Genomic DNA, 57671 nt, shown 5'->3' on the forward strand with positions numbered 1-57671 from the left:
GCTGTTTACCATGGGCGTCGAGCCGCACATTGGTAAAGATCGCCCGGCCTTTGTCTATCACTTCCCGGCAAGCCAGGCTGCGCTGGCGCAGATCAGCACTGAAGATCACCGCGTGGCGGAACGCTTTGAGGTCTATTTCAAAGGGCTTGAGCTGGCGAATGGTTTCCACGAGCTGACCGACGCCCGTGAACAGCAGCAACGCTTTGAGCAGGATAACCGCAAGCGCGCCGCCCGCGGCCTGCCGCAGCAGCCCATTGATGTGAATCTGCTGGAAGCGCTGAAAGTAGGGATGCCGGATTGCTCCGGTGTGGCGCTGGGCGTTGACCGCCTGATCATGCTGGCGCTGGGCGCGGAAAACTTAAGTGAAGTGATCGCCTTTACCGTCGACAGAGCGTAAGGCTTAACGGTCCCGGCCCTCTTTCTGAAAAGAGAGCCGGGGTGAGGGGATTACAAACTTCCCGCCGGGCGGCCACGTCCGGCAGAGGTCAGCGTTCTGTTTGTTGCTTTACCGCCCAGGGTTTCCAGACGCATCTGGAACGGCGGGAACGGCATATCAATACCGTGTTCACGGAAGCCAGCCAGGATCAACTGGTGGATCTCATGGCGCAGCGGCATCCGGTGCCCCATCTCCGCAGCGTAAATACGCAGCTCAAACAGCTGAATGCCCTGCTGTAAATCCACAAGGAACACTTCCGGCGGCGGGTTATCGATCACCAGCGAGCAGCGTTCCGCAGCGGTATACAGCAACTGCGTCACTTCCTCACTATTGGCATCCGCCGGCGCAGGCACCGTCAGCACCACACGGGTTACCGAATCCGACAGCGACCAGTTGATAAACTGCTCGGTGATAAACGCCTTGTTCGGCACGATGATCTCTTTGCGATCCCAGTCGCTGATCGTCGTGGCGCGGGTATTGATTTTGGTGATGCTGCCGGTCAGATCGCGGATCGTTACGGTATCGCCGATGCGGATGGGTTTTTCGAACAGAATGATCAGGCCCGAGATGAAGTTGGCGAAAATCTCCTGCAAACCAAACCCGAGCCCGACACCGAGCGCGGCCACCAGCCACTGCAATTTTGACCACTCAATACCAATCATTGAGAAGCCCACCAGACCGCCAAACAGCATCAGCAGATATTTGGTGATGGTGGTAATGGCGTAGCCGGTGCCCGGCGTCAGATCGAGGTGCTGCAACAGCGCCAGCTCCAGCAGGGCAGGGAGGTTACGCACCAGCTGCGTGGTGATGATAAACACCAGAATCGCGATCAGCACCGCGCCAAGGGTAATCGGCTCAAGGCTTTCCACGCCCTGCACGGTGGAGGTGACATCCCACAGGGAAATATTTTCCAGGAAGCCAAACGCGGAGTGGATTTCCGACCACAGCACAATCACCGACAGCAGGGCGATCAGCATCAGGATGGAGCGCACCAGGCGCAGCGACTGGGTACTGATGGTATCCAGATCCACTTCGCTCTCGTCCACTTCAACCAGGCCTTCGGTGCTGGTAGTGTGATGCGGATCTTCTTCCCCCCGCGCACGCTGGGCAAGGATCTCGGCACGGCGATGTTTGGCGCGATCAAAGGCCAGCCGACGACGCTGGATCAGCATCCAGCGGCGAATGATGTGGTACACCACCAGCAGCAGGAACCAGATGGCCACCGAGGTCTCCAGCCGCGCCAGCAGTGCCTGCGCTGTCGCCAGATAACCGACCATTGCCGCCAGCATCGCCACCAGCGGGGCGCTCAGCAGCAGGTTCCACAGCAGATGGTTGCCCATGTTGTCGCTGCTGCCAGTTTTGTCGACATACAGCGGGATCCCGGCGCGTTTCAGGCTCAGGGTGACCATCGCCAGCGCGCCGCAAATCAGCATAAAGCACAGTCGTCCGAGGGAGCCGGAGAACTCACGGTCATTAAGATTATCGAACATGATCAGCGCCATAATCAGCGGCACGATCAGGCCAATACACAGCAAATAGTTGCGCATACCGCGCGCCACACGCGCCCGCGGCCACGCAAAATGCGCGACAAACAGACCGTTGGGGCGGGCAAAGGTGGCGCAAATCATCACCGCCCACAGCATCGGCACGGTCGCGGTGACGCCATCGCCAATCGCCACCGCCAGCGGATACGGCCAGGCCTCACGCAAACCATAACCCAGGGTAGCCCACAGCACCGGCAGCGGCGAGGCCACCAGAATCGACCAGAATACCGTGCGCAGCGTCAGCCAGAAGTGATCCTGAGTCACCTTGCCGACGCGGGCGGACGAACGCTCCAGAAAGCGGGTAAAGTGCTTACGCGAGTACAGGCTGAAGCCGACAAGGAACAGGGCGGCAAACAGCGGCAGCAGCGTTTCTTTGGTGGTCAGCATCATCAGCGTGGCTTTGCCCAGCTGGCTGAAGGTATCCAGCGAGATCAGACGGCGCAGATCCTGCACGATGTCGATCGGCCAGCTGAGATTGATGGGGCTGACGTCCGAGGTCCAGAACAGGTAACGGTGCGTCGCCTCGTTCACCTCTTTCAGCGCGTCCTCCAGCTGCGTGTGCGACACCTTGAGTTTGGTGAGTTCAAGGATCAGCGTGTCGCCGCCCTGCAACAGCGACGTCAGCAGTTCGCGCTGAGTGCGCAGCTGGGCGTCAAGAATACGGCTCTGTTCGCGGGTCAGCGGCTGGCCGTCAACCTGACGGATCTGCCGCAGTTGCGGCTGCTTGTTCAGCAGATCTTCATAGCGCATACGGTGCACGCGCAGCTGCGCCATTTCGGTGTCCAGCTGCTGTGGTTTCGGCATTTCCGGCAGACGGGCGACCTGCGCGCGCAGCGCTTCGCCAAGCATGTTGGATGCCCCCAGCCACTGGGACTGCTCGCGCAGGGTGTTGAGCGCCTGACGTACCTGTAACGTCTGACCGGTGGCCTGCCGTTGCTGAGAGGCGACCAGATCCATCCGCTGCGCCTGCTGGTTGAGCGCCTGGGAGAGTTCGCGGTTGATTTTAAACTGATCGACAATGCCGACCGGCAGGTTGGCGCTGTTTTCCGCCAGCATTTCGGTGCTTTCCAGCGCCTGCTCGGCTTCACGCTGCCGCTGGCTGTTGAGCTGATTACGCAGCGCCTGTAAGTAAGTATCCAGCTGCGCCGCCTGCTTTTGCGCCAGCTCGGAGCGCATACGCGCCAGTTCCTGGCGGTTGTTGGCGGACAGTTGCGCCAGCTCCAGTTCATCCACCAGCGCTTTCAGCCTGGCAGATTCCGCCTGAGCGCTGAGCAGCTGCGCCTGGGCCAGCGCGGTGGTACCGGCTGGCGTACCGGCGCGGCGTTCCACCTCATTGAGCTGGCGGCGGGCATCGGTTTGCTGCTGCGGCAGCTGGCTTAAGGAATCGCTGATTTCACGGGCGCGCTCCTGCTCCTGCTGCGCCAGGCGCGTCTTATCCAGCAACTGGCTGCTGACCTGCAAAATTTCCTGATTGAGAGCGTCGGAACTCAGATCGGTGGGAATGGCGCGCGGCTCGTCGCGCATACTGTTCAGCTGTGCGCGTAAGGTCTGGGAGGTTTTGGCGAAGTCGTCAATGACCTGCTGATACTGCTTTGCGCGCTCAAGCGAGCCGTTACGCTCGTCGAGCGCGTTCAGCGCGGCCTGGAGCACCTCAACGGTTTCGGCCTGATCCGGGGCGTTTTTCGCCCCTTTAGCCTGCTCCAGTTCCTGCGCGATTTGTTTAGCGTCGGGGGCCGTCGCAGCGGACGCCCCCATACTGAGACTGAGGCACCAGGCCATCAGAAAAGCGATAATCAGGCGCACATCAGTTACCTTTTAAAATCAGACAGGGTCTTTCTTATCGTCCACCAGCGGGTTGGCGTCGTGCTCGGCGTCGATCTCTTCCTGCGGCAGCGGGGTCGGCTCCGGCATCACAATGGCCTCGGTGGAGACCGCCAGCGGTTCGCCGATTTTGGTCACCGACAGGCTTTGCAGCTGTTCAACCAGTTCCACTTTGCCCGGCGCGAACAGGTTAATCACCGTGGAGCCGAGCTTAAAGCGGCCCATTTCCTGGCCTTTCAGCAGGGCGACAGCGCCATCGCTTTCACCCGCGGGCCAGGTCCAGCGTTTGATGATGCCTTCGCGCGGCGGTGTGACGGTGCCCGCCCAGACGGTTTCGATGCTGCCAACGATAGTCGCGCCGACCAGGATCTGCGCCATCGGGCCGAACTCGGTATCAAACAGGCAGATCACACGCTCGTTACGGGCAAATAAGTTTGGCACATTGCGCGCGGTCAGGTGGTTGACCGAGAAAAGATCGCCCGGCACGTAGATCATCTCACGCAGAATACCGTTACACGGCATATGGACGCGGTGATAGTCGCGCGGCGACAGGTAAGTGGTGACAAAGGAGCCGTTGCGGAACAGATCCGCCATCAGGTAATTCCCGGCCAGCAGCGCTTCAAGGCTGTAGTTATGGCCTTTTGCCTGCAACAGTTTGTCGTTTTCGATGCTGCCCAGCTGGCTGATCACGCCATCGGCAGGCATCACCAGCACGTTCGGATCGGTATTGAGCGGGCGCACTTCATCACGCAGCGGGCGGACAAAGAAGTCGTTAAAGGTGCGATAGCTGGCGGTATCCGGCTTTTGCGCCTCGTTCATATCGACCTTGTAGTATTTGACGAACAGATCGATAACCAGTTTGGTCAGCCAGCCTGCGCGTTTTCTTGCGCCCCAGCCCGCGAGGCGAGTCAGCCACAGTTTAGGCAGAATGTATTGAAGCGAAAGTTTAAATGAGTCTAACAAGGTAGCCTCCAGGCTAATATTTTTTACCGTTCCCGATCCGCGTATTACCGGCGGATCTTTTAAAAGGGTGACAATTCTGGCGATGCTTAGCTTAAATGTCAGCTATCGGTATCAGAAAAGTTTTTACGCGTTTTTACCTGCGACATGCTTTCCAGAATGCGGTGATAGTTTTCGAAGCGCGATTCGGCGATTTTGCCTTGCTCAACCGCCTCGCGGATAGCGCATCCCGGATCGGTATCGTGCTTGCAGTCACGATATTTGCAGTGGCCTAAATAATCGTGGAAGTCGATAAAGCCCCGGGTAACCTGCTCAGGCTCCAGATGCCACAGACCGAACTCACGTACGCCAGGAGAGTCAATAACGTCGCCGCCGTGCGGGAAATGGTACAGGCGTGAGGCGGTGGTGGTGTGCTGACCAAGACCAGAGTTATCGGAAACGTCGTTAACAAGGATCTCCGTCGGCAGGCCTAACAGCGAATTCAGCAGGCTGGATTTGCCCACGCCGGACTGCCCGGCAAAGATGCTGATACGATCGGTCAGCGCCTCTTCCAGCGGTTTCAAGCCGTCCTGGGTGTAGCTGGACACCATCAGTACGCGATAACCAATGTGGCGATAGATATCCATCTGCTCATTCACAAACGCCATGCCTTCCGCATCCAGCAGGTCGATTTTATTCAGCACGATGATGGGTTCAACGTCCAGGGTTTCGCATGCCACCAGGTAGCGGTCGATGATGTTAAGCGACAGCTCCGGCAGGATAGCCGAGACGATGACAATCTGATTGATGTTCGCCGCGATGGGTTTTACCCCGTCGTAAAAGTCCGGGCGCGTCAGAACGGAAGTGCGCTCATGCACCGCCTCGACGATCCCTTTCACGTTAACGCCTTCCGCGGCGGCTTTACCCGGACGCCAGACAACGCGGTCGCCGGTGACCAGCGAACGAATCGTGCGACGAATGTTACAGCGGTGGATTTCACCGTCTGCGGATTCCACGTCGGCATGCATGCCAAAACGGCTGATTACGATGCCTTCAGCCGCTTCGCCAAACAGGTTGTCGTCAAGGTCCGGTTTCTCCACAGACGTTTTTAGCCGCCGCTGGTGATTGGCGTTGACGCGGCGCTGCTGGCCTTTGGAGAGTTTATTTTTACTCAATCGTGCTGACTCCTGGTCGCCCCTGATGGGCAAAACCTCTATGATACACGCTATTTTATACTAGTTAACCAGATGTGGCTGGTTATGCGAGAAGGGTGGAAAATAGCATGAGTGCAAATGAAAACAACCTCATTTGGATCGATCTGGAAATGACCGGCCTCGATCCAGAGCGCGATCGAATCATCGAAATCGCGACGCTGGTCACCGATGCGAACCTGAACATTCTGGCAGAAGGCCCGGTTATCGCCGTGCACCAGTCAGATGAACAGCTGGCGCTGATGGATGACTGGAACGTGCGTACCCATACCGGCAGCGGTCTGGTGGATCGCGTGAAGGCCAGCACCCAGGACGATCGCGCCGCAGAGCTGGCAACGATTGAGTTCCTGAAACAGTGGGTGCCGGCAGGCACATCGCCGATTTGCGGCAACAGTATCGGTCAGGATCGCCGTTTCCTGTTTAAATACATGCCGGAGCTGGAAGCGTATTTCCATTACCGCTATCTGGACGTCAGCACCCTGAAAGAGCTGGCTAAGCGCTGGAAGCCGGAAGTGCTCGGCGGCCTGAAAAAGCAAAACACGCATCAGGCGCTGGATGATATCCGCGAATCGGTCGCAGAACTGGCCTATTACCGCGAGCATTTCATCAAGCTATAACTTTTTTTTGGCCCCTGTCTTTCGCAGGGGAGGGGCCATAATGCGGATTTTGATGGGAAAATAATCATCTTGCCGATTAAAGCAGCACTTGAACAAAAAATTTAAATTTTTCAGTTTCAGGGCTTGCAGCTAAAATGAATTCTCGTATAATGCGCCTCCCGTACCGATGCAGAAATTGCAAAGTTACGCAGAGCGGGAATAGCTCAGTTGGTAGAGCACGACCTTGCCAAGGTCGGGGTCGCGAGTTCGAGTCTCGTTTCCCGCTCCAAAATTTGAAATGGCTTTTACAGCCACGCAGTATCCAGATTCAAGGATTTCAGGTTGCAACCAGGCAGCCTGAAAGACGACGAATATGCGGGAATAGCTCAGTTGGTAGAGCACGACCTTGCCAAGGTCGGGGTCGCGAGTTCGAGTCTCGTTTCCCGCTCCAAAATTTGATTGGCTTTTTACAGCCACGCACCACCCAAGCGGGAATAGCTCAGTTGGTAGAGCACGACCTTGCCAAGGTCGGGGTCGCGAGTTCGAGTCTCGTTTCCCGCTCCAAATTCCTTCTCTGAATAAATTATCCACAGCGGGATCCCTTGCCGCAGACGATTTGTTTCCTCTTTGACATATTCTTGTGAACAGACTTATCCACAGGTTTGTTATTTCTGCCTGTCCCGGTAAATGATTCAGGATGTGAATGAATTTCTGATAACTACCTGATATTTGTCACAAAAATTTCATTTCAAAATGTTAATCCTGTCCCTTGACGAACTTCTCTGCCTTGATTAGCAATGTGTTTTTATTTTTATGCACAAGCTGTGGAAAGGTCAGGCGTCGCGTTTCAGCCCTTTTTCGATTACCCGCACCAGCCGCAATTTCTGCGGTAATTGCACCTCGACAACACAGGCATTCCGCTTATCAATTTGCTGCGCAATCGCCCATTCTATGTGCTCATCAAGAAGTGGGTGCTCACCTCTGCGCTGTTCCAGCGCGCGAATGTTAGCTTCATCCCAGGGCGCGTTCCCCAGCGCGACGGCGATATTTCTCAGCCAGCGTAAATGACCGATACGGCGGATCGCCGATCCTTCGGTGACTTTCAGGAAGTGGGCTTCGCTCCAGCCGAACAGCGTAATAAGCTCGGGCGCGTGCAGCGCTTTGCGCGGGCTGAAGTCCTCTTCGTCCGTCAGTTGCGAGTAGCGGTTCCACGGGCAGATCAACTGACAGTCGTCGCAGCCGTAGATGCGGTTGCCCATCAAGGGGCGAAATTCTTCCGGGATCGCGCCTTCCAGCTCAATCGTCAGGTAAGAGATACAGCGGCGCGCGTCGACGGTATAGGGCTCGACAATCGCGCCGGTCGGACAGATGGTCATGCAGGCCACACATTTACCGCAGCCTTCTTCCACCGGCTGATCAACCGGCAGCGGCAAATCGATCAGCAGCTCGCCAAGGAAGAAAAACGAACCGGCTTCGCGATTAAGAATAAGTGAGTGCTTACCTGTCCAGCCAAGCCCGGCTTTTTCCGCCAGCGGGCGTTCAAGAATGGGCGCAGAATCCACAAAGGGTCTAAAATTCAGCGATACGCACTGTTCCTGGATCTTTTCACCGAGCTTTTTTAAGCGGTTACGCAATAACTTATGGTAATCGCGGCCCAGCGCATAGCGGCTGACATAGCCCAGCGACGGGTTTTTCAGCGTGCTGGCGAAGGCGGCGTTAGCGGGCAGGTAATTCATGCGCACGCTGATCACGCGCAGTGTACCGGGTAAAAGCTCATGCGGACGGGCGCGCATCATACCGTGACGCGCCATCCAGTCCATTTCGCCGTGATATTGCTTATCCAGCCATGCCTGCAGTTTGGGTTCGGCGGCGGTGAGATCGGTGTCGGTGATACCGACCTGCTGAAAGCCCAGTTCAGTGCCCCACTGTTTAATGTTTTGCGCTAACTGATTGAGATCGAGGGGCTGTGACATGACGGACCATACATTGAAGAAAAACCCCGCAAGTATACCACACTCCATCTGGCCTGCGGATGAACTCAAACGCGCGGAACAGGAGGCGGCCGACAGCCTCGGCATCACGCTGTATGAACTGATGCAGCGCGCTGGTCAGGCGGCCTTTACTGTCGCGCGGGAACATTACCCCGGGGCGCGGCACTGGCTGATCCTCTGCGGCCACGGTAACAACGGCGGCGATGGCTATGTGGTGGCGCGTCTGGCCGCCGCTGCGGGCATTGAGGTGACGCTGCTGGCGCAGGAGAACGATAAACCCTTGCCGGAGGAGGCTCATGCCGCGCGTGAGGCCTGGCTTGATGCCGGGGGCGCCATTCATGCGCCGACGCTGGCCTGGCCGGAAGGCGTGGATCTGATTATCGACGGTCTGCTGGGCACCGGACTGACCGATGCCCCGCGGGAGCACATCGCCGCGCTTATCGAACATGCCAATCAACATCCCGCGCCGGTGCTGGCGCTGGATATCCCGTCTGGCCTGCTGGCACAAACGGGCGCGACGCCTGGCGCGGTGATCAACGCCGCGCATACCCTGACTTTTATCGCGCTTAAGCCTGGCCTGCTGACCGGCAAGGCGCGCGATGTGGTAGGGCAGCTGCATCATCATGCGCTGGGACTGGAAAGCTGGCTGGCGGGTCAGGAAACTCATATAACCCGTTTTGATGCCACACAGCTGGCAGACTGGTTACCCCCCAGGCGGCCGACTTCGCATAAAGGCGATAACGGACGACTGGTGATCGTCGGCGGCGATCACGGTACGGCGGGGGCTATCCGTATGACCGGCGAAGCCGCGCTGCGTACTGGCGCAGGGCTGGTTCGCGTACTGACGCGCAGCGAAAATATCGGCCCTATCATCACCGCCCGCCCGGAACTGATGGTGCATGAGCTCACGGCGCAAAGCCTGGATGAAAGTCTCGAATGGGCGGATGTGGTGGTCGTGGGGCCGGGACTCGGGCAACAGGCGTGGGGCAAAGACGCGCTGCGTAAAATTGAGAATTTTCGCAAACCCATGCTGTGGGACGCTGACGCACTGAACCTTCTGGCAATCAATCCCGATAAACGTCACAATCGCATCCTGACGCCGCACCCCGGCGAAGCCGCACGGCTACTGAACTGTAGCGTTGCAGAAATTGAAAGTGATCGCTTACTTTCAGCCCGGCGTCTGGTAAAACGTTACGGGGGTGTTGTGGTGCTGAAAGGCGCGGGCACGGTTATCGCCTGCGAGAGCGGCGAGATAGGCATCATTGATGCCGGAAACGCCGGGATGGGCAGCGGCGGCATGGGCGATGTGCTCTCTGGTATTATTGGCGCGCTCGCAGGGCAAAAATTCTCCCTGTACGATGCCGCCTGTGCAGGCTGCGTAGCACACGGCGCCGCTGCCGACAGGCTCGCGGCGCGTTATGGCACGCGCGGCATGTTAGCGACCGATCTTTTTTCCACGCTACGGCGTGTAGTTAACCCGGATGTGATTGACGTAAACCATGATTAATCGAGTGATCCCTTTACCTGACGAAGAAGCAACCTTAGATCTTGGCCAGCGCGTGGCGCAGGCCTGCGATGGCGCGACGGTCATCTATCTGTATGGCGATCTGGGGGCGGGTAAGACCACGTTCAGCCGGGGCTTTTTGCAGGCGCTCGGGCATAACGGCAACGTGAAAAGCCCGACCTATACGCTGGTCGAGCCTTATACCCTCGACAAACTGATGGTCTATCACTTTGACCTGTACCGGCTCGCCGATCCGGAAGAACTGGAATTTATGGGTATCCGCGACTACTTTGGCCGCGACGCGATCTGCCTTGTCGAATGGCCGCAACAAGGCGCGGGCGTGCTGCCTGAACCGGATATCGAAATCCATATGTCATACCAGGCACAAGGGCGTGAGGCGTGCATTTCTGCCGTTTCCTCATCGGGTAATTCGTTACTGGCGCGACTGGCCGGTTAACTGTAGGAATGGCGGGATGATCAATCGCGTTAAAAGCTGGTTCGCGACAATACTGCTGCTGGCCTGTACCCAGGCAGGAGCAGCAACCTTATCCGATATTCAGGTGTCCAATGGCAATGATCAGGCGCGCATCACCCTGAGCTTTATGGGCGATCCGGAATACGCCTTTTCCCAGGACAGCAAACGCAGCGTGGCGCTGGACATCAAACAGACCGGCGTGATCCAGGGGTTGCCGCTGCAATTTAGCGGTAATAACCTGGTTAAGGCTATCCGCTCTGGTACGCCGAAAGATAATCAGTCCCTGCGCCTGGTGGTCGACCTGACGCAGAACGGTAAAACCCGTGCGGTGAAGCAGCAAAACGGCGCCAGCTATACCGTGGTCTTTACCATTAACGCCGATGCACCACCGCCCCCTCCGCCTCCGCCGCCGGTTGTGGTGAAGCGCGTCGAGACGCCAGCCGTTGCGCCCGCTATTGCGCCGCGTCCGGCAGAGCCTGCCCGCAATCCTTTTAAAAATGAAAACGACCGCGTAACGAGCGTGACCAGCAGTAATACGGTGACCCGCCCGGCCATGCGCTCGCGCAGCGCGTCCGGTGACAAAGTGATCATCGCCATTGATGCCGGACACGGCGGCCAGGATCCGGGCGCTATCGGCCCTGGCGGCACGCGTGAGAAAAACGTCACCATGGCGATTGCCCGCAAACTGCGCGCGTTGCTTAATGACGATCCGATGTTTAAAGGCGTGCTGACCCGCGACGGCGATTACTTTATTTCGGTGATGGGCCGCTCCGATGTGGCGCGTAAACAGAACGCGAACTTCCTGGTGTCGATCCATGCGGATGCCGCGCCGAACCGTGACGCCACCGGCGCGTCCGTATGGGTGCTGTCTAACCGTCGCGCCAACAGCGAAATGGCCAGCTGGCTGGAGCAGCATGAGAAGCAGTCCGAACTGCTGGGCGGGGCAGGGGATGTGCTGGCGAACAGCCAGTCCGATCCCTACCTGAGCCAGGCGGTGCTGGATTTGCAGTTCGGTCATTCCCAGCGTGTCGGGTATGATGTCGCCGTGAATATGCTCGGCCAGCTACAGCGCATTGGTTCGCTGCATAAACGCCGCCCGGAACATGCCAGCCTCGGCGTGCTGCGCTCGCCGGATATTCCATCGGTGCTGGTGGAAACGGGCTTTATCAGTAACAACAGCGAAGAGCGCCTGCTGGGCAGCGATGACTATCAGCAGCAGCTGGCGGAAGCCATTTATAACGGTTTGCGCCAGTACTTCCAGGCGCATCCGATCCAGTCGGCCCCGCAAGGCGGTGCCGGCCAGACGGCGAGTGCCGCTTCCTCGGGCGGCGCGTTCTTTAACTAAGGAGATTTCATGCCGATTCAGGTTTTGCCGCCACAGCTTGCGAACCAGATCGCCGCAGGCGAAGTGGTGGAACGTCCTGCGTCGGTTGTGAAAGAGCTGGTGGAAAACAGCCTTGATGCCGGGGCGACCCGCATTGACATTGATATCGAACGCGGTGGCGCGAAGCTTATCCGCATCCGCGATAACGGCTGCGGCATCAAAAAGGATGAGCTGGCGCTGGCGCTGGCGCGTCATGCCACCAGTAAAATCGCCTCCCTCGACGATCTGGAAGCCATTATCAGCCTGGGCTTTCGCGGCGAGGCGCTGGCCAGCATCAGCTCGGTATCCCGCCTGACGCTGACCTCGCGCACAGCAGATCAGCCCGAAGCCTGGCAGGCCTACGCCGAAGGGCGCGACATGGACGTGACGGTCAAACCCGCCGCGCATCCGGTGGGGACGACGCTGGAAGTGCTGGATCTCTTTTATAACACCCCCGCCCGCCGCAAATTTATGCGTACCGAGAAGACCGAATTCGGACATATCGATGAGGTGATCCGCCGTATCGCGCTGGCGCGTTTTGACGTCACCATCAACCTGAACCACAACGGGAAGATGGTGCGACAGTATCGTGCCGTCCCACCAGGCGGACAGAAAGAACGCCGTCTCGGCGCGATCTGCGGCGTGCCTTTTATCGAACAGGCGCTGCAAATCGAATGGCAGCACGGCGATCTGGGGATGCGCGGCTGGGTGGCGGATCCGCAGTCCACCACCTCCGCCTTCGCCGAGATCCAGTACTGCTACGTCAATGGTCGTATGATGCGCGATCGCCTGATCAATCATGCGATCCGCCAGGCCTGTGAGGATAAACTCGGCGCCGATCAGCAACCGGCGTTTGTGCTCTATCTGGAGATCGATCCGCATCAGGTGGACGTCAACGTCCATCCGGCCAAGCATGAAGTGCGTTTTCATCAGTCGCGGCTGGTACATGATTTTATCTATCAGGGCGTGTTGAGCGTCCTGCAACAGCGTCTGGATACGCCGCTGCCGCTGGCCGACGCGCCGGAACCGCGCAGTGTGCCGGAAAACCGCATTGCGGCGGGTAAAAACCAGTTCGCGACACCTGCGGTCGCCCGTGAGCCTGCGCCCGAACGTTATGCCGCACCGGCGGCCGCGCCGCGCGGTGGTCAGAGCGGCGGGCAAAGCAGCGGCGGTGCCAGCTGGCCGAATGCCCAGCCAGGCTATCAGAAACAGCAGGGGGCGTTGTATCGCCAGTTGCTGGAGACGCCCGCCGTTGAGCGTAGCGCGCCAGCCCCCGAACCCACGCCATCCGCCATTGACGCGCACAGCCAGAGCTTTGGCCGCGTGCTGACGATTATCGGCCAGGATTGCGCCCTGCTGGAGCGCGACGGGGCGTTATTCCTGCTGGCGTTGCCGGTGGCGGAGCGCTGGTACAAACAGGCACAGCTGACGCCGGGTAATACAGCGGCCTGCGCACAGCCGCTCTTGATCCCGGTTCGCCTGAAAGTCAGCGCTGACGAGCGCGCGGCGCTGCAACGTGCACAGGCAATGCTGGCCGACATGGGCATCGAATTTATGTCCGATGCCCATCATGTGACCATTCGCGCCGTGCCTTTACCCTTACGCCAACAAAATTTACAAATCTTGATTCCTGAACTGATAGGCTACCTGGCGCAGCAAACAACGTTAGACGCGGCGAACACCGCCCAGTGGATTGCCCGTAAGCTTGAGAGCGTCCACCCGCAGTGGAGTGTGGCTCAGGCCATCACGGTGCTCGCGGATGTCGAACGTCTTTGCCCGCAGCTGGTGAAAACCCCGCCGGGTGGCCTGGTTCAACCTGTTGATTTACATTCGGCGATGAACGCCCTGAAACATGACTGACCAGAGTATGGCGAGCCTGCCTAAGGCAATTTTTTTAATGGGGCCAACGGCCTCCGGCAAAACGGCGTTAGCCATTGAGTTGCGTAAAGTTTTGCCAGTAGAGTTGATAAGCGTCGATTCTGCCCTTATTTATCAGGGAATGGATATCGGCACCGCAAAGCCGGATGCCGACGAATTACGCGCGGCGCCGCACCGGTTGCTGGATATTCTCGATCCGGCGCAGGCCTATTCCGCGGCTGATTTCCGCCACGATGCCCTGGCGCATATGGCAGAGATCACCGCCGCCGGGCGCATTCCGTTACTGGTGGGCGGCACCATGCTCTATTTTAAGGCGCTGCTGGAAGGGTTATCTCCCTTGCCGTCAGCGGATCCGGCGGTAAGAGCTAAAATTGAACAACAGGCGGCCGAGCTGGGATGGGACGCACTGCACAGGCAACTGCTGGAGATAGATCCGGTGGCCGGTGCGCGAATTCATCCAAATGATCCGCAAAGGCTTTCCCGGGCACTGGAAGTTTTTTTCATTTCGGGTAAAACTTTAACGGAACTGACGCAAACGTCAGGAGAGGCTCTGCCGTATCAGGTGCATCAGTTCGCCATCGCCCCGGCGAGCCGTGAACTGCTCCATCAGCGAATTGAGCAGCGTTTTCATCAGATGTTGGCTTCAGGTTTTGAAGCAGAAGTGCGGGCGCTTTTTGCCCGTGGAGATTTGCATACGGACATGCCTTCCATTCGTTGTGTGGGATACCGCCAGATGTGGTCTTACCTTGAAGGCGAGATCTCATATGATGAAATGGTTTATCGAGGAGTTTGCGCCACGAGACAGTTAGCGAAGCGTCAGATCACCTGGCTGCGTAGCTGGGACGGGGTTCACTGGTTAGACAGCGAATCGCCCGAACAGGCAAGAGATGCGGTATTACAGGTAGTTGGTGCTAACGCAAACTGAATGTGTACAATTACATCGTATCGTGCGCAAAATTTTACGCAGTTTTCAGGGCCTCCGGGTTCTAAGTACAAAACAAGCATATAAGGAAAAGATAGAATGGCTAAGGGGCAATCATTACAAGACCCGTTTTTGAACGCACTGCGTCGTGAACGTGTTCCGGTTTCTATTTATTTGGTGAATGGTATCAAGCTGCAAGGTCAAATTGAGTCTTTCGATCAGTTCGTGATCCTGTTGAAAAACACGGTCAGCCAGATGGTCTATAAGCACGCAATTTCTACTGTTGTCCCGTCTCGTCCGGTTTCTCATCACAGCAACAACACGACCGGCGGCTCCAGTAACTATCATCATGGCAGTAACGCGCAGGGGTCCTCTGCGACGCAACAAGACAGCGACGACGCCGAGTAAGGTTAGTTGTTGTTAATCCATGCCGGGGAGCCAGATTATCTGAGTTCCCCGCTGGTATTTTAAGAGGGTTTACGCTTGTTTGACCGTTATGACGCCGGTGAGCAGGCGGTTCTGGTACACATCTATTTTTCGCAAGACAAAGATATGGAAGATCTCCAGGAATTTGAATCCCTGGTCTCTTCAGCTGGTGTCGAAGCAATGCAGGTGGTTACCGGTAGCCGTAAAGCACCGCACCCAAAGTATTTTGTTGGTGAAGGTAAGGCAGTTGAAATAGCGGAAGCCGTAAAGGCAACAGGGGCATCGGTCGTACTTTTTGATCATGCGCTGACCCCTGCTCAGGAACGTAATCTTGAACGGTTATGCGAATGTCGTGTTATTGACCGCACCGGCTTGATTTTAGACATTTTTGCCCAACGTGCACGTACCCATGAAGGTAAGTTGCAGGTTGAGCTGGCGCAGCTGCGCCATATGGCTACGCGTCTGGTGCGTGGCTGGACCCACCTTGAGCGACAGAAAGGCGGGATTGGTTTGCGTGGTCCGGGGGAAACCCAGCTCGAGACCGACCGTCGTTTACTGCGCAATCGTATTATGCAGATCCTCTCGCGGCTTGAAAAAGTTGAAAAGCAGCGTGAGCAGGGACGTCGCTCCCGTCAGAAAGCCGATATTCCGACCGTATCCTTGGTGGGATACACCAACGCCGGCAAATCGACGCTGTTTAACCAGATCACCGAGGCCCAGGTTTACGCCGCAGACCAGCTGTTTGCGACCCTGGATCCGACGCTGCGCCGTATCGACGTGGCGGACGTGGGCGAAACCGTGCTTGCGGATACCGTAGGGTTTATCCGCCATTTGCCACATGACCTGGTGGCCGCGTTTAAAGCCACGTTGCAGGAAACCCGTCAGGCCACGCTGCTGTTGCACGTTGTCGACGCAGCGGATGTCCGCTTGCAGGAAAATATCGCCGCGGTGGATACGGTGCTCGAAGAAATCGACGCGCACGAAATCCCTACGCTGATGGTCATGAATAAAATCGATATGCTCGACAGCTTTGAGCCGCGTATCGATCGTGACGATGAAAATAAACCGATTCGGGTCTGGCTTTCTGCCCAGACCGGCGTCGGCGTACCACTGTTATTCCAGGCGTTAACCGAACGGCTTTCCGGAGAAGTCGCGCAGCACACGTTGCGTCTGCCTCCCGAAGAAGGGCGTTTGCGAAGCCGGTTTCACCAGCTTCAGGCGATAGAAAAAGAGTGGATGGAGGAAGACGGCAGCGTGGGTATGCAGATACGCATGCCGATTATTGACTGGCGTCGACTCTGTAAACAAGAACCGGCATTGGTGGACTACGTGGTCTAACCGGCGTATCACCTGAAGACATTTCCCCTCTGGGGATATCACCGCATAACAAATATGGAGCACAAACATGGCGTGGAATCAGCCCGGTAATAACGGACAAGACCGCGACCCGTGGGGGAGCAGCAATAAGCCCGACGGTAACTCTGGGGGAAATAAAGGCGGTCGCGAACAGGGGCCGCCTGATTTAGATGATATTTTCCGTAAGCTGAGCAAAAAGCTCGGCGGCCTGGGCGGCGGTAAAGGTACCGGTTCAGGCGGCGGAAGTTCCGCGCCAGGCCCTCGCAGTCATATGGGAGGACGTGTGGTCGGTATCGTCGCTGCGGCCGCCGTCATTATCTGGGCTGCCAGCGGTTTCTATACCATTAAAGAAGCCGAGCGCGGTGTGGTCACCCGTTTCGGTAAATTCAGCCATCTGGTGGAGCCGGGCCTTAACTGGAAGCCGACGTTTATTGATAACGTGACGGCGGTAAACGTCGAATCCGTGCGTGAACTGGCGGCTTCCGGCGTGATGCTGACGTCCGACGAAAACGTGGTGCGTGTGGAAATGAACGTGCAGTACCGCGTTACCGATCCGCAGCACTATCTGTTTAGCGTGACCAGCGCGGACGACAGCCTGCGTCAGGCCACCGACAGCGCCCTGCGTGGCGTGATCGGCAAATACACCATGGACCGTATCCTCACCGAAGGCCGTACCGTTATTCGTAGCGATACCCAACGTGAACTGGAAGAGACCATTCGTCCGTACAACATGGGTATCACCCTGCTGGACGTCAACTTCCAGGCCGCGCGTCCGCCGGAAGCCGTACAGGCCGCCTTTGATGATGCGATTGCCGCGCGTGAAAACGAACAGCAATCTATCCGTGAAGCGGAAGCCTACGCGAACGAAGTACAGCCTCGTGCCAACGGTCAGGCCCAGCGTATTCTTGAAGAAGCCCGCGCATACCGCACGCAGACCATCCTGGAAGCCCAGGGTGAAGTGGCGCGTTTTGCCAAACTTCTGCCGGAATATAAAGCCGCACCGGAAATTACCCGTGAACGTCTGTATATCGAAAGCATGGAAAAAGTGCTGAGCCACACCCGCAAAGTGCTGGTTAACGATAAAGGCGGCAACCTGATGGTGCTGCCACTGGACCAAATGCTGAAGGGCGGTAACGCCAGCGGAGCAAAAAATGAGACCAGCGGTGCCAACAATCTGTTGCGCCTGCCGCCTGCCTCAAACTCCGGCAGCAATGCCAGCACCGCACCGACTGCCAGCCAGGGTGACATTATGGACCAACGCCGTGCCAACGCGCAGCGTAACGACTCACAGCGTCAGGGGGAATAACGATGCGTAAGTCTATTATTGCGGTAATTATTATCGTGCTGGTCGTGCTCTATACGTCTATTTTCGTGGTGAAAGAAGGCGAGCGCGGCATTACCATGCGTTTCGGTAAAGTCCTCCGTGACGATGAAAACAAACCGCTGGTCTTTGAGCCGGGTCTGCATTTCAAACTGCCGTTTATCGAAGCCGTAAAAATGCTCGACGCCCGTATCCAGACCATGGACAACCAGGCTGACCGCTTTGTGACTAAAGAGAAGAAAGACCTGATTGTCGACTCTTACATCAAGTGGCGCATCAGCGACTTCAGCCGTTACTACCTGGCAACCGGTGGTGGCGACGTCTCTCAGGCGGAAGTGCTGCTGAAACGTAAGTTCTCTGACCGTCTGCGTTCTGAAATCGGCCGTCTTGATGTGAAAGACATCGTGACTGACTCCCGCGGTCGTCTGACGCTGGAAGTGCGCGATGCCCTGAACTCCGGTTCTGCCGGCACCGAAGATGAAGTGGCCACGCCTGCTGCCGATGACGAAATCGCGAAAGCCGCGAAACGCGTTACGGCGGAAACCAACGGTAAAGTGCCGGTGGTAAACCCGAACAGTATGGCGGCCTTAGGTATTGAAGTGGTCGACGTGCGTATCAAGCAGATCAACCTGCCGAACGAAGTATCGGAAGCGATTTACAACCGTATGCGCGCTGAGCGTGAAGCGGTTGCCCGTCGCCACCGTTCACAGGGCCAGGAAGAAGCGGAGAAGCTGCGCGCGGCTTCCGATTACGAAGTGACCAAGACGCTGGCGGAAGCGGAGCGTGAAGGTCGTATCCTGCGTGGTGAAGGTGATGCCGAAGCGGCTAAACTCTTTGCCGACGCCTTTAGCCAGGATCCTGACTTCTACGCCTTCATCCGTAGCCTGCGTGCTTACGAGAACAGCTTCCAGAGCAACCAGGACGTTATGGTGCTCAGCCCGGACAGCGATTTCTTCCGCTACATGAAGACGCCGGGCAACGCCGTACGCTAACCCCGGTCAGGCTGTTTAATCTGCTAAAAACCACCGTGTTCCTCAGGAGCCGGTGGTTTTCTCATTCAGGGACATTTATAAATGAACACCACCATCTGGCTGGCGCTGGCCCTCGTTCTGGTGCTGGAAGGCCTCGGGCCAATGCTTTATCCTCGTGCATGGCGACGTATGATCGGCGCGCTCATTCAGCTTCCTGATAACATTTTACGGCGTTTTGGCGGCGGTCTAGTGGTTGCTGGCGTCGTTGTCTACTACATGTTGAGGAAAACGATTGGCTGAAGACAAAGCACGCCGGTTTGCCGAAATTAGGCGACAAAAAGTGCTGATTATCAGAAAAAGCGATGGTAGAATCCTTTTTTAAGCAAACGGTGATTTTGAAAAATGGGTAACAACGTCGTCGTACTGGGCACCCAATGGGGTGACGAAGGTAAAGGGAAGATCGTCGATCTCCTGACTGAACGGGCTAAATTTGTTGTACGCTACCAGGGCGGTCACAACGCAGGCCATACTCTCGTAATCAACGGTGAAAAAACCGTTCTCCATCTTATTCCATCAGGTATTCTCCGCGATAACGTCACCAGCATCATTGGTAACGGCGTGGTGCTGTCTCCTGCTGCGTTAATGAAAGAGATGAAAGAACTGGAAGACCGCGGTATCCCGGTTCGCGAGCGTCTGCTGCTGTCTGAAGCCTGCCCGCTGATCCTCGATTATCATGTGGCGCTGGACGTAGCGCGTGAAAAAGCGCGCGGTGCGAAAGCGATCGGCACCACCGGTCGTGGCATCGGTCCGGCCTATGAAGATAAAGTAGCCCGTCGCGGTCTGCGCGTTGGCGACCTGTTCGACAAAGACACCTTCGCTACCAAACTCAAAGAAGTGCTGGAATACCATAACTTCCAGCTGGTTAACTTCTACAAAGTTGACGCTGTTGACTACCAGAAAGTGCTGGACGATGTGATGGCGGTTGCCGACATCCTCACTTCTATGGTGGTGGACGTCTCCGATCTGCTCGACCAGGCGCGTAAACGTGGTGATTTCATCATGTTCGAAGGCGCGCAGGGTACGCTGCTGGATATCGACCACGGTACCTATCCGTATGTAACCTCCTCCAACACCACCGCCGGTGGCGTGGCGACAGGTTCCGGTATCGGTCCGCGCTATGTGGATTACGTGCTCGGCATCATCAAAGCTTACTCCACCCGCGTTGGCGCAGGTCCGTTCCCGACGGAGCTGTTTGACGACATCGGCGAGTTCCTGTGCAAACAGGGTAACGAGTTCGGCGCTACCACCGGCCGTCGCCGTCGTACCGGCTGGCTGGATGCGGTTGCCGTGCGCCGTGCGGTGCAGATCAACTCCCTGTCTGGCTTCTGCCTGACCAAGCTGGACGTGCTGGATGGCCTGAAAGAAGTGAAAATCTGCGTGGCCTACCGTATGCCGGACGGCCGCGAAGTGACCACCACGCCGATGGCTGCCGACGACTGGGAAGGCATCGAGCCGATCTACGAAACCATGCCAGGCTGGTCTGAAACCACCTTCGGCGTGAAAGAGCGTAGCGGCCTGCCGCAGGCTGCGCTGAACTACATTCAGCGTATCGAAGAATTAACGGGCGTACCGATCGATATTATCTCTACCGGTCCTGACCGTTCTGAAACCATGATCCTGCGCGATCCGTTCGACGCATAATCACGCCAGGGGCGCCATCACAGCGCCCCTTGTTTTGCCCTTATTACTTCTTCCCATCACCGTTCATTTCTAAATAAATTAGCAGCCTGACTGGTGGCTGGTTTATCATCAATAGTGTCAATACACCACGGGTGTCCCGCGTTTTTTCTTATTTCCTGAGGTTGATGTGCAGTTAACGAGTTTCACCGATTACGGATTGCGAGCCTTAATCTATATGGCGTCGCTGCCGGAAGGACGAATGACCAGTATTTCTGAAGTGACAGAAGTGTACGGTGTGTCCCGTAATCACATGGTCAAAATCATCAACCAGCTGAGCCGGGCAGGCTACGTCACGGCCGTCAGGGGCAAAAACGGCGGGATCCGGCTGGGTAAGCCAGCCCGTGCTATATGTATAGGTGATGTAGTGCGTGAACTGGAGCCGCTGACGCTGGTCAATTGCAGCAGCGCATTTTGTCATATCACGCCCGCCTGCCGCCTGAAAAAGGCCCTTTCCCAGGCCGTGCAGAGCTTTCTTAAAGAGCTGGACAGCTACACGCTGGCAGACCTGGTTGAAGAGAATCAACCGCTTTATAAATTATTGCTGGTGGAATGACAGACTTTTCCGCCAGAGCTGACAACGGAGGAACCGCAATGTCACAAGATCCTTTCCAGGACCGCGAAGCTGAAAAGTACGCCAACCCTATTCCCAGTCGTGAATTCATTCTCGATCACTTATCCAAACGCGAAAAACCCGCTAACCGCGAAGAACTGGCGGTTGAACTCAATATCGAAGGCGAAGAACAGCTTGAAGGGCTGCGTCGTCGCCTGCGCGCCATGGAGCGCGACGGGCAACTGGTCTTCACCCGCCGCCAGTGCTATGCGCTGCCGGAGCGCCTCGACCTGCTGAAAGGCAAGGTAATCGGTCACCGCGACGGCTTCGGCTTCCTGCGCGTGGAAGGCCGTAAAGACGATCTCTATCTCTCTTCTGAACAGATGAAAATGTGCATGCACGGCGATATCGTGCTGGCGCAGCCGCTCGGCGCTGACCGTAAAGGTCGCCGCGAAGCGCGTATTGTGCGCGTGCTGGAGCCGCGTACCGGGCAGATCGTCGGCCGCTACTTCACCGATGCCGGTGTGGGCTTTGTGGTGCCGGATGACAGCCGCCTGAGCTTCGACATCCTTGTGCCGCCGGAAGAAGTCATGGGCGCGCGCATGGGCTTCGTGGTGGTGGTTGAACTCACCCAGCGTCCGACCCGCCGCACCAAAGCCATTGGTAAAATTGTTGAAGTACTGGGCGATAACATGGGCACCAGCATGGCTGTCGACATGGCGCTGCGCACCCACGAAATCCCTTACGTCTGGCCAAAAGCGGTGGAAGACGAGATCGCCAGCCTCAGCGAACAGGTGCCGGAAGCGGCGAAATCAGGCCGCGTTGACCTGCGTAACCTGCCGCTGGTCACCATTGACGGCGAAGACGCCCGCGACTTCGACGATGCGGTTTACTGCGAGAAAAAACGCGGTGGCGGCTGGCGTCTGTGGGTGGCCATTGCCGACGTCAGCTACTACGTGCGCCCTGGCACCGCGCTGGACGACGAAGCGCACAACCGCGGCACCTCGGTCTACTTCCCGTCGCAGGTCGTGCCTATGCTGCCGGAAGTGCTTTCTAACGGCCTGTGCTCGCTCAACCCGCAGGTTGACCGCCTCTGTATGGTCTGCGAGATGACCATCTCCACCAAAGGGCGCTTAACCGGCTACAAATTCTATGAAGCGGTGATGAGCTCCCACGCGCGTCTGACCTACACCAAGGTCTGGCATATGCTGGAAGGCGACCAGGAACTGCGTCAGCAGTACGCCCCGCTGGTCAAACACATCGAAGAACTGCACAACCTCTACAAAACCCTGAACCAGGCGCGTGAAGAGCGCGGCGGCATCTCTTTCGAGAGCGAAGAAGCCAAATTCATCTTCAACGCGGAACGCCGTATTGAGCGCATCGAGCTGACCGAGCGTAACGACGCCCACAAGCTGATCGAAGAGTGCATGATCCTCGCCAACATCTCGGCGGCGCGTTTTGTCGAGAAAGCGAAAGAACCGGCGCTGTTCCGTATCCACGATCGTCCGACTAACGAAGCCATCACCTCCTTCCGTTCGGTACTGGCGGAGCTGGGCCTGGAGCTGCCGGGCGGCAGTAAGCCGGAACCGGGCGATTACGCGGCGCTGCTGGAGTCCATCGCCGATCGTCCCGATCACGAAATGCTGCAAACCATGCTGCTGCGCTCCATGAAACAGGCGATTTACGATCCGGAAAACCGCGGTCACTTTGGTCTGGCGCTGCAACAGTATGCGCACTTTACCTCGCCGATCCGTCGTTATCCTGACCTCTCGCTGCACCGCGCCATCAAATACCTGCTGGCGAAAGAGCAGGGGCATGAAGGCGACAGCACCGAAACCGGCGGCTGGCACTACAGTGTGGAAGCGATGCTGCAACTCGGTCAGCACTGTTCTATGGCCGAACGTCGCGCCGATGAAGCCACGCGTGACGTCGCCGACTGGCTGAAGTGCGACTTTATGCAGGATCAGGTGGGCAACACCTTCTCCGGGGTGATTGCCAGCGTCACCGGCTTTGGTTTCTTCGTGCGTCTGAACGAGCTGTTCATCGACGGTCTGGTGCACGTGTCCTCCCTCGACAACGACTACTACCGTTTCGACCAGGTTGGTCAGCGTCTGATCGGCGAATCCGGCGGCCAGACCTATCGCCTGGGCGACCGTGTGGAAGTGCGTGTGGAAGCGGTCAGCATGGACGAGCGTAAAATCGACTTCACGCTGATCTCCAGCGAACGCGCGCCGCGTAACGTCGGCAAAACCGAACGCGAAAAAGCCAAAAAAGGCGCGCCGGGACGTAATGCCAGCCGTCGTCGTCAGGCGGGCAAAAAAGTAAACTTCGAGCCGGATAGCGCATTCCGTGGCGAAAAAGGCAAATCAAAAGCCAAAGCCAAAAACCCGGACAGCGCGCAGCCGAAAGCGAAGAAAGAGAAAAAGCCAAAGGCGCCTTCTGCGAAAACGCAAAAAATCGCGGCGGCGACCAAAGCAAAGCGCGCAGCGAAAAAGAAAGTCGCTGAGTAACGCAGCTTCTGCGCAATAAATAAAAGCCTCTTATAATAAGGGGCTTTTTTTATTTTCGCGGTTAGTTAATTTTCAGCAATAGATATTTATTATTTGTCATTAGGCTCAAAGCCCGGCGGTGTAGAGTAGCTCAATAATTATTATTTTGCTGATGAGCAAATACTCAAGGAGCTACTATGCATCTGGCCCGTTTTCCGCGCCTCTCGTTAGGTCATTTCCCCACGCCGCTCGAACCTTTAGATAATCTGAGTAAATTACTGGGCGGACCGAAAATATGGATCAAGCGCGATGACGCCACCGGACTTGCCACCGGGGGAAATAAAACACGCAAACTGGAATTTTTGCTGGCCGACGCGCTGCAAAAAAACGCCGATGTGATTATTACCCAGGGCGCAACCCAGTCGAATCACGTGCGTCAGACTATTGCCGGCGCGGCAAAATTAGGCTTACCGGCGAAAGTGCTGCTCGAAAAGCGCGTCACCGATTTCGGCGAAGATTACCAGCGATCCGGTAACGTTTTGCTTGATGAACTGCTCGGCGGCGAGATAGTCGCCCATCTGCCGGGCGGCACCGACATGCAGCAGGCGATGGACGACTATGCCGCCAGGCTGCGCGAACAGGGCTTTAACCCTTATGTCATCCCCGGCGGCGGCTCTAACCCCATAGGCGCGCTGGGCTACGTGGCCTGTGCCGAGGAGCTGCTTTACCAGTCCTCCCAATTACGCTTACGCATCGATCACGTGGTGCACGCCACCGGCAGCACCGGCACCCAGGCGGGCCTTGTCGCCGGATTTACTGCGACCAATAGCCATGTGCCCGTGCTCGGCATCAGCGTGCGCGCGCCGAAAGAGAAGCAGGAAGAGAACGTATGGAACCTGGCCTCCCGCACCCTTGCGCTGCTGGGTGTGGCGGGCGAGCTGCCGCGTAACCGGGTGGTTGCCAACAGCGATTACGTGGGCGACGGCTACGGTTTACCTACTGACGGCATGACAGAAGCGCTGCGCCTGCTGGCACGTCACGAAGGCATTCTGCTGGATCCGGTCTATTCCGGGAAAGGCTTTGCCGGGCTGGTGGATCTGATCCGCAACGGTCATTTCCGCCAGGACGAAAACGTGGTGTTTATCCACACCGGCGGTTCGGCGGGGCTGTTTGGTTATCGTCAGGTGCTGGAAAAATGACACCCTTCCTGCTCGGCGTGCTGGGCGGCATGGGGCCGCTGGCCACGGTAGATTTTATGGCAAAGCTGCTGGAGGCCACGCCTGCGCAGCGCGATCAGCAGCAGATCCCGGTGCTGGCGTGGAACGTGCCGCAGATCGCCGACCGGCAACAGGCGCTGGCGGGCACCGGCCCGTCGCCCTTGCCGCAGTTGCTCAACGGTATCAACACTTTAAACGCCGCAGGGGCGAGCCACATCGCCATCCCCTGTAACACCGCCCATCACTGGTTTGCGGCATTGCAGGCGGCAAGCGCCGCGCCGCTGGTGCATATCGTTGAGGCCACCCTCACGCAGATCCGCCCTGAGCACGCTACGCGCGTTGGAGTGATCGCCACCAAAGGCACGCTCGACGCGGGCTGGTATCAGCAGGGGCTGCGCCGTCTGGGCATCACGCCGGTGCTGCCCGACACTCATGAGCTGGAAACGCTGTTTGTACCGGGCTGCTACGCGGTTAAACGTGGTGCGCTGCGTGAAGGCGGCGAGTTACTGGCGCGCCAGGCGCAGGCGCTGGTTGAACGCGGGGCGCAGCAATTAATCCTCGCCTGCACCGAAGTGCCGGTCGCCCTGAAGGCCATTGACTCCCCCTTTCTTTCCCACGCCGTCGATCCGGCGCAGGCGCTGGCGGAGCGCTGTTCCGCCCTCTGGCAGGATTATCGCCATTCCTGTTGTGAATAAATGCTTAGCAATAATCCGTATAAATAAATCAACGCCGGCTGAATATACTGGTCGGGCGCTAAATAATTAATTTCCTCACAGGATAATAAAATGAAAAAAAGTCTCTGCTTATTACTGGCAGCGGGTAGCTTATGGTCGCAGATTTCTTTTGCCGCCACGCCGGAAGAAGTCCGTATTGCTTATAGCGGCGGTTCGCAGGTATTAATGCTGGCAAAAGCCGATGGTTCTCTGGATAAAGCGTTAAACAGCAAAGTGAAATGGGTGCAATTTGCTTCCGGAGCCGATGCATTAACCTATTTCGCCAGTAATGCTATTGATATTGCCAATTTTGGCTCCAGCCCGGCGACGGCGGGTATTGTGCGTAAATTACCGGTGGAAATAATCGGCGTGTCCGGCGTGATCGCCAGCTACGAACGCTTAATCGGCAAAGAGGGCATCACCCGCATTAATGATATTGAAGGCAAACGTGTGGGCTATCCGCCAAACTCCACCGCGCAATATGCGCTGGAGGCGGCGATCAGCGTCAACAAACTCGACCGCAGTAAAATTACCCTGTTGCCACTGCGTCCGGCGGAAATGGTTGCCGCATGGAAGCGGGGCGATATTGACGCGGGCTACGTCTGGGCGCCCTTCGCCCAGGAGCTGGAGTCAGCTGGCGGGCACCAGGTGTTCGCCACCAAAGATCTGCAACAGGCGGGCTACCTGATCTACAACAACTATGTGGTGCGTAAAGCCTTTGCCGAACAGTACCCGGAGGTGGTCAGCGCCTTCCTGCGCGTGCATCAGGAAAAGGTCAATGAGTTCAAAAAAGATCCTGAACGTGCCGCCGCCATCGTGGCGAAAGAAGTGGGCGCGCCTGTGACCACCGCCGCCAATACGCTGGGCGGTCTGGAATACCCGACGCTGAGCGAACAGGGCACCGCCGCCTGGCTGGGCGACGGTACGCACAGCACCGACAGCGGCATCGGCAAAGCGCTGACCAAAACCTCAAACTTCCTCGCCGGAATTGGCGAGATCCGCAAGCGTGACATCCCCGCGAACTGGGACGCGGCCATCAACTCCCGTTACCTTCGCGATGCGGCGGTGAACGCAAAATGAGAGTAAGTCAGCACATCGCCATCAGCGTGCTGTCGGTGGCGATCTTTTTTATCCTCTGGCAGGTGGCGGCGACCCGGCAATGGGTGGATCCGCTGCTGCTGCCGTCGCTGACGGACATCGGTCTGACCACGGAAGAGCTGCTGGCTGACGGTTACCGGCAGGTTCCGCTCTGGCAGCATATCGTCGTCAGTCTCGCGCGGGCGCTCAGCGCCTTTGCGGTGGCGATTGTGATCGGTATTCCGCTCGGCCTGTTGATGGGCCTGTCCGACGGGCTGGCGGCAGTGCTTAACCCCTTCGTGCAGTTTCTGCGTCCGCTGCCGAAAATCGCGCTGATCCCGCTGGCGGTGGTATGGCTCGGCATCGGTGAAAGCTCGAAATTCTTTCTGATTTTCATCGCCACCTTCCTCAGCGTGGTGGTGGGGGCCAGCGCGGCGGTGGAGCGCATTGGTCGCTCGCGCATTCGCGTGGCGCAGACCCTCGGCGCTTCCCGACAACAAATTTTCCTGCGCGTGGTGTTGCCGGACGCGCTGCCGGATCTGTTTACCACCGTCAGGCTGTCGATTGGCATTGGCTGGACGTCGCTGATCGCCGCCGAAATGGTCGCCGCCAGCTCTGGTCTGGGCTGGATGGTGATCAACGCCAGCTCTTACTTACGCACCGATATCGTCATGCTGGGCATCCTGCTGCTCGGCGGCATTGGCTATCTCCTTGATTTACTTATCCTCGGCCTGCAACGCGTGTTTGTGCCCTGGGCAGGAAAAGAATAATGACTATACAGATTGCGCTGGAGCAGGTGTCCCTGCAATTTGCGGCGAAACCGCATCCCTTTACCGTGCTGGAAGACGTCTCCCTGTCGCTTGCGAAGGGCGAATTTGTGGTGCTGTTGGGGCCGTCGGGCTGCGGCAAATCCACCATTCTTAATCTTGTGGCCGGCTTTACCCGGCCTGACCGCGGGCGGGTTCTGAGCGGCGGCGAGCCGGTACGCAAGCCCGGGCCTTCCCGCGGGATGATTTTCCAGCAGCCGAATCTGTTCCCCTGGCTGTCGGTGCTGGATAACGTCACCTTTGGCCCGCGCCTCGGCAGCCACCGCAAAGACGACGTGAACGCGAAGGCGCTGGACTGGCTGGCCCGCGTCGGGCTGAAAGGCTTTGAACATCACGCCCCCTGGCAGTTGTCGGGCGGCATGAAACAGCGCGTGGCGCTGGCGCGCGCCTGGCTGCCGGAACCGGAAGTGCTGCTGCTTGACGAGCCGTTCGGCGCGCTCGACGCCCAGACGCGCCTGATGATGCAGGAATTGCTGCGCAACGCCTGGCTGGAAACGGACACCACGCTGTTATTTGTCACCCACGACGTGGAAGAAGCGCTGTTCCTCGCCGATCGCATTCTGATCATGTCGGCAAAACCCGGCAAGATCGTGGAAGAAATTGTCAGTCCCTTCGGTCGCGAGCGCGACATTGAATCCCTGGTGGAACACCCGCGCTACGGCGAAATCAAGCATCACGTTCTGCATCGCGTCCGTCAGGAGGCAAAGCGTCATCTGAGTTAACCCCTTCATCAACCGACATCACAAAAAGGTGGAAGCAATGAGCAATAGCGAGTTAACCGCACGACTGGAACAGAGCCTTAATCAACACCGCGACGAGTACATCGCCATCTCAAAAGATATTCATGCGCACCCGGAAACCGGCAACAATGAATATTACGCCAGCGGCCTGCTGACGGCGCTGCTGGCGAAAAATGGCTTTACCGTCACGGCCAACGTCGCCGGTCACGAAACCGCCTTCTATGCGGTAAAAGAGAGCGGCAGGCCGGGGCCGACCATTGCTTATCTCGCCGAATTTGATGCGCTGATCGATATCGGCCACGCCTGTGGACATAACATCATCGGCGTTTCCAGCATCGCCGCCGCCATTGCCCTGAGCCAGACGCTGGATAAAACCGACGGCAAAGTCGTGGTGCTGGGCACGCCTGCGGAAGAGGGCGGGCTGCGTGGTAAAGGCGGACCGAATGGCAACGTGAAAGCCCGCTTCGTTGAGCACGGATTCCTGCGGGATGTAGACGCGGCGATGATGGTGCATCCGGGCGGCAGAACGCGTCTGACCGGGCCATTCCTCGCCAATAACCACCTCTACTTCCACTTTTATGGAAAACCCTCCCATGCGGGCAGCTCGCCGCACAAAGGGGTCAACGCGCTGGACGCGCTGGTGCTGCTCTATAACGGCATCAGCGTGCTGCGCCAGCAACTGCCGGACGGTGTGCGCGTCCATGGCATCATCACTAATGGCGGCCAGGCACCGAACGTGATCCCTGAATACGCCTCGGCGCATTTTTATATCCGCGCGGAAAGCCGTGAGGCCGTTGAAGCGCTGGAGCCACGCATCCGGGCGATTGCCGAGGGCGCTGCGCTGGCGACCGGCGCAACAGTAAAAATTGAACATCAGGTCGGCCCGCGGGATTTCAACATCAATGACACGCTGAATAACCTGTTTCTTGAGGAGTTCACGGCAGTGGGCGAACCGGTCGATCTCAGCGCCAAAGAGGGCAAAGGATCGACGGACGTCGGCGACATCAGCCATGCAGTGCCCACTGCGCATCCGTCCATCAAGATTGGCCCGGACGATTTGATCGGCCACACGGTCGCCTTCCGCGAAGCCGCCAACTCTGAAAAAGGGTACGAAGCCTTAATCACCGGGGCGCTGGTGCTGGCGCGCGCCGGGTTGCGGCTGCTCACCGAGCCTGCGCTGCTTCAGGCGGCGAAGGATGAATTTGCCGGACGACCTACCACCTCAAACGCGGCCTGATCGCCACCGGAGCCAGAAAAACAATGAAAATGACATTCTCTGCCGCCGCACTGCTGCTGGCGGCGGCTTTACCCTGGGGAAGCGCACTGGCCGAAGCCGTGAACCGTAATGCGACGCTGAACATCGCCTATGGTAACCGGCCCGGCACCCTCGATCCGTATCTCACCACCAATAACGCCACCTCTGATGTGGATCGCCATATCTTTGAAGAGCTGTTCACCATCAACGATAAGTTTGAGCCGGTGCCGGATCTGGTGGCGTCCTATACGCTGAGTGACGATCGCAAAACCTACACCTTCGTGCTGCGCGACGACGTGAAGTTCCACGATGGTCAGCCGCTCACCGCCGATGACGTGGTGGCTTCCATGACGCGCTGGCTGGCGGTATCGACGCAGGGTAAAGCTAACCTGCCGGGGGCGCAGTTCAGCAAGGTGGACGACAAAACCGTGCGCCTCACGCTGCCGGAGCCTTCGCTGATCGCCCTCAACGTGCTGGCGGACGTGAAAAACATCGCCGCCATCATGCCCAAGCGCCTGATCGACCAGGCCAACAGCAGCAAAAAACCGGTCACCGAGCTTATCGGTACCGGGCCATACAAACTCGCGGAGTTTAAACAGGGCGAGTATTTACATCTGACGCGCTATGACGGCTTTATGTCGCGCAAAGAGCCGTCCAGCGGACTTTCCGGCGCTAAGCCAGCCAACGTAAAAGACATCTGGTTCCGCTATATCACCGATGAGTCCACGCGGCTGGCCGGAGCGATGACCGGCGAATACGACATTGTGTTTAACCTGCCGAAAGACAATATCGATGCCCTTACCAACGCGCCGGATCTGAGCCTGGCGCGGCCCGAAAGCGGCGGTTCGCTGATCACCTATCTGTTCAACAAACAGCAAGGGCCGTTCGCTGACCTAAAGCTTAGACAGGCGTTTAACCTTGCGCTCGACGTGCACCAGACGCTGCTGGCGGGCTACAGCGATCCGCGTTTCTTTAAAGAAGATCCGTCGCTGGGATTCCCGAATCAGGTGGACTGGTACAGCGAGGCGGGCAAGCCATTCTGGAACCAGCATAAACTCGAGGAGGCTCGCGAACTGGTTAAAGAATCCGGTTATAAGGGCGAAGAAGTGGTGATTATCGCCACCAAAGAGTATGCAGAGCTGTATAACCTGGCGATTGTCGCCCAGCAGGTGCTGAAACAGATCGGCGTCAAATCCCGGCTGGACGTCTACGACTGGCCGACGGTGCTGCAACGCCGTCAGGATCCGAAGAACTTCGATCTGTGCGCGCTGGAGTTCTCCATGCGTCAGGTGCTGCACCAGTATCCCTTCCTCGACTCCCGGGCGAAGTTTCCGGGTCTGAGCAACAGCCCGGAAATCGATGCGGCGCTTGATGGCATCAAGCAGGCGGCATCGCTGAAAGAAGCGCGGCCACTGGTGGATAAACTGAACGTGCTGACCTGGCAGTATCTGCCGGTTATCGTGCTTGGTCACACCACGCCGGAGCCGGTCGCCCTGAAGAAAAACGTGCACGGCTACCATGATCTGATTGGGCCGGTGCTGTGGAATGTTACCGTCACGCCGTAACCGGAGACGTCTATGAAGTGGTTCTTGTTTCACCGGCTGATGGCGCTGCTGCCCGTGCTGCTGGTGGTATCGCTGGTGGTGTTTTGCCTGGTGCATCTTGCGCCGGGCGATCCGGTGCTGGTGATCCTCGGCAATGACGCCAGCCCGCAGGACATTGCCGCGCTGCGCCAGCAGATGGGGCTGGATCAGCCGCTGCTGATGCAATTTGTGCGCTGGGCGGGGGCGGTGTTGTCCGGCGATCTGGGCCACTCGCTGTTTCTCAATGCCAGCGTCAGCGAGCTGTTTTTACAGCATCTCACCCCGACGCTGGCCCTTGCGCTGTACGCGCAGCTGATTGCGCTGGTGCTGGGGCTGGGGAGCGGGGCGATCAGCGCCTGGCAGCATGGCGGCATGGCCGACCGGATCATTCGCGCGCTGGCTACCTTCGGCATGTCGGTACCGGGCTTTCTGCTCGGCCTGTTCCTGATCTTCTTTTTCGCCGTGCAGCTGCGCTGGTTTCCGGTGGTGGGCTATCGCTCCACCAACGAAAACGGGCTGCAAAATCTCTGGTATCTGACGCTGCCCGCCATTGCGCTCGGTTTTCGTATTGCCGCGCTGATCTCACGCATGACCCGCGCGGTAATGCTCGACGTGCTGCAGGAGAATTTTATTCATACCGCCCGCGCCAAAGGCGTGCCCGAGCGCATGGTGCTGCTGCGCCATACGCTGAAAAACGCCCTGATCCCGGTGCTGACCATCTGCGGGGAATCCTTCGCCTCGCTGGTCACCGGCACCATCGTCATCGAAAGCGTATTCGGCATTCCCGGCGTCGGCTCGCTGGTGGTGGACTCCATCGAGCGGCGGGATTTCACGGTGATCCAGGGCGTGGTGCTGCTGATCACCGTCTGTTACGTGCTGATTAACCTGGCGGTGGATGTGCTCAGCTATATGGTCGATCCACGCCTGTCCATCGAGGGGAGTGAAAGCGCATGACGCCAAACAAACTCTGGCTATGGTGCGGCGTGCTGGCGGGCATTGTGCTGCTCTCGGTGTGCGGCACCTTTTTCAGCCCTTACGATCCTTATGCTATCGATCCGCTCAGCCGCCTGAAGGCCCCCGGCGCGGCGCACTGGTTTGGCACCGATAACTTTGGCCGCGATCTGTTTGTGCGCGTGGCGCTGGCGGTGCGGGTATCGTTTTCCGTCGGGGCGGCGGTGGCGGTAATAGCCGGGGCGATCGGCATGCTGACCGGGCTGCTCTGCGCCTGGTATCGCCCGGTGGATCGCATTCTGATGCGCGTCTGCGACGGGCTGTTCGCCTTTCCGTCGTTGCTGCTGGCTATCGCCATTGTCGGCGTGCTGGGGCCGAACATCGCTAACGTTGTGCTGGCGCTGTCGCTGGTATACGTGCCGTCCATTGCGCGGGTGATCCGCGGCGCGGCGCTGGTTATCAAAGAGAAAAATTTCATTGAAGCCCTGCGCGCGCAGGGGGCCTCCCCGGCGCGCATTATCTGGCTACATCTGCTGCCGAACGTGCTGTCGCCGCTGATTGTGCAGGTCACCTGGGTGTTCTCAGTGGCTATTCTGACCGAGGCCGCGCTGAGCTTTTTAGGATCCGGCGTGCCTGCGCCCACGCCCAGCCTCGGCAATCTGTTGCTGGAAGGAAAAGCAGTGATCTTTACCGCCTGGTGGATGACCTTTTTTCCCGGCATCGCCATTGTGCTGCTGATCCTCGCGCTGAATATTATCGGCGACGACCTGCGCGACAGCGCCGAGCCGGGGCTGAAACCGCTGCCGCAGCATGTCCTGCGCCTGCTGAAAAAAGGGGAGCAACATGGTTAATCCGCCGCCGCTGTTAAGCGTCAAAGATTTGCGGGTGAATTTCGCCACGCCGCAGGGCGTGGTGGCCCCGGTGCGCGGCGTCTCCTTTACCGTGCATCATCATGAAACGCTGGGCATCATCGGTGAATCCGGCTGCGGGAAAAGCGTCACCGCGCAGGCGCTGATGGGGCTATTGTCCCCGCGCACCAGCCGCACTGAAGGTGAAATCGCCCTCGGCGGCCAACGCCTCGACACGCTCCCGGCAACGGCACGCCGCCAGCGCAGCGGCGGCGAGATGGCGATGATTTTCCAGGATCCGCTCTCCAGCCTGAACCCGGTGCTGACTATCGGCTTTCAGATTGAAGAAAGCCTGAAGCTGCATACCGCGTTAAACCGGGCGCAGCGCCAGCAAAAACGGCTGCGCCTGCTGGAGCAGGTGGGCATTGCTGATGCCGCCCGCTGCGTCAACGCCTGGCCCCATGAGCTTTCCGGCGGCATGCGCCAGCGGGTGATGATCGCCATGGCGATCGCCAGTGCTCCGTCGCTGCTGATTGCCGATGAGCCGACCACCGCGCTGGACGCCACTATCCAGGCGCAAATCCTGCAACTGCTGGACGACATCAAACAGCAGAGCGGAATGGGGATCATCTTTATCACCCACGACCTGAGCGTGGTGGCGCGGCTGTGTCAGCGCGTGGTGGTGCTCTACGCCGGGCAGGTGGTGGAAGAAACAGACGTGATGACGCTGTTTGAAAATCCCCGCCATCCCTATACCCGTGCGCTGCTGGCGGCGCGGCCCTCGCTGTCCCACACGCCAAAGACGCGGCTGGAGGAGATCCGCGGCAGCGTCCCGGCGCTGGATGCGCTGCCGGGCGGCTGTACCTTTGCCGATCGCTGTCCGCTGGCGACCGCCATCTGTCGCGCACAGCCGCCGCAGCTGCGCCCGCTCGGCGGTCACGGTCATCAGGTGCGCTGCTGGCGCGCAGAAGAAACGGGAGTCATGCCATGAATCAGCCGTTGCTGAACGTACAGCATCTGTCCAAAACCTTTACCCGTCGCGGGCATAGCGTGCAGGCGGTGCAGGACGTCAGTTTTAACATCCATGCCGGGGAAACCTACGCGCTGGTCGGCGAATCCGGCAGCGGTAAAAGCACCACCGGGCGCACCCTTCTCGGTTTAACCCCGGCCTCCGGCGGGCGGGTGGATTTCAACGGCCAGTCGCTGCTGGATCTCAGTGCCGCCGGATGGCGCAGCGTGCGCAAAGACATTCAGATGATCTTCCAGGATCCGCTCTCCACGCTCGATCCAAAGCGCACCATTGGCTACAGCATTGAGGAACCATTGATCATTCACGGCGAACGCGATGCGCAGCGTCGTAAAAAAGCGGTGGCGGCGATGCTGGAACAGGTCGGTCTGCGGGCGCAGGATGCCGGACGTTATCCGCAGGCGTTTTCAGGCGGACAGCGCCAGCGTATCGGCATCGCGCGGGCGCTGATCCTGCGTCCGAAGCTGATCATCTGCGATGAACCGGTGTCGGCGCTGGACGTTTCCATTCAGTCGCAGGTGCTGAATCTGCTGATGGATTTGCAGCGCGACTATGGCCTCGCCTACCTGTTTATCTCTCACGATCTCAATGTGGTGCGTCACGTGGCGGATCGGGTAGGCGTGATGTATCGCGGACAGCTGGTGGAAGAGGCGACCAGCGCGCAGCTTTTTGCCCATCCGCAGCATGACTACACGCGCTGGCTGCTGTCGGCGATACTGCCTGCGCATCCCGCAGAAAAAAACCGGCTTCCTGCGGCGGTGAATGCGTAACGGGGAAGGACGTCCGGGGGCGTCGTGGGTTATAATGGGCGGGAAACACCCTTTTAACCTCTACTGAGTACCCTTCATGAGTGAAATGATTTATGGCATCCACGCGGTGCAGGCACTGCTGGAACGCGCCCCTGAGCGCTTTCAGGAAGTGTTTATTCTGAAAGGACGCGAAGATAAGCGCCTGATGCCGCTGATCCATGCGCTGGAAGCGCAGGGCGTTCCGGTTCAGGTGGCCTCCCGTCAGTTTCTGGACGAGAAAAGCGAAGGCGCGGTACACCAGGGGATCATTGCGCGCGTGAAGCCGGGTCGTCAGTATCAGGAAAACGATCTGCCGGATCTGATCGCAAGCCTGGATAAGCCATTCTTCCTGATCCTTGATGGCGTCACCGATCCGCACAACCTCGGGGCCTGCCTGCGCAGCGCCGATGCGGCGGGCGTCCATGCGGTGATCGTGCCGAAAGACCGCTCTGCGCAGCTGAACGCGACGGCGAAAAAAGTCGCCTGCGGCGCGGCAGAAAACGTGCCGCTGATCCGCGTCACCAACCTGGCGCGCACCATGCGCGTATTGCAGGAAGAAAATATCTGGATCGTCGGCACGGCGGGCGAAGCGGACCACACCCTGTTCCAGAGCAAAATGACCGGCGCGATGGCGCTGGTGATGGGCGCGGAGGGCGAAGGTATGCGCCGTCTGACCCGCGAGCATTGCGATGAGCTGATCAGCATTCCGATGGCGGGCAGCGTCTCCTCGCTGAACGTGTCGGTGGCGACCGGCATCTGCCTGTTCGAAGCGGTACGCCAGCGCGGTTAACTGTCTGCGAACAATAAAAAGGGCCATCAGATGATGGCCCTTTTTTCTGGCTGTAAAACGGCTTACGGCCTTCTGAACAGCGCGATACTGCGGCCTTCCAGTTCGAATTCCTTCTCTTTGGTAATGATCAGCCCGCGTTTGGCGGTATCGGACGTGGTCAGCTCCAGCATCCAGCCCTCATCCGTGGACTGCGGGATCAGGAAGGGCACGTTACCTTCGAACGGGTTAAACAGCACCAGCACTTCGTGCCACAGGCCTTCTTCATCATGCAAATCGTGGCGGGTCAGTGAAACGCCCAGCGTTGAGCCTTCATCCCACTGTTCCGGCTGCTGATAGCCGCCACCGGCGTTGAACCACTTGATCTCCGTGCCGTCACGCCAGCTTTCACGGCGCAACAGCGGCTGCTTCGCGCGCATTTTGATCAGATGACGGGTGAACTCGCGCAGCGCCTCACTGCTTTCCGGCAGGTTATCCCAGTGAACCCAGGAAATCTCGCTGTCCTGGCAGTAGCCGTTATTGTTACCCATCTGACTGCGGCCAAACTCATCCCCTGCCAGCAGCATTGGCGAACCGTGGGACAGGAACAGCGTGGTGAGGAAGTTACGCTTCTGCCGTTCACGCACGTTGTTGATGCCTTCGTCGTCCGTCGGGCCTTCCGCGCCATAGTTGTAGGAGCGGTTATCGTTATGGCCGTCGTTATTGTCTTCGCCGTTATCGTCGTTGTGCTTCTCGTTATAGGACACCAGATCGTTCAGCGTGAAGCCGTCGTGGGCGGTGATAAAGTTGACGCTCGACCACGGACGGCGGCCGCGCAGATCGTAAATATCGCCGGAGCCTAACAGACGCGCGGCAAAGTCGGTGGAGACGTTGACGCCTTTCCAGTATTCACGCACCGTATCGCGGTATTTATCGTTCCATTCCGCCCAGCCCGGCGGGAAGCCGCCCACCTGATAGCCGCCCGGTCCGATATCCCAGGGCTCGCCGATCAGCTTCAGTTTCGACAGCACCGGATCCTGCATAATGGCGTCAAAGAAGCCGCCGCGCTGGTCAAAGCCTTCCGGCTCACGACCGAGAATGGTGCCTAAGTCGAAGCGAAAACCGTCGATATGCATTGATTCCGCCCAGTAACGCAGGGAATCCATGATCATCTGCAATACGCGCGGATGTGAGGTGTTAACGGTGTTGCCGGTGCCAGTATCGTTGATGTAATAACGATGCTGATCCGGCATGGTGCGGTAGTAAGAGAAGTTGTCGATGCCCTTAAAGGAGAGCGTCGGGCCGAGTTCATTACCCTCTGCCGTATGGTTGTACACCACGTCGAGGATCACTTCGATGCCCGCATCGTGGTACGCGCGCACCATGTCGCGGAAACCCTGAATGCCGTTCGGGCCGAAATAGCGCGAAGCAGGCGCAAAGAAACCGAGGGTGTTATAGCCCCAGAAGTTCTTCAGCCCCTTATCCAGCAGATGCTGATCGTCCGGGAACCAGTGCACCGGCAGCAGTTCCACCGAGGTCACGCCCAGGCTCTTGATGTACTCCACCGTCGCCGGATGGCCCATGCCTTCATAGGTACCGCGCAGTTCTTCCGGAATCGCGGAATTGAGCTGCGTAAAGCCCTTCACATGGGTTTCATAGAGCACCGTTTGCGACCACGGGATGTTCGGACGGTTTTCATCTTTCCAGTCGAATTCATTGGGATCGATGACACGGCATTTTGGCGTAAAGGGCGCGCTGTCCTGGGTATCAAAGGTCAGATCTTTATCTTCGTGCAGCAGCTCGTAGGCGAAATGCGCGTCATTCCACTCGATGTCCCCCGCCAGCTCACGGGCATAGGGATCGAGCAGCAGCTTGTTGGGGTTAAAACGATGGCCGTTTTCCGGATCGTACGGGCCATAGACGCGATAGCCGTAGAGCGCGCCGGGTTGCAGGCCAGGCACGTAACCGTGCCAGATTTCATGGGTATATTCCGGCAGATCCAGGCGGGCGATCTCGGTTTTCCCGTCCTGATCAAACAGACAGAGTTCAACCCGTTCTGCGTGTGCAGAGAAAAGCGCAAAGTTGACACCCTCGCCATCAAAATTGGCGCCAAGACATTCGCTGGTTCCCGCCAGAATTTCAAAGCTATTATTGTTAGACATTTATTCCCTCTTATATCATATGGTTACGTATATGACAGACGAACAGCAATCGACATTTTCAAGGTGGATCTGGTCGGTAAGCGCCACTTCTTCTCCGGTAAGAAGATCGCGATAACGACGGTTAGCCAGGGCCGCAGGCAGCGTGACCGCCGTCTGTGGCCAGCGTTGCGGGGCGGTCAGTGCATCGCTCGCCTGCTGCATTGGCAGCACCAGCCGCGGCGCGATAACAATCAACGCATCATTACCCTGCTGACGGGCGAAGGCGATCAGGTGATCGGCGTTGTCGCCTTTTGCCGCCAGCGGCACATAGTCGCCACGGCGGAACAGATCGGGTTTACGCTGGCGATAATGCAGCACATGGGTGATCACCTGCTGCTTGAGCGCGCCGCTCATCCAGTCTGCTTCTGAGGTCGGCACAGGCTCGTCATCGCTGAACAGATGCTGCTCAAGGGCGGCAAAGTCCGGCTCGCGGCGGTTATCCGGATCGACGAGGCTGAAGTTAAGGGTTTCGCTGCCCTGATAAATATCCGGCACGCCGGGAGCGGTAAGCTTGATCACCGTCTGGGTCAGACTGTTGACCAGGCCCGCGCGGACAAAGGGTTGCAGCGTCTGGTAAAAATCTTCCAGGAAAGCCTGGTTGTCCGGGGAGAGCAGATGACGGGCATAGTCGAGCACCACGGTTTCATAGACGTCGTTGCTGTCGGCCCAGTCAGTGCGCAGCTTCGCTTCACGCAGCGCCTTTTCCACAAACGGGATAAAGCGTTCTTCCAGCGCCGCTAAACCGGCGGTGTCCTGGGGCGTCAGCGTCACCGGCCAGACGCCCGCCAGGGCCTGATACAGCATCCAGGCGAGTTCCTGTTTTGGCGTCGGGCCATCGAACAGCACGGTGACTTTGCTGTCGTTCATCTGATGCCAGCGTGCCACGTGCGCCGCCCATTCCTCCGGCGCTTCGGTGAGGGTATAGAGCCGTGCGCGGGCATCCTCACCGCGTTTGGTGTCATGGGTTGAGGTGCCCGACAGCGCATCCGGCTGCCGTTCAAGACGGGTTTTCATCTCGGCGTGGAAACGGTCGAGGGAGAAGACGCGCGGCAACGGTTCAGCGCCCACTTCGTTAAGGGCCAGATCCAGGTGCTGACGGAAGAACAGCGTGTCTTCCACCGATTTTGCCATCAGCGGCCCGGTAAGCTGCTGGAAACGGGTGCGGAAAGTGGCGGCAGCCGGATCAGCGCTGGCAAGAATGCCCGCCACGAAATCGAGCGCTTCGGTATCCGGGGCGTAATCGCTGTTTTTTACCCGCGCAACCACTTTTTGCAGCAGTTGCTGGCTGGTCTGCGGCAGGCCGCTGGCGGTGCCATAGGTACGGTAAACCGGGAAGGCCACCAGCAGTTCGCGCAGGGCGGCGCGCACCAGGACTTCATCCAGCGTGCGGTTTTGCGTGGCGGCGATCTCCATCGCCAGGCGCAGCAGGGTGGTGAATTCCCCTTCGAAATTGCGATCCGCCATCAGCAGCTTGGCGGCGCGCAGCTCGGCTTTCATGTCCACCGGTTTGCCGACCGCCTCGTCGTAGGCCTGACGCAGCGCGTCCAGCTTATCGTCATCCACCAGCACGTCAGAGAGTGCGGCAATAAACTCATAGCCAGTGGTGCCGGAGATCGGCCAGTCTTCCGGAATGTGCTCGCCCTTGCCGAGGATTTTTTCGACGGTGATGTAGCACTCCGGTCCGGCGGTCTCACGCAGCCGCGCCAGATAGGCCTGCGGATCCGCAAGGCCATCCACATGATCCACCCGCAGTCCGTCCACCGCGCCGGAATGCACCAGTTCGAGGATCAGCCGGTGGGTATCATCAAATACGGTGTCGTCTTCTACGCGCACCCCGGCCAGCCCGGTGATCTCAAAGAAGCGGCGGTAGGAGAGATCGCGCGGCGCATCGCGCCAGGACATTAACCGCCACGGCTGCTGATCGTGCAGCGCGGCGATGTCAGCCTTGTCAGTCAGCGCCAGCACCTCCGCTTCGCGCCCGTGCCAGCTGGCGGGCGTCAACGGGTAAAAGTTGTCGAAATAGGCCAGCGCCGGACGGCCGGTTTTCGGATCGGGCTTGACGCTAATCTCATCGTTCGCCAGCACCGCCTCAAAGGTATCGCCGAGGAACGGCAGCGTCAGACGGCGTGACCAGTCGATATCGAAATGCCGCGCGTAACGGCTGTCTTCGCCATGTTCGATCACATCGCGCCACCAGGGATTTTCCAGCGAGGCGGCCATATGGTTCGGCACGATATCGAGGATCAAACCCAGACCGGCGGCTTTCAGCGCCTGCGCCATGCGGTCAAAACCTTCGCGCCCGCCAATGGTCGGATCGATTTCGTTGGCGTCGGTCACGTCGTAGCCGTGGGTTGAGCCGCTGGTGGCGGTAAACACCGGTGAAGCATAGAGATGGCTGATGCCGAGCCGTTTCAGGTAGGGCACCAGCGCGGCGGCACGATCAAAGGTCATGCCGTTGCGGAACTGAATACGGTAGGTCGAGGTTGGGATACTCACGATACATCTCCCGGGGCAAGACGGACAATAATGGAATCAGGCGGCAGATCCGCCGCCGGGGAGCGCCAGACATAGATGGTCTCGCCGGGTTGATCCGGTAGCGGCTGGTGCCGGTCGCTGATATTGAGCGCCATGGAGAGCGTACCCTGCGGGAAGCGCCAGCTGACGGCGAGATAACCTTCAGCCGTCTCCACCACCTTACCGCTGTTGCCGCCCGCCGTTGCCAGCAGCGGGACAATATACTGCTTACGCACATCCAGTAGCGCCTGGGTAAAGGCCAGCCACTCCTCGCCTTCCGGCGTGTCCAGCTTCTGCCAGTCAAGTTTTGAACGGGCAAAGGTCTGCTCCGCATTCGGATCCGGCACGCTTTCGCCTTCATGACCCGCATGGCCTTCAAACTCTTTCGCGCGGCCTTCCCGCACCGCTTTCGCCAGATCGCCATGGAAATCGGTGAAGAACAGGAACGGCCTGGTTTCGCCGTACTCTTCCCCCATAAACAGCAGCGGAATATGCGGCGATAACAGCAGCATCGCCAGCAGTACGCGGGTGCGCTCCGCGCCCGCCAGGGAAATCAGACGGTCGCCCTGGGCGCGGTTGCCGGTCTGGTCATGATTCTGAATGAAATCCACAAAGGCGGTCGGCGGCTGGCCGGTACTTTTCACGCCGCGCGGCTCGCCGGACTGCACCGAAACTTCACCCTGATAGGCAAAGCCTTCCGCCAGCGTACGGGCCACCAGCTTTTCCGGCTCGCGGGCAAAATCCTGGTAATAGGCGTGGGTTTCGCCGGTGGCGAAGACGTGCACGGCATTGTGGAAATCATCGTTCCATTCGCCGGTAAACAGCGGCACCGAACCGTCTTTTTCGCGCGGATGCAGGAAGGTGACGTTACGGCAGTCTTCAGTGGTCAGATGCACTGGCCGATCGGTGATGCGCTCGCGGATGCGTTCGGCGATCTCAATCAGCAGGTGTTTCTCTGAGGTATCTTCGATCTGATCGATGGCGTCAAAGCGCAGGCCGTCGAGGTTGTACTCTTCCAGCCAGTAGAGCGGCGCTTCCAGCATATAGCGGCGGGCAGCGTCCACATCATAGGCGATGCCTGCGCCCCAGGGCGTATGGCGCTCTTTATGGAAGAACTCCGGCGACAGCAGCGGCAGATAGTTGCCTTCCGGCCCGAAATGGTTAAGCACAATATCCAGCACCACCGACAGCCCGTGGCCGTGGGCGGCGTCGATAAAGGCCTTGAAATCGTCCGGCGAACCATAGGCCGCATGGGGGGCGTACAGCAGCACGCCGTCATAGCCCCAGCCGCGGTTGCCGCCAAACTGCGACACCGGCAGCACTTCGATCATGGTGATGCCGGTTTGCGCGAGGTACGGCAGTTTGTCGATGGCGGCGCGGAAAGTGCCCTCCGGCGTAAAGGTGCCGACGTGCATTTCGTACACCACGCTTTCTTCCCATGCCCGGCCCTGCCAGTCGGTGTTCTGCCAGGCATAGTGTGCCGGATCGACGACCAGCGACGGGCCGTTCACATCGGCTTTTTGCGCGCGGGAGGCGGGATCCGGCACCGCCATGCCGTCAGGCAGCACATACTGGTATTCCGCGCCCGGCGCGACGCCCGGCACCGTCAGTTCAAACCAGCCGTCGCCCACCGCGTTCATTTCTTTGTCTTCCCCGGCAAGCCGGAGCATTACCCTCGGGTGACCGGAAGCCCACAGACGAAAACGCACGCCATTGGCCTCTGTGTATTCGGCCCCCCAACTCTTCGTAAAGGTCCTGGACGACATACAATTACCCCGTATAGCTCATCAGTGAGCACAGAATTGATGTGCAATGGTCACGTTCCCCACAGCAGTTGCAAATCAATCATAGTTCAGATACGGCAACTGAAAGGGCTTCTGATAAAGAAGAGATCCGGGCGGCCGGACGGCGTCTGTGGGGGCGGATGGCGCTTTTGTGATAAAGCTCCGGACCAAAAACCTTACCGCTATCCATACTTACCGGCGATGCCAATGAAGGAGGGACACAGAATGCGCTGGCAAACCCACACCGTTTTTAATCAGCCGTTGCCGCTCAATAACAGCAATCTTTTTATTTCAGACGCCTCGTTGCGTGACGCCGTGGCCCGTGAAGGCGCGGGCTGGGACGCCGAGCTGCTGGCAAGTATCGGTCAACAACTAGGCACGGCGGAGTCTCTTGAACTGGGGCGTTTAGCTAACGTTAACCCACCCGAACTGCTGCGCTATGACGCCACCGGCGAGCGGCTGGACGATGTCCGTTGCCACCCGGCCTGGCACCTGCTGATGCAGGGGCTGTGCGCCAACCGGGTACATAATCTGGCGTGGGAAGATGAGGCGCGGGCGGGATCGTTCGTCGCCCGCGCGGCGCGCTTTGTGCTGCATGCGCAGGTGGAAGCGGGCACCCTTTGCCCGGTAACCATGACCTTTGCCGCCACGCCGCTGCTGCAACAGACGCTGCCCGCGCCGTTTCGCGACTGGTTAAAACCGCTGTTAAGCGATCGCTACGATCCGTATGTCCTGCCCGGCGCGCAAAAACGTGGCCTGTTGATCGGCATGGGAATGACGGAAAAGCAGGGCGGATCCGACGTGCTGAGCAATACCACGCGGGCGGAAAAAAGCGGTGATGTTTACCGGCTGGTGGGCCATAAATGGTTTTTCTCGGTGCCGCAAAGTGATGCGCATCTGGTGCTGGCGCAGGCCAGCGGCGGTCTGTCCTGCTTCTTCGTGCCGCGTTTTCTGCCGGACGGCACGCGCAACGGCGTACGCCTTGAGCGGCTGAAAGACAAGCTCGGCAACCGCTCGAACGCCAGCAGCGAAGTGGAATTCCATGACGCCTGCGGCTGGCTGCTGGGCGAGGAGGGGGACGGCGTACGGCAGATACTCAAAATGGGCGCACTGACGCGCGTTGACTGCGCGCTGGGCAGCCACGGCCTGATGCGCCGCGCCTTTTCCGTGGCCCTCTATCATGCGCACCAGCGCCAGGCGTTCGGCAAAAATCTGGTCGATCAGCCGCTGATGCGTGACGTGCTCAGCCGGATGGCGTTACAGCTGGAAGGGCAGACCGCGTTTCTGTTCCATCTGGCGGGCGCGCTGGATCACCGCACCGATCCCGAGGCGGCGCTGTGGGCGCGACTGTTCACGCCGGTGGCGAAATTCGCCGTCTGTAAGGCAGGTATTCCTTTTGTGGCGGAAGCGATGGAAGTGCTTGGCGGCATTGGTTATTGCGAGGAGAGTGAACTGCCGCGCCTGTACCGCGAAATGCCGGTCAACAGCATCTGGGAAGGTTCCGGGAATATCATGTGTCTGGACGTGCTGCGCGTGCTGGCAAAACAGCATGGCGTGATGGATCTGCTGGCGCAGGCGTTCGGGGAGGTGAAGGGCCAGGATCGGCATTTCGACCGTGCCTGGCGGCAGTTGCAGCGGCTGCTGCGCAAACCTCAGGAAGCCCGGGCCCGGGAGATCGCGCAACAGCTTTACCGGCTGGCGGCCGGGGCGCAGATGCTGCGCCACGCATCGCCGCCGCTGGCGCAGGCCTGGTGTCAGATGATGCTGGATACCCGTGGCGGCGCGCTGATAAACGAGCAGGTGCAGAATCACCTGCTGTCGCGCGCCACGGGCGGCGTGGGTTAAAGGCGGAACAGGCTGACCAGCTGGCTCAGATGGCTGCCTTTTTCCCGCAGCGTGCGGGCAATATCTTCACTGCGTGATGCACGATCGGCGGTGATGTGCGTGGCTTCGCCAATGTGCGTCATCGCCAGATTCACCTGGCCGATACCGGCAGACTGTTCCCGTGAGGCGTGGTTAATCTCGGTCACCAGCTGATTAATGTTGCCCATATGATCGATGATCGCCGACATCGCCTTCTGCGTCTGTTCTGACAGGGCGTGGCCTTCCGACACTTTCGCCAGCGTATCGGCGATCAGCTCCTCGATCTCTTTCACCGCCTGCGCACTGCGCGCCGCCAGCGCTCGCACTTCCTGCGCCACCACGGCGAACCCTTTGCCATGCTCGCCTGCCCGCGCCGCTTCCACGGCGGCGTTCAGCGCCAGAATGTTGGTCTGGAAGGCAATGGATTCAATGACCTGAGTAATGGCGGCGATACGCTGGGAGGCGTCACGAATATCGTTCATGGTCGCCACCGCGCGGCTGACGGTCTGGCCGCCCTGCTGCACAGCGCCAGAGGTGTCATGCACCAGACGCTGGGTCTGATCCATGTTTTCCGCGGTTTGCTGTACCGTGGCCGCCAGCTGTTCCATGCTGGCGGAGGTTTCTTCCACGCTGCTGGCCTGCTTGTTGATCTGCTCGGTGATCTCTCCGCTGTCGGCGGCCAGGGTGGTGGTGCCCTGATTAATCTCACCTGCGGCTTCGCGTACCTGATGCACCATGTTTTGCAGACCGTGACCGATGCCGTTAATGGCCTCGATCAGCTGGCCCACTTCATCCTTGCTTTTCACTGCCAGCGTGGCGCGTAAATCGCCCGAGGCGTAGTGCTGCGCCAGCTGAATAACATCCCGCAGCGGGCGGGTCAGCCAGCGGCGGATGATCACCACAAAGAGCGCGGCAAACAGCAGCGAGATCACCACGCCTGCGATCAGGAACTGATTGCGCATGGTGTTCACATCGCGCAGCAGCACGGCTTTGTCCACTTCCCCGACAATCGTCCAGTTCCAGCCGGGCAGGGCGATCCACGACATCATCCGCGTACGGCCATCAGCGTCGGTGCGCGCCAGCGTGCCGGATTCGCTGCCGAGCAGCGCTTTCTGCGTGGCGTCATCCCACTGCGGGCGCTTGCCTTCTTCACGCGGATGGAACAGGTAATTGCCATAATTTTTACCGGCGTTGCGATCCAGTACGTAGAAATGTCCGCTCTCGCCGAGACGGCGTTGCAGGATCTTATCGCGCATGATGCCCCAGGAACGGCTGATATCCACGCCGACGAAGAGAATGGCGATGATATTGCCGCTGGCGTCTTTTACCGGCTGATACTGGGTGATATAGCGTTTGCCGAACAGCAATGCCAGGCCGCGATAGGCCTCGCCGCGCATGACGGGAGCCAGCGCCGGGCTGGCGCTGTCCAGCTTTGTGCCGATGGCGCGATCGCCGTTTTCTTTACGCAGCGAGGTCGCCACGCGCACGAAATCATCGCCGCTGCGCACGAACAGCGTCGCAATAGCGCCGGTACGGTTCAGAAAATCGTCCGGTACGGCATTATTTTCGTGCAGCTCAATCTCACCGCCTTTTAGCAGCGGCACCGTTATGCCCTGAATAGTGCGGGTTTGCGTGGTATCCACGCTGATCGGCTGCGGAATAAAACTGGTGAATAAACGCGTGTAGCTCTCAACTTCTTCACTGAGGCTGGTATTGAACATCTCGACCATATCCACTACACCGGTGGACTGACTGTGAAGATCTTCAACGGCGAGGGTTTCGAGCTGTTGGCTGGCGTTACGACTCATCAGGAAGGTGAACAACAGGAAAAGCACAGCAACGCTCACGCCTGTCATCAGAGAAAGCCTGGTGCCCAGACCGGCATGGCGAAAAGACGCGTTCATAAAATATCCATTGATCGAAAGGTGTGCGTCGTTCAACGGCAGCTACGCGCTAATATTTAGTGAATCTATGTAACAAAAAGTAACAAGAAATTATTGACTTATTAACAGTAGGGTAATTAAAAACCAACAAAAAGAAAAGCCACCATTAAAGGTGGCTTCGGAGAGCTACGCATAAAGTATGGCCTGCACGCGCCAGTTATCGGCCCGTCGATCCTCCTGCATCGCAATAATGCGATACCAGGACGCGCCCTGCTCATCCGCCTTAAAGGCGATGACCCGTTCCACATCCTGTGCACTGCCATAAACATTATTTACTGAGATCAGGCCGATTTCATTAAGCCCGGTGACGCAATCGGCACTGGCGAATTCGGCGGACTGCGCCGTTGTGCTCACTAAACCCAGTGAGAGCAGCAGCGTGGTTAAGGCAAGCGATCGTTTCATTTGTCAGCTCCATTTAACGTTACCCTGAGTCATGGCAGGGCAATCCATCGCGTATAAATCCTCTCCCTTGCCGAAGCATCGAATTTATTGTGCACAGGAATACGTCTAAAGGTGCAAAGCAGTGTAAATCAACCTTAAAAAACAATGCGCCGTTACTGACGATACAAAATGGCCTGTGAATACCACTGGCCGGTAAAAACAGTATCGTCATTGAGAAGAATGACGTAATAATCCGCTTTAGCTGCGGCGGCTTTGGCTTTGATTTCCGCCTCCGCATCCATCGGAGAGCCTTTAACCATCACGCTGATGGTGCCTAAACGCTGTAAACCTTCAGTCTGATTGCGGCTGATCTCCTGCGGCTCACTCTTCGCCGGAGGCGGGGGCTGCGGTGTACCCTGTAATGCGCTACAGCCGCTCAGTAATAATGCCAGTACAACAGGGGCGAACCGGCTCATTGTTGTTTCTCGTTTCCTGATTGGCATAGTGTAGTTCCTCGTGAATTTCCCTTTGGGGGAATGTTCCCGAAATGTTATCTGAAACGTGATTTTTGACTAAAAATCACCCGAAAGCGTAATGGACGTCTCACCATTATGGCAAAACATCGTCGATTGTGGTTTGTGTGACGTCACCCTGCGTGGCATATCGGCAAAATAAAGCAGGAGAGCCTGATGATTGAACTGGAAACGCGGCAGTTTGCCGGCATTGAAACCCTTCACGCCACGCCCGCCGGACAGCGCGCTCAGCCGCTGCCGACGGTGGTGTTTTACCACGGCTTTAGCTCATCGAAACTGGTGTACAGCTATTTTGCCGTCGCGCTGGCGCAGGCGGGCATAAGGGTGGTGATGCCGGACGCGCGGGATCACGGCGCGCGCTTTAACGGCGACGCCACGGCGCGGCTCGGGCAGTTCTGGCAGATCCTGCACAGCAATTTACTGGAATTTGATCCGCTGCAACGGGCGCTTTACGACGCCGGGCTGATTAAGGAGGCACGGCTGGCGGTGGGCGGCGCGTCGATGGGCGGCATGACGGCGCTGGGCATCATGACGCGGCATCCGGAAGTGAAATGCGTCGCCAGCCTGATGGGATCCGGCTATTTTACGACCCTTGCCCGCACGCTGTTTCCGCCTGCGGATCTGCAACAGGCTATAGCGCCGCTTGCCGACTGGGAGGTTTCCCGGCATTTACCCCGTCTGGCAGACCGGCCCTTGTTGCTGTGGCACGGCGAGGAGGACGACGTCGTTCCGGCAGTCGAAACCTGGCGATTACAGCAGGCGCTGACGCAGGCCGGGCTGGATCAGCAGCTAACCTGCGTATGGGAAGCGGGGGTGAAACATCGCATTACGCCCGTTGCGCTGGACGCTACCGTCGATTTCTTCCGCGCGCACCTTTAAACGCACATCACCTGCACGCCCTGGCTTTCAAGCTGTCTGATGATGTCAGGGTTAGCCTGTTTGCCGGTGATCACCATATCGATTTGATCGGCGCGGCTGAACAGCATCCCGGCACGTTCGCCTACTTTGCTGCTGTCCACAAGCACCACCAGTTTTCCCACCACGTTCAGCATCTTCTGCTCCGCCATGGCGGTCAGCATATCCGTTTTATACAGCCCGTCGGCGGCTAAGCCTTTTCCGCTGGTAAACATCCAGTGTCCCGCATACAGGCTGTTTTCACTGCCCTGCGGGCTGAGGGTGATGGCCTGGCTTTTATTGTACTGGCCGCCCATGATCACCACGCTTTCGTGCTCCTGATCGATCAGGTAATTTGCCAGCGGCAGGTAATTAGTGATGATCTGCACCGGCTTGCCGCACATTTCGCGGCCCAGTAAAAAAGCGGTGGAACCACAGTTGATCACCACGCTCTCCCCCGGATTAACCAGTTGCGACGCCGCTTTGGCGATCCGCACCTTCTCATCCAGATTTTGCGCCTGATGAATGTTCATCGGCGTCCAGCGCGGGCGCTGCTGGCTGATGGCTTCCGCGCCGTTGCGCACCTTTTTCAGCTTGCCGCTCTCGTCGAGCTTGTTGATGTCCCGGCGCGCGGTGGCAGGGGAGACATCCAGCCGCGCCATCACCTGCTCGACGGTGATAAAGCCCGTCTGCGCCAGCAGTTCCAGCAAAATTTGATGTCGTTGCGCTTCTGTCATGAGCTATTCCGATTGGTAATGATTTTTTTAGATGATATTTGAAATAGCCTGCGATTACTAAGCGTTAATAAAAAAATGCCGGCCCGGCAGCACAGGCCGCCGGACGCGAAACCTGTGGCGATCACAGGAAGGATTTGAACGGTAAATCAGGCTCAATGGTAAAGCAGTCGTCAAAGCCGCGCGGGTAGTGATATTCAAATTTGTCTTTATCCAGCGGCCAGGTAAATTTACCGCCCACCTGCCAGATGAAGGGTTTGAAGCCATATTGCAGGCGATCTTTTTTCATCTCCCACAGCACGCGCAGCTCCTGCGGATCCGCCTGAAAATTCGACCAGATGTCGTGATGAAAGGGGATCACCACTTTGGCGTTCAGCGCTTCCGCCATGCGCAGCAGATCCACGCTGGTCATTTTGTCAGTAATGCCGCGCGGGTTTTCGCCGTACGAGCCGAGAGCCACGTCGATCTGATGGTCATTGCCGTGCTTCGCATAATAGTTCGAGTAGTGCGAATCCCCGCTGTGGTAGAGCGAGCCGCCCGGCGTTTTGAACAGGTAGTTCACCGCGCGTTCATCCATGCCGTCCGGCAGGATCCCGGCGGCTTGCTGATCCGCGGGCAGGGTGATCAATGCCGTGCGATCAAAAGCGTCAAGGGCATGGATCTCAATATCTTTTATCTTCACCACGTCGCCCGGTTTCACCACGATGCAGCGCTCGTGCGGCACCCCCCAGCTAACCCACAGATCGACGCAGGTCTGCGGCCCGATAAAGGGCACCGTCTGCGGACAGTTTTGCATGACCGCCGCCGCCACGTTCACGTCGATGTGATCGTTATGATCGTGGGTGGCGAGCACCGCGTCGATCTCGCGGATGGCGAAAGGATCGAGCACGAAAGGCGTGGTGCGCAGATTCGGCTGTAACTTTTTCACCCCCGCCATACGCTGCATCTGGTGGCCGGTTTTCATCAGCGGATTGCCGTGGCTTTGTTTGCCGGTGCCGCACCAGAAATCCACGCAGACGTTTGTGCCGCCCTCTGACTTTAGCCAGATGCCGGTACAGCCGAGCCACCACATGGCAAAGGTGCCCGGCGCCACCTGCTCCTGCTCGATTTCTTCATTCAGCCAGCTTCCCCATTCCGGAAAAGTGCTGAGGATCCATGATTCGCGGCTGATGCTTTCCACTTTGCGCATTCTGTACTCCTCGCTTTTTATGTCAAATGTAATCATAAAATGATTTGTTGTGATTCATGTTGTCACGCTTTTTTCAGCAATGCAACGAGGGGTTTTACAGAAAATGTGCGATGATCGTTCAGGTTTTGTGCAGTTTATATCGCGAAGGACCAGATGTCTTTTTTATATCTCTCTGTAAATGATATTAATTTTTTGCCATGACGAATAGCCACTCTTGGTATGGGGAAATAAATTGCGCGGCGCATCACAAATAATCAAATGCAATCTTTTTATGATTATTTTTGATTGTTAGAGTGTGCGCACACCCGGTACCGATGCCCGGTGCCCTTTACCCTCCGGAGAGAGTTATGGAGATCCTCTACAGCGTCTTTACCGTTTTCTTTAACCAGGTCATGACCAACGCCCCGTTGCTGTTGGGTATCGTCACCTGCCTGGGGTACATCCTGCTGCGTAAAAGCGTCAGCGTGATCGTCAAAGGCACGATAAAAACCATTATCGGCTTCATGCTCTTACAGGCGGGATCCGGCATTCTCACCAGCACCTTTAAACCGGTGGTGGCAAAAATGTCGGAGGTGTACGGCATTAATGGGGCTATCTCGGACACCTACGCCTCAATGATGGCCACCATTGAACGCATGGGAGACGCCTACAGCTGGGTGGGATATGCGGTGTTGCTGGCGCTGGCGTTAAACATTTTATATGTGCTGTTCCGCCGGGTGACCGGCATTCGCACCATTATGCTCACCGGCCACATTATGTTTCAGCAGGCCGGGCTTATCGCCGTGTTCTTCTTTATCCTCGGCTACCCGATGTGGACCACCATTATCTGCACGGCGGTACTGGTGTCGCTCTATTGGGGGATCACCTCCAACATGATGTACAAGCCCACACAGCAGGTAACCGACAACTGCGGTTTTTCCATCGGCCATCAGCAGCAGTTTGCCTCCTGGCTGGCGTACAAGCTCGCCCCTTTCCTCGGCAAAAAAGAGGAGAGCGTGGAGGATCTGAAACTGCCCGGCTGGCTGAATATTTTCCACGACAATATTGTTTCTACCGCCATCGTGATGACCGTGTTTTTCGGCGCGATTTTGCTCTCCTTTGGGCTTGATGTGGTACAGGCGATGGCCGGTAAAATCCACTGGACCATTTATATCCTGCAGACGGGTTTTCAGTTCGCGGTGGCGATTTTCATTATCGTGCAGGGCGTAAGGATGTTCGTCGCCGAACTCTCCGAAGCGTTTAACGGTATCTCCCAGCGGCTGATCCCCGGCGCCGTGCTGGCTATCGACTGCGCGGCTATCTACAGCTTCGCGCCCAACGCGGTGGTGTGGGGCTTTATGTGGGGCACGGTTGGTCAGCTGATTGCGGTAGGCATTTTGCTGGCTTGCGGCTCTTCCATTCTGATCATTCCCGGTTTTATCCCGATGTTCTTCTCTAACGCCACTATCGGTGTGTTCGCCAACCATTTCGGCGGCTGGCGGGCGGCGCTCAAAATTTGCCTGGTGATAGGCATGATCGAAATCTTTGGCTGCGTGTGGGCGGTAAAACTCACCGGCATGAGCGCGTGGATGGGTATGGCGGACTGGTCGATTCTGGCGCCGCCAATGATGCAGGGCTTCACGCTAGGGCTGTGGTTTATGGGCGTCATCATCCTGATTGCGCTGGCATACATGTTCTTCGCAGGACGGGCGCTGCGTGCGGAAGAAGATGCAGAACACCCTCTGGCAGAACCTTCTGCCTAATAAAAGGAGTTACGTAATGACTGTACGAATTCTGGCGGTATGCGGTAACGGGCAGGGCAGTTCCATGATCATGAAAATGAAAGTGGATCAGTTCCTGACCCAGCAGGGCGTGGATCACAGCGTGAACAGCTGCGCCGTGGGCGAATACAAAAGCGAGCTGGGCGGGGCGGACGTGATTATCGCCTCCACCCATATTGCCGGTGAAATCAGCGTCAGCGGCAACAAATACGTGGTCGGCGTGCGCAATATGCTGTCGCCCGCTGATTTCGGGCCAAAGCTGATGGAAGTGATAGCCGCGCACTTTCCCCAGGATCTGAAGTAAGGACGCGCCATGAAATTACGTGATTCGCTGGCGGAAAATAAGTCCATTCGTTTGCAGGCCGAGGCCAGCAGCTGGCAGGAAGCGGTGAAAATCGGCGTCGATCTGCTGGTGGCCGCTGACGTGGTGGAACCACGCTATTACCAGGCCATTCTCGACGGCGTGGCGCAGTTCGGCCCGTATTTTGTCATCGCGCCCGGCCTTGCCATGCCCCATGGCCGCCCGGAAGAGGGCGTCAGGCGCACCGGGTTTTCGCTGGTGACGCTGAAAACTCCGCTGGTGTTTAACCATGAGGATAACGATCCGGTGGATATCCTCATCACTATGGCGGCGGTGGACGCCAACACTCATCAGGAGGTGGGCATCATGCAGATCGTCAACCTGTTTGATGATGAAGCCAATTTCGACCGCTTACGGGCCTGTCGCACTGCGCAGGATGTGCTGGATCTCATTGATGCCGCTGATGCGGCGGCCGTTTAAGAGGGACTTACTATGGCATTACCTATGTTGCAGGTGGCGCTGGATAACCAGACGCTCTCCCACGCCTATGAAACCACCCGTCTGATTGCCGAAGAGGTGGATATTATTGAGGTCGGCACCATCCTGTGTGTTGGCGAAGGCGTACGCGCCGTGCGCGATCTCAAGGCGCTCTATCCGCACAAAATCGTGCTGGCGGACGCCAAAATCGCTGACGCCGGGAAAATCCTCTCCCGCATGTGTTTCGAGGCGAATGCCGACTGGGTGACGGTGATCTGCTGTGCGGATCTGAATACCGCCAGAGGCGCGCTGGACGTGGCGCAGGAGTTTAACGGCGACGTGCAAATTGAGCTGACCGGTTACTGGACCTGGGAGCAGGCGCAGGGCTGGCGCGATGCTGGTATCAGGCAGGTGGTGTATCACCGCAGCCGGGATGCGCAGGCGGCGGGCGTGGCCTGGGGCGAGTCGGACATTGCCGCCATCAGACGGCTGGCGGAGATGGGCTTTAAGGTGACGGTCACCGGCGGGCTGGCGCTGGAGGATCTGCCGCTGTTCCAGGGCATTCCCATCCATGTCTTTATTGCCGGGCGCAGCATCCGCGATGCCGCCTCGCCGGTGGAAGCCGCCCGCCAGTTCAAACGCACCATCGCACAGCTGTGGGGCTAAGGAGCGGCTATGTTGTCGAAACAGGTGCCGCTCGGCATCTATGAAAAAGCGCTCCCCGCCGGGGAGTGCTGGGCTGAACGTTTGCAGCTTGCCAGAACGCTGGGTTTTGATTTTGTGGAAATGTCCGTGGATGAAACCGACGCCCGGCTTTCGCGCCTTGACTGGAGCCGTGAGCAACGGCTGGCGCTGGTCAGTGCCATTGCCGAAACCGGCGTGCGGGTGCCGTCCATGTGCCTGAGCGCGCACCGCCGCTTTCCCCTTGGCAGTGAAGATGACGGCGTGCGTCAGCAGGGGCTTGCGATCATGCGTAAAGCCATCCAGTTCGCGCAGGACGTGGGTATCCGCGTGATCCAGCTGGCGGGCTACGACGTCTATTACCAGCAGGCAAATGATGAAACGCGGCGACGCTTTCGTGACGGGCTGAAGGAGAGCGTGGTGATGGCGAGCCGCGCCCAGGTGACGCTGGCGATGGAGATCATGGACTACCCGCTGATGAACTCCATCAGCAAAGCGCTGGGCTACGCCCATTACCTGAACAACCCCTGGTTCCAGCTCTATCCGGATATCGGCAACCTGTCGGCGTGGGATAACGACGTGCAAATGGAATTACAGGCGGGGATCGGCCATATCGTCGCCGTGCATATTAAGGATACCCGTCCCGGTGAGTTTAAGAACGTGCCCTTTGGCGAGGGCGTAGTGGATTTTGAGCGTTGCTTCGCCACCCTCAGGCAGAGCGGCTATTGCGGGCCATATCTGATTGAGATGTGGAGCGAAACGGCCGCGGATCCGGCAGCCGACGTGATCAGGGCGCGGGACTGGGTACGTGAGCGCATGGCGCGGGCCGGTTTACAGGAGGCGGTATAATGGAACGACTCAGACAGCAGGTGTACGACGCTAATATGGCGCTGCCGCGCTACGGGCTGGTGACCTTTACCTGGGGCAACGTCAGCGCCATTGACCGCGAACGCGGCTGGGTGGCGATCAAACCAAGCGGCGTGGCGTATGAAACCATGACGCCTGACGATATCGTCATTGTCGATCTCAGCGGCAAAGTGTTGCACGGGTGTCTTCATCCTTCCTCAGATACCGCCACGCATCTGGCGCTGTACCGCCGTTATTCTGCCCTCGGCGGTGTGGTGCATACCCATTCAACCCATGCCACCGCCTGGGCGCAGGCAGGACGGGCGATCCCGGCGTTGGGCACCACCCACGCGGATTACTTTGCCGGAGATATTCCCTGCACCCGCGCGTTAACCGAACAGGAAGTACGGGAAGACTATGAGCTGAATACCGGCAGGGTGATTATTGAAACCCTGGGCGACGCCGATCCGCTGCATACGCCGGGGATAGCGGTGTATCAGCACGGCCCCTTTGCCTGGGGAAAAGACGCCGCTGACGCGGTGCATAACGCGGTGGTAATGGAAGAGGTCGCGCGCATGGCGTGGATTGCCTGCGGCATTAACCCGCATTTAAAGCCCATCGACGACTACCTGCTGGAGAAGCATTTCCTGCGCAAGCACGGGCCGGACGCCTATTATGGGCAACGGTAATGACCGCGTAGACCCGTTTTACGCGGTGTGCGAATTATTTGTGCAATTAGCTTGAGTTCGGTGGGCGTCGCAAGTATGATTACGCGTCAATTTTTCAGCCGCCTTTCAAACACGTTCCTTGCTTCCATGGGCCGCGGCTGACCCTGACAGGAGGCTGAATAATCCGTAAGGAGCAATTCGATGCGTCATTACGAAATCGTTTTTATGGTCCATCCTGACCAGAGCGAACAGGTTCCGGGCATGATCGAGCGTTACACTGGTGCAATCACTGCAGCAGAAGGTACGATCCACCGTCTGGAAGACTGGGGCCGCCGTCAGCTGGCTTATCCGATCAACAAACTGCACAAAGCTCACTACGTTCTGATGAACGTTGAAGCGCCGCAGGAAGCGATCGATGAGCTGGAAACTAACTTCCGCTTCAACGATGCCGTTATCCGCAGCATGGTTATGCGTACCAAAAACGCTGTTACTGAAGCATCTCCGATGGTTAAAGCGAAAGACGAGCGCCGTGAGCGTCGCGATGATTTCGCAAACGAAACCGCAGATGCTGATGATGCTGGGGATTCTGAAGAGTAATTTCTGATGACCAACCGTCTGGTGTTATCCGGCACCGTGTGCAGGATGCCCCTTCGAAAGGTCAGTCCATCAGGAATACCTCATTGCCAGTTCGTGCTTGAGCATCGTTCTGTGCAGGAGGAAGCCGGTTTCCACCGGCAGGCGTGGTGCCAGATGCCTGTAATAATCAGCGGGCACGAGAACCAGGCCATTACTCACAGTATAACGGTCGGTAGCGCAGTCACCGTTCAGGGGTTCATTAGTTGCCATAAGGCAAAGAACGGACTGACGAAAATGGTACTGCATGCCGAGCAGATTGATTTGATAGATTCTGGAGACTAGCCAAATGGCACGTTATTTCCGTCGTCGCAAGTTCTGCCGTTTCACCGCGGAAGGCGTTCAAGAGATCGACTATAAAGATATCGCAACGCTGAAAAACTACATCACCGAAAGCGGTAAGATTGTCCCAAGCCGTATCACCGGTACCCGTGCAAAATATCAGCGTCAGCTGGCTCGCGCTATCAAACGCGCACGCTACCTGTCCCTGCTGCCGTACACTGATCGTCATCAGTAATCGGTCACGGTCCATTAATACGACTTTGAGAGGATAAGGTAATGCAAGTTATTCTGCTTGATAAAGTAGCAAACCTGGGTAGCCTGGGTGATCAGGTTAACGTTAAAGCGGGTTACGCTCGTAACTTCCTGGTACCGCAGGGTAAAGCTGTTCCTGCTACCAAGAAAAACGTTGAATTCTTCGAAGCACGCCGTGCTGAACTGGAAGCCAAACTGGCTGACGTTCTGTCCGCTGCTGAAGCTCGCGCTGAGAAAATCAACGCACTGGGCACCGTTACCGTTGCGTCTAAAGCAGGCGACGAAGGTAAACTGTTCGGTTCCATCGGTACTCGCGACATCGCTGACGCTGTAACTGCAGCTGGCGTTGACGTGGCTAAGAGCGAAGTTCGTTTACCGAACGGCGTTCTGCGTACCACTGGTGAGCACGAAGTGAGCTTCCAGGTTCACAGCGAAGTGTTCGCTAAAGTTATCATCAACGTTGTTGCTGAGTAATCTGCAACCCACGTTTTGATAACAACGAAACGCCGGCCTTGTGCCGGCGTTTTGCTTTTCTGCCTTCTACTATTCTGATCCTGTACTGACTGGCTATTGCTTAACCTTTTCGCGATAATAGAAAAATAAAACATTATTTTATTTTTTGGTGAAGGAATGGACACAAGCCACCAGCCGCCTCTGTTTGCCCGCAAAAACGTCGTCTATATGGGCGCAGCGCTCTGCTGCCTGCTCTGGGGCAGCGCCTATCCGGCGATTAAGAGCGGCTACGAGATTTTTCAGATCGCCACCGACGATATCCCGTCAAAAATCGTTTTTGCCGGTTATCGCTTCCTGTTTGCCGGGCTGTTACTGCTGCTGTTCGCCATGATGCAGCGTAAACCCATCGCCCGTCTGAGCGGTCGCCAGTATGGGCAGCTCGCCGTGCTTGGCCTGACGCAAACGTCATTGCAGTACATCTTCTTTTATATCGGGCTTGCGTTCACCACCGGCGTGAAAGGCTCGATCATGAACGCCACCGGCACCTTTTTCAGCGTACTGCTGGCGCATTTCATCTACCAGAACGACAAGCTGAGCTACAACAAAACGCTCGGCTGCGTGCTGGGCTTTGCCGGGGTGATGGTGGTTAACTTCAACAGCGGCATGGATTTCAGCTTCACGCTGATGGGCGACGGCTCGGTGGTGCTGGCGGCGTTTATTCTTTCGGCGGCCACGCTGTACGGCAAGCGCATTTCGCAAACGGTGGATCCGACGGTGATGACCGGCTATCAACTGGGGATGGGCGGTCTGGCGCTGGTAGTGGGGGGCTATCTCACGGGCGGCTCGCTCACCCTGCACGGCTTCTCCTCGGTGGCCATTCTGGGCTATCTGACGCTGCTCTCTTCCGTGGCCTTTGCGCTGTGGAGTATTCTGCTGAAATATAACCGCGTGGGCATGATCGCGCCCTTTAACTTCCTGATCCCGGTGTCGGGCGCGGTGCTGTCGGCGATTTTCCTCGGCGAAAACATCCTGGAATGGAAATATGCGCTGGCGCTGGTGCTGGTGTGCTCCGGCATCTGGTGGGTGAATAAAGTCAAAAAGGGGAACGCCTGACGTTCCCCTCTCTGTTCAACCCATTAATAATTAACGCGCGCGGATAAAGCTGCCGTCCGTCTGGCGGGTAAACAGCACCTGCTGATCGCCGCTGGCTTCGATGGTCAGCCCTGTGACCACGCCGTTGGCGTTCTGGCGGATTTTCACAATCTGCCCCGTTTGCAGGTTGCTGAGCGGCTTACCATTGCCTTCAACCTGCGCCATCGCATAGACATCCGTCGGCGGCAGATTATGGTCGCGGAACAGCTGCGCCAGGGTTTTACCCGGTTCGACGCGATAGGTGCGCCACTGCTGCTCAATGCCGGTCGGCTCCTGCAACGGCGCGCTGTTCTGCGTGGTCGGCGGCTGTTCCTGCTCTTGCTCCTGCTCCTGAATCGGCTCAGGCGCAATGGGCGCGACCTGACCGTCGTTTTGCGGCGACGAGACCAGCGGAGGCTGCTCAGGCTGTATAGGCTGTTGCGACTGAGTTTGCGACTGGAGGTCGAGCTGCGCATCGCGGGTGGCAGAGGGCGCGTCGCTGTCGTCCGTACCCGGCAGCAGGAACCCGATAACGATCAGCGCAGCGGCGAAAATAATGCCACGACGATGGCCCGGCGGCAGCGGATCCATGATGCGCACGTTGTCCGGCGCGTGCCAGATCCTCGCCAGGGTTGGTTTCAGTTCAAATCGTCCGGGCATGGCTTTCCTCCTGCTCCGCGTCGTTAGTATCCTGTGTCACTGAGTATAGTTTGCTAACTGCCTGATGAGCGTAGCAAAGCACGCTTTCGTGACCTCAGTTCGGGAAAAATCCTACGGCCACCATTGTTTCTTTTTCCCTGCGATTTGTCATCAATCACCGCGACAA

General features: G+C 58.0%; 53 protein-coding genes and 3 tRNA genes (1 of these 56 running past the window's edge). 43 read left to right on the forward strand and 13 right to left on the reverse strand.

Annotated elements, in window-relative coordinates; genetic code table 11:
• Positions 1-397, forward strand: the 3' end of a protein-coding gene (epmA, locus tag ACQUTD_RS16410) for an elongation factor P--(R)-beta-lysine ligase (RefSeq protein WP_072570257.1). 581 nt of this gene lie to the left of the window's left edge; the window shows 397 of its 978 coding nt (coding positions 582-978); the start codon falls outside the window, past its left edge; the stop codon is at positions 395-397.
• Positions 398-447: 50 nt separating this feature from the next.
• On the opposite strand, the gene mscM is transcribed toward epmA, so the two are convergent.
• From mscM to rsgA, 3 genes are all read right to left on the reverse strand, one after another.
• Positions 448-3783 carry a miniconductance mechanosensitive channel MscM gene (gene mscM / locus ACQUTD_RS16415; RefSeq protein WP_072570258.1) on the reverse strand — a complete coding sequence of 1112 codons (3336 nt, stop codon included), beginning with the start codon at positions 3781-3783 and terminating at the stop codon, positions 448-450.
• Positions 3784-3801: 18 nt separating this feature from the next.
• Entirely contained in the window at positions 3802-4764 is a 963-nt protein-coding gene (gene asd / locus ACQUTD_RS16420) for an archaetidylserine decarboxylase (RefSeq protein ID WP_072570259.1), read from the reverse strand.
• A gap of 98 nt (positions 4765-4862) precedes the next feature.
• Positions 4863-5915, reverse strand: a complete 1053-nt coding sequence (gene rsgA, locus ACQUTD_RS16425) for a small ribosomal subunit biogenesis GTPase RsgA (RefSeq protein ID WP_473276835.1) — start codon at positions 5913-5915, stop codon at positions 4863-4865.
• 107 nt (positions 5916-6022) lie between these two features.
• On the opposite strand from rsgA, the gene orn reads away from it, so the two are divergent.
• From orn to ACQUTD_RS16445, 4 genes are all read left to right on the forward strand, one after another.
• Positions 6023-6568 carry an oligoribonuclease gene (gene orn / locus ACQUTD_RS16430; protein ID WP_318377039.1) on the forward strand — a complete coding sequence of 182 codons (546 nt, stop codon included), beginning with the start codon at positions 6023-6025 and terminating at the stop codon, positions 6566-6568.
• A 192-nt stretch (positions 6569-6760) separates the two neighbouring features.
• Positions 6761-6836: transfer RNA gene (locus tag ACQUTD_RS16435), tRNA-Gly, on the forward strand.
• A gap of 86 nt (positions 6837-6922) precedes the next feature.
• A tRNA-Gly gene (locus tag ACQUTD_RS16440) sits at positions 6923-6998 on the forward strand.
• Positions 6999-7035: 37 nt separating this feature from the next.
• Positions 7036-7111: transfer RNA gene (locus ACQUTD_RS16445), tRNA-Gly, on the forward strand.
• 269 nt (positions 7112-7380) lie between these two features.
• Here the strand turns inward: ACQUTD_RS16445 and queG are convergent.
• The gene (queG, locus tag ACQUTD_RS16450) at positions 7381-8520 is read right to left on the reverse strand and encodes a tRNA epoxyqueuosine(34) reductase QueG (RefSeq protein WP_318364488.1); all 1140 of its coding nucleotides are present in this window, start codon (positions 8518-8520) and stop codon (positions 7381-7383) included.
• Between queG and nnr the strand changes: the two genes are divergently transcribed.
• From nnr to rlmB, 25 genes are all read left to right on the forward strand, one after another.
• Entirely contained in the window at positions 8519-10045 is a 1527-nt protein-coding gene (nnr, locus tag ACQUTD_RS16455; RefSeq protein ID WP_473276833.1) for a bifunctional ADP-dependent NAD(P)H-hydrate dehydratase/NAD(P)H-hydrate epimerase, read from the forward strand. The genes queG and nnr overlap by 2 nt on opposite strands.
• The gene (gene tsaE, locus ACQUTD_RS16460; RefSeq protein ID WP_072570264.1) at positions 10038-10499 is read left to right on the forward strand and encodes a tRNA (adenosine(37)-N6)-threonylcarbamoyltransferase complex ATPase subunit type 1 TsaE; all 462 of its coding nucleotides are present in this window, start codon (positions 10038-10040) and stop codon (positions 10497-10499) included. The genes nnr and tsaE overlap by 8 nt, the downstream gene beginning before the upstream one ends.
• Before the next feature lie 16 nt (positions 10500-10515).
• A complete protein-coding gene (gene amiB, locus ACQUTD_RS16465; protein WP_072570265.1) occupies positions 10516-11862 on the forward strand; it encodes an N-acetylmuramoyl-L-alanine amidase AmiB in 1347 nt (448 codons plus the stop codon).
• A gap of 9 nt (positions 11863-11871) precedes the next feature.
• The gene (gene mutL, locus ACQUTD_RS16470; protein WP_473276832.1) at positions 11872-13740 is read left to right on the forward strand and encodes a DNA mismatch repair endonuclease MutL; all 1869 of its coding nucleotides are present in this window, start codon (positions 11872-11874) and stop codon (positions 13738-13740) included.
• Positions 13733-14683: a tRNA (adenosine(37)-N6)-dimethylallyltransferase MiaA gene (gene miaA, locus ACQUTD_RS16475; RefSeq protein ID WP_473276831.1), complete on the forward strand. Its 951-nt coding sequence runs from the start codon at positions 13733-13735 to the stop codon at positions 14681-14683. Before mutL ends, miaA begins: the two co-directional genes overlap by 8 nt.
• A 96-nt stretch (positions 14684-14779) precedes the next feature.
• The gene (gene hfq, locus ACQUTD_RS16480) at positions 14780-15088 is read left to right on the forward strand and encodes an RNA chaperone Hfq (protein WP_072570268.1); all 309 of its coding nucleotides are present in this window, start codon (positions 14780-14782) and stop codon (positions 15086-15088) included.
• A 75-nt stretch (positions 15089-15163) separates the two neighbouring features.
• The gene (hflX, locus tag ACQUTD_RS16485; RefSeq protein WP_072570269.1) at positions 15164-16444 is read left to right on the forward strand and encodes a ribosome rescue GTPase HflX; all 1281 of its coding nucleotides are present in this window, start codon (positions 15164-15166) and stop codon (positions 16442-16444) included.
• Positions 16445-16511: 67 nt separating this feature from the next.
• Positions 16512-17768 carry an FtsH protease activity modulator HflK gene (gene hflK, locus ACQUTD_RS16490; protein WP_072570270.1) on the forward strand — a complete coding sequence of 419 codons (1257 nt, stop codon included), beginning with the start codon at positions 16512-16514 and terminating at the stop codon, positions 17766-17768.
• A 2-nt stretch (positions 17769-17770) separates the two neighbouring features.
• The gene (gene hflC / locus ACQUTD_RS16495) at positions 17771-18775 is read left to right on the forward strand and encodes a protease modulator HflC (protein ID WP_072570271.1); all 1005 of its coding nucleotides are present in this window, start codon (positions 17771-17773) and stop codon (positions 18773-18775) included.
• Between the two features lie 81 nt (positions 18776-18856).
• Complete coding sequence (locus tag ACQUTD_RS16500; protein WP_072570272.1) at positions 18857-19054, forward strand: DUF2065 domain-containing protein; 198 nt, start codon at positions 18857-18859, stop codon at positions 19052-19054.
• Between the two features lie 102 nt (positions 19055-19156).
• Complete coding sequence (locus tag ACQUTD_RS16505; RefSeq protein ID WP_072570273.1) at positions 19157-20455, forward strand: adenylosuccinate synthase; 1299 nt, start codon at positions 19157-19159, stop codon at positions 20453-20455.
• Between the two features lie 166 nt (positions 20456-20621).
• Positions 20622-21047: a nitric oxide-sensing transcriptional repressor NsrR gene (gene nsrR / locus ACQUTD_RS16510; protein WP_072570274.1), complete on the forward strand. Its 426-nt coding sequence runs from the start codon at positions 20622-20624 to the stop codon at positions 21045-21047.
• A gap of 38 nt (positions 21048-21085) precedes the next feature.
• A complete protein-coding gene (rnr, locus tag ACQUTD_RS16515) occupies positions 21086-23554 on the forward strand; it encodes a ribonuclease R (protein ID WP_473276830.1) in 2469 nt (822 codons plus the stop codon).
• A gap of 176 nt (positions 23555-23730) precedes the next feature.
• Complete coding sequence (gene cuyA / locus ACQUTD_RS16520; protein ID WP_318376454.1) at positions 23731-24732, forward strand: D-cysteate sulfo-lyase; 1002 nt, start codon at positions 23731-23733, stop codon at positions 24730-24732.
• A complete protein-coding gene (gene cuyB, locus ACQUTD_RS16525; protein WP_321988482.1) occupies positions 24729-25445 on the forward strand; it encodes a cysteate racemase in 717 nt (238 codons plus the stop codon). Before cuyA ends, cuyB begins: the two co-directional genes overlap by 4 nt.
• Positions 25446-25535: 90 nt before the next feature.
• The gene (locus tag ACQUTD_RS16530; protein ID WP_083580979.1) at positions 25536-26543 is read left to right on the forward strand and encodes a taurine ABC transporter substrate-binding protein; all 1008 of its coding nucleotides are present in this window, start codon (positions 25536-25538) and stop codon (positions 26541-26543) included.
• Positions 26540-27310 (forward strand): ABC transporter permease, encoded by a 771-nt coding sequence (locus tag ACQUTD_RS16535; protein WP_072570278.1) that lies wholly within the window; start codon positions 26540-26542, stop codon positions 27308-27310. Before ACQUTD_RS16530 ends, ACQUTD_RS16535 begins: the two co-directional genes overlap by 4 nt.
• On the forward strand, positions 27310-28089 hold the full coding sequence (locus ACQUTD_RS16540) for an ABC transporter ATP-binding protein (protein WP_072570279.1): 780 nt from the start codon (positions 27310-27312) through the stop codon (positions 28087-28089). The genes ACQUTD_RS16535 and ACQUTD_RS16540 overlap by 1 nt, the downstream gene beginning before the upstream one ends.
• A 37-nt stretch (positions 28090-28126) precedes the next feature.
• Positions 28127-29344 carry an amidohydrolase gene (locus tag ACQUTD_RS16545; RefSeq protein ID WP_473276827.1) on the forward strand — a complete coding sequence of 406 codons (1218 nt, stop codon included), beginning with the start codon at positions 28127-28129 and terminating at the stop codon, positions 29342-29344.
• A 23-nt stretch (positions 29345-29367) separates the two neighbouring features.
• Entirely contained in the window at positions 29368-30927 is a 1560-nt protein-coding gene (locus ACQUTD_RS16550; protein ID WP_473276826.1) for an ABC transporter substrate-binding protein, read from the forward strand.
• A gap of 12 nt (positions 30928-30939) precedes the next feature.
• Entirely contained in the window at positions 30940-31899 is a 960-nt protein-coding gene (locus ACQUTD_RS16555; RefSeq protein WP_473276825.1) for an ABC transporter permease subunit, read from the forward strand.
• Positions 31896-32747 (forward strand): ABC transporter permease subunit, encoded by an 852-nt coding sequence (locus tag ACQUTD_RS16560; protein WP_473276824.1) that lies wholly within the window; start codon positions 31896-31898, stop codon positions 32745-32747. Before ACQUTD_RS16555 ends, ACQUTD_RS16560 begins: the two co-directional genes overlap by 4 nt.
• Positions 32740-33735 carry an oligopeptide/dipeptide ABC transporter ATP-binding protein gene (locus tag ACQUTD_RS16565; protein ID WP_473276823.1) on the forward strand — a complete coding sequence of 332 codons (996 nt, stop codon included), beginning with the start codon at positions 32740-32742 and terminating at the stop codon, positions 33733-33735. The genes ACQUTD_RS16560 and ACQUTD_RS16565 overlap by 8 nt, the downstream gene beginning before the upstream one ends.
• Positions 33732-34541: an ATP-binding cassette domain-containing protein gene (locus ACQUTD_RS16570; RefSeq protein ID WP_473276822.1), complete on the forward strand. Its 810-nt coding sequence runs from the start codon at positions 33732-33734 to the stop codon at positions 34539-34541. Before ACQUTD_RS16565 ends, ACQUTD_RS16570 begins: the two co-directional genes overlap by 4 nt.
• Positions 34542-34617: 76 nt before the next feature.
• Positions 34618-35349 (forward strand): 23S rRNA (guanosine(2251)-2'-O)-methyltransferase RlmB, encoded by a 732-nt coding sequence (gene rlmB / locus ACQUTD_RS16575; RefSeq protein WP_072570286.1) that lies wholly within the window; start codon positions 34618-34620, stop codon positions 35347-35349.
• 62 nt (positions 35350-35411) lie between these two features.
• Here rlmB and glgX read toward each other — a convergent pair whose 3' ends face one another.
• From glgX to treZ, 3 genes are read right to left on the reverse strand one after another with little or no spacing between them, the layout of a single operon-like run.
• Complete coding sequence (gene glgX / locus ACQUTD_RS16580) at positions 35412-37487, reverse strand: glycogen debranching protein GlgX (protein ID WP_072570287.1); 2076 nt, start codon at positions 37485-37487, stop codon at positions 35412-35414.
• A gap of 15 nt (positions 37488-37502) precedes the next feature.
• Positions 37503-39977 (reverse strand): malto-oligosyltrehalose synthase, encoded by a 2475-nt coding sequence (gene treY, locus ACQUTD_RS16585; protein ID WP_473276889.1) that lies wholly within the window; start codon positions 39975-39977, stop codon positions 37503-37505.
• A 41-nt stretch (positions 39978-40018) separates the two neighbouring features.
• Positions 40019-41806 carry a malto-oligosyltrehalose trehalohydrolase gene (gene treZ, locus ACQUTD_RS16590; protein ID WP_473276821.1) on the reverse strand — a complete coding sequence of 596 codons (1788 nt, stop codon included), beginning with the start codon at positions 41804-41806 and terminating at the stop codon, positions 40019-40021.
• Positions 41807-42049: 243 nt separating this feature from the next.
• On the opposite strand from treZ, the gene ACQUTD_RS16595 reads away from it, so the two are divergent.
• Positions 42050-43669, forward strand: coding sequence for an isovaleryl-CoA dehydrogenase (locus ACQUTD_RS16595; protein ID WP_473276819.1), 1620 nt, complete (start codon positions 42050-42052; stop codon positions 43667-43669).
• Here ACQUTD_RS16595 and ACQUTD_RS16600 read toward each other — a convergent pair.
• The 3 genes from ACQUTD_RS16600 to bsmA form a co-directional block, all read right to left on the reverse strand.
• Positions 43666-45591 carry a methyl-accepting chemotaxis protein gene (locus ACQUTD_RS16600; RefSeq protein ID WP_072570291.1) on the reverse strand — a complete coding sequence of 642 codons (1926 nt, stop codon included), beginning with the start codon at positions 45589-45591 and terminating at the stop codon, positions 43666-43668. The genes ACQUTD_RS16595 and ACQUTD_RS16600 overlap by 4 nt on opposite strands.
• 165 nt (positions 45592-45756) lie before the next feature.
• A complete protein-coding gene (gene yjfN / locus ACQUTD_RS16605) occupies positions 45757-46032 on the reverse strand; it encodes a DUF1471 family protease activator YjfN (RefSeq protein WP_072570292.1) in 276 nt (91 codons plus the stop codon).
• 152 nt (positions 46033-46184) lie between these two features.
• A complete protein-coding gene (bsmA, locus tag ACQUTD_RS16610; protein WP_072570293.1) occupies positions 46185-46514 on the reverse strand; it encodes a biofilm peroxide resistance protein BsmA in 330 nt (109 codons plus the stop codon).
• Positions 46515-46700: 186 nt separating this feature from the next.
• On the opposite strand from bsmA, the gene yjfP reads away from it, so the two are divergent.
• Entirely contained in the window at positions 46701-47423 is a 723-nt protein-coding gene (yjfP, locus tag ACQUTD_RS16615) for an esterase (RefSeq protein WP_473276817.1), read from the forward strand.
• Here the strand turns inward: yjfP and ulaR are convergent.
• Positions 47420-48175 carry an HTH-type transcriptional regulator UlaR gene (gene ulaR, locus ACQUTD_RS16620; RefSeq protein WP_072570295.1) on the reverse strand — a complete coding sequence of 252 codons (756 nt, stop codon included), beginning with the start codon at positions 48173-48175 and terminating at the stop codon, positions 47420-47422. The two genes, yjfP and ulaR, sit on opposite strands and share 4 nt — an antisense overlap.
• A gap of 121 nt (positions 48176-48296) precedes the next feature.
• Positions 48297-49361, reverse strand: coding sequence for an L-ascorbate 6-phosphate lactonase (ulaG, locus tag ACQUTD_RS16625; protein WP_473276816.1), 1065 nt, complete (start codon positions 49359-49361; stop codon positions 48297-48299).
• Between the two features lie 347 nt (positions 49362-49708).
• On the opposite strand from ulaG, the gene ulaA reads away from it, so the two are divergent.
• The 11 genes from ulaA to ACQUTD_RS16680 all read left to right on the forward strand — a co-directional run bounded on the left by ulaA (position 49709) and on the right by ACQUTD_RS16680 (position 56827).
• Complete coding sequence (ulaA, locus tag ACQUTD_RS16630) at positions 49709-51103, forward strand: PTS ascorbate transporter subunit IIC (protein ID WP_473276815.1); 1395 nt, start codon at positions 49709-49711, stop codon at positions 51101-51103.
• Positions 51104-51119: 16 nt separating this feature from the next.
• The gene (gene ulaB, locus ACQUTD_RS16635; RefSeq protein ID WP_072570298.1) at positions 51120-51425 is read left to right on the forward strand and encodes a PTS ascorbate transporter subunit IIB; all 306 of its coding nucleotides are present in this window, start codon (positions 51120-51122) and stop codon (positions 51423-51425) included.
• A 9-nt stretch (positions 51426-51434) separates the two neighbouring features.
• A complete protein-coding gene (gene ulaC / locus ACQUTD_RS16640; RefSeq protein ID WP_321988494.1) occupies positions 51435-51902 on the forward strand; it encodes a PTS ascorbate transporter subunit IIA in 468 nt (155 codons plus the stop codon).
• 12 nt (positions 51903-51914) lie between these two features.
• The gene (locus tag ACQUTD_RS16645) at positions 51915-52565 is read left to right on the forward strand and encodes a 3-keto-L-gulonate-6-phosphate decarboxylase UlaD (protein ID WP_072570300.1); all 651 of its coding nucleotides are present in this window, start codon (positions 51915-51917) and stop codon (positions 52563-52565) included.
• A 9-nt stretch (positions 52566-52574) separates the two neighbouring features.
• Positions 52575-53429: an L-ribulose-5-phosphate 3-epimerase gene (locus ACQUTD_RS16650; protein ID WP_473276814.1), complete on the forward strand. Its 855-nt coding sequence runs from the start codon at positions 52575-52577 to the stop codon at positions 53427-53429.
• Entirely contained in the window at positions 53429-54115 is a 687-nt protein-coding gene (locus tag ACQUTD_RS16655) for an L-ribulose-5-phosphate 4-epimerase (RefSeq protein WP_473276813.1), read from the forward strand. The genes ACQUTD_RS16650 and ACQUTD_RS16655 overlap by 1 nt, the downstream gene beginning before the upstream one ends.
• A 180-nt stretch (positions 54116-54295) precedes the next feature.
• Complete coding sequence (gene rpsF, locus ACQUTD_RS16660; RefSeq protein ID WP_072570303.1) at positions 54296-54691, forward strand: 30S ribosomal protein S6; 396 nt, start codon at positions 54296-54298, stop codon at positions 54689-54691.
• Positions 54692-54697: 6 nt separating this feature from the next.
• Positions 54698-55012 carry a primosomal replication protein N gene (gene priB, locus ACQUTD_RS16665; RefSeq protein WP_072570304.1) on the forward strand — a complete coding sequence of 105 codons (315 nt, stop codon included), beginning with the start codon at positions 54698-54700 and terminating at the stop codon, positions 55010-55012.
• Between the two features lie 4 nt (positions 55013-55016).
• Positions 55017-55244 (forward strand): 30S ribosomal protein S18, encoded by a 228-nt coding sequence (gene rpsR / locus ACQUTD_RS16670; protein WP_000135199.1) that lies wholly within the window; start codon positions 55017-55019, stop codon positions 55242-55244.
• A 41-nt stretch (positions 55245-55285) separates the two neighbouring features.
• Positions 55286-55735, forward strand: a complete 450-nt coding sequence (rplI, locus tag ACQUTD_RS16675) for a 50S ribosomal protein L9 (protein ID WP_072570305.1) — start codon at positions 55286-55288, stop codon at positions 55733-55735.
• A 156-nt stretch (positions 55736-55891) separates the two neighbouring features.
• On the forward strand, positions 55892-56827 hold the full coding sequence (locus tag ACQUTD_RS16680; protein WP_318364471.1) for a DMT family transporter: 936 nt from the start codon (positions 55892-55894) through the stop codon (positions 56825-56827).
• Between the two features lie 30 nt (positions 56828-56857).
• Here ACQUTD_RS16680 and ACQUTD_RS16685 read toward each other — a convergent pair whose 3' ends face one another.
• Positions 56858-57505, reverse strand: coding sequence for a LysM-like peptidoglycan-binding domain-containing protein (locus ACQUTD_RS16685; protein ID WP_473276806.1), 648 nt, complete (start codon positions 57503-57505; stop codon positions 56858-56860).
• Positions 57506-57671 lie beyond the last annotated feature (166 nt).

It is taken from the genome of Enterobacter sp. K510 (genome assembly GCF_055804875.1).

Excerpts from the sequence above, each read along its gene's own strand:
- nnr (WP_473276833.1), top strand. The coding sequence starts at position 8,519 with ATGACGGACCATACATTGAAGAAAAACCCCGCAAGTATACCACACTCC.
- cuyA (WP_318376454.1), top strand. The coding sequence starts at position 23,731 with ATGCATCTGGCCCGTTTTCCGCGCCTCTCGTTAGGTCATTTCCCCACG.
- hflK (WP_072570270.1), top strand. The coding sequence starts at position 16,512 with ATGGCGTGGAATCAGCCCGGTAATAACGGACAAGACCGCGACCCGTGG.
- ACQUTD_RS16535 (WP_072570278.1), top strand. The coding sequence starts at position 26,540 with ATGAGAGTAAGTCAGCACATCGCCATCAGCGTGCTGTCGGTGGCGATC.
- ACQUTD_RS16650 (WP_473276814.1), top strand. The coding sequence starts at position 52,575 with ATGTTGTCGAAACAGGTGCCGCTCGGCATCTATGAAAAAGCGCTCCCC.
- rlmB (WP_072570286.1), top strand. The coding sequence starts at position 34,618 with ATGAGTGAAATGATTTATGGCATCCACGCGGTGCAGGCACTGCTGGAA.
- ACQUTD_RS16595 (WP_473276819.1), top strand. The coding sequence starts at position 42,050 with ATGCGCTGGCAAACCCACACCGTTTTTAATCAGCCGTTGCCGCTCAAT.
- glgX (WP_072570287.1), bottom strand. The coding sequence starts at position 37,487 with ATGTCTAACAATAATAGCTTTGAAATTCTGGCGGGAACCAGCGAATGT.
- treZ (WP_473276821.1), bottom strand. The coding sequence starts at position 41,806 with ATGTCGTCCAGGACCTTTACGAAGAGTTGGGGGGCCGAATACACAGAG.
- treY (WP_473276889.1), bottom strand. The coding sequence starts at position 39,977 with ATGACCTTTGATCGTGCCGCCGCGCTGGTGCCCTACCTGAAACGGCTC.
- rpsF (WP_072570303.1), top strand. The coding sequence starts at position 54,296 with ATGCGTCATTACGAAATCGTTTTTATGGTCCATCCTGACCAGAGCGAA.
- ACQUTD_RS16655 (WP_473276813.1), top strand. The coding sequence starts at position 53,429 with ATGGAACGACTCAGACAGCAGGTGTACGACGCTAATATGGCGCTGCCG.
- rplI (WP_072570305.1), top strand. The coding sequence starts at position 55,286 with ATGCAAGTTATTCTGCTTGATAAAGTAGCAAACCTGGGTAGCCTGGGT.
- ACQUTD_RS16550 (WP_473276826.1), top strand. The coding sequence starts at position 29,368 with ATGAAAATGACATTCTCTGCCGCCGCACTGCTGCTGGCGGCGGCTTTA.
- ACQUTD_RS16555 (WP_473276825.1), top strand. The coding sequence starts at position 30,940 with ATGAAGTGGTTCTTGTTTCACCGGCTGATGGCGCTGCTGCCCGTGCTG.
- ACQUTD_RS16680 (WP_318364471.1), top strand. The coding sequence starts at position 55,892 with ATGGACACAAGCCACCAGCCGCCTCTGTTTGCCCGCAAAAACGTCGTC.
- ulaA (WP_473276815.1), top strand. The coding sequence starts at position 49,709 with ATGGAGATCCTCTACAGCGTCTTTACCGTTTTCTTTAACCAGGTCATG.
- ACQUTD_RS16530 (WP_083580979.1), top strand. The coding sequence starts at position 25,536 with ATGAAAAAAAGTCTCTGCTTATTACTGGCAGCGGGTAGCTTATGGTCG.
- ACQUTD_RS16645 (WP_072570300.1), top strand. The coding sequence starts at position 51,915 with ATGGCATTACCTATGTTGCAGGTGGCGCTGGATAACCAGACGCTCTCC.
- ACQUTD_RS16505 (WP_072570273.1), top strand. The coding sequence starts at position 19,157 with ATGGGTAACAACGTCGTCGTACTGGGCACCCAATGGGGTGACGAAGGT.
- ACQUTD_RS16545 (WP_473276827.1), top strand. The coding sequence starts at position 28,127 with ATGAGCAATAGCGAGTTAACCGCACGACTGGAACAGAGCCTTAATCAA.
- amiB (WP_072570265.1), top strand. The coding sequence starts at position 10,516 with ATGATCAATCGCGTTAAAAGCTGGTTCGCGACAATACTGCTGCTGGCC.
- yjfP (WP_473276817.1), top strand. The coding sequence starts at position 46,701 with ATGATTGAACTGGAAACGCGGCAGTTTGCCGGCATTGAAACCCTTCAC.
- mutL (WP_473276832.1), top strand. The coding sequence starts at position 11,872 with ATGCCGATTCAGGTTTTGCCGCCACAGCTTGCGAACCAGATCGCCGCA.
- ulaC (WP_321988494.1), top strand. The coding sequence starts at position 51,435 with ATGAAATTACGTGATTCGCTGGCGGAAAATAAGTCCATTCGTTTGCAG.
- ACQUTD_RS16565 (WP_473276823.1), top strand. The coding sequence starts at position 32,740 with ATGGTTAATCCGCCGCCGCTGTTAAGCGTCAAAGATTTGCGGGTGAAT.
- ACQUTD_RS16685 (WP_473276806.1), bottom strand. The coding sequence starts at position 57,505 with ATGCCCGGACGATTTGAACTGAAACCAACCCTGGCGAGGATCTGGCAC.
- ACQUTD_RS16600 (WP_072570291.1), bottom strand. The coding sequence starts at position 45,591 with ATGAACGCGTCTTTTCGCCATGCCGGTCTGGGCACCAGGCTTTCTCTG.
- ACQUTD_RS16500 (WP_072570272.1), top strand. The coding sequence starts at position 18,857 with ATGAACACCACCATCTGGCTGGCGCTGGCCCTCGTTCTGGTGCTGGAA.
- ulaB (WP_072570298.1), top strand. The coding sequence starts at position 51,120 with ATGACTGTACGAATTCTGGCGGTATGCGGTAACGGGCAGGGCAGTTCC.
- hflC (WP_072570271.1), top strand. The coding sequence starts at position 17,771 with ATGCGTAAGTCTATTATTGCGGTAATTATTATCGTGCTGGTCGTGCTC.
- ACQUTD_RS16570 (WP_473276822.1), top strand. The coding sequence starts at position 33,732 with ATGAATCAGCCGTTGCTGAACGTACAGCATCTGTCCAAAACCTTTACC.
- cuyB (WP_321988482.1), top strand. The coding sequence starts at position 24,729 with ATGACACCCTTCCTGCTCGGCGTGCTGGGCGGCATGGGGCCGCTGGCC.
- miaA (WP_473276831.1), top strand. The coding sequence starts at position 13,733 with ATGACTGACCAGAGTATGGCGAGCCTGCCTAAGGCAATTTTTTTAATG.
- ACQUTD_RS16540 (WP_072570279.1), top strand. The coding sequence starts at position 27,310 with ATGACTATACAGATTGCGCTGGAGCAGGTGTCCCTGCAATTTGCGGCG.
- ulaR (WP_072570295.1), bottom strand. The coding sequence starts at position 48,175 with ATGACAGAAGCGCAACGACATCAAATTTTGCTGGAACTGCTGGCGCAG.
- hfq (WP_072570268.1), top strand. The coding sequence starts at position 14,780 with ATGGCTAAGGGGCAATCATTACAAGACCCGTTTTTGAACGCACTGCGT.
- rpsR (WP_000135199.1), top strand. The coding sequence starts at position 55,017 with ATGGCACGTTATTTCCGTCGTCGCAAGTTCTGCCGTTTCACCGCGGAA.
- yjfN (WP_072570292.1), bottom strand. The coding sequence starts at position 46,032 with ATGAAACGATCGCTTGCCTTAACCACGCTGCTGCTCTCACTGGGTTTA.
- priB (WP_072570304.1), top strand. The coding sequence starts at position 54,698 with ATGACCAACCGTCTGGTGTTATCCGGCACCGTGTGCAGGATGCCCCTT.
- queG (WP_318364488.1), bottom strand. The coding sequence starts at position 8,520 with ATGTCACAGCCCCTCGATCTCAATCAGTTAGCGCAAAACATTAAACAG.
- ACQUTD_RS16560 (WP_473276824.1), top strand. The coding sequence starts at position 31,896 with ATGACGCCAAACAAACTCTGGCTATGGTGCGGCGTGCTGGCGGGCATT.
- rnr (WP_473276830.1), top strand. The coding sequence starts at position 21,086 with ATGTCACAAGATCCTTTCCAGGACCGCGAAGCTGAAAAGTACGCCAAC.
- tsaE (WP_072570264.1), top strand. The coding sequence starts at position 10,038 with ATGATTAATCGAGTGATCCCTTTACCTGACGAAGAAGCAACCTTAGAT.
- bsmA (WP_072570293.1), bottom strand. The coding sequence starts at position 46,514 with ATGCCAATCAGGAAACGAGAAACAACAATGAGCCGGTTCGCCCCTGTT.
- ulaG (WP_473276816.1), bottom strand. The coding sequence starts at position 49,361 with ATGCGCAAAGTGGAAAGCATCAGCCGCGAATCATGGATCCTCAGCACT.
- orn (WP_318377039.1), top strand. The coding sequence starts at position 6,023 with ATGAGTGCAAATGAAAACAACCTCATTTGGATCGATCTGGAAATGACC.